Source organism: Streptomyces sp. NPDC057287 (assembly GCF_042667905.1).
GTDB lineage: Bacteria > Actinomycetota > Actinomycetes > Streptomycetales > Streptomycetaceae > Streptomyces.
Genome location: NZ_JBHUYV010000010.1, coordinates 228,462 through 286,132, shown reverse-complemented (window position 1 = coordinate 286,132; position 57,671 = coordinate 228,462). Strand labels below are relative to the sequence as shown.

The window sequence follows — 57,671 nt, the reverse complement described above, 5'->3', positions numbered from 1 at the left end:
CAACGCCGCCCGTGTCGCCGGCCTGGACCACACCGAGGACCTGAACGCCCTGGCGGCCGCCACCTGGCTCGGTGCGCGGCCGGAGCCGTGGGCCATCAACTGGATCACGGCCTACGCCATGACCCACACGGTCTTCCACCTCACCGACTGGGGCGGGAACCCGGGCGGACTTCCGCCCGAGCTCGCCGACTACGTACGCACCTGGCTCCCCGTGTGGATCGACGTCTGGCGGGAGGTGGGCCAGTGGGACCTCGTGACGGAACTCCTCGTCGTGGGGGCCTCGATCGAGGACCCGTACTGCCGGCCGGAGGACTGGGAGGCCCTCGCCGCGCTCCAGCACGAGGACGGACTCGTCCCCCGGGACAGCGACCCCGTGGACGACGACCCCCAGCAGCGGTTCACGGACCATCAGCACACGGTCGTCGTCGCAGCCGTCGCCGGGTCGATCGCGCTCGCCCGGGCGGCTGGGCAGGGGTGAAGGCGTGACGGGACCGCCGCTGGCCGACCGCCTGCGCCCTCTGCTGGCGGCAGCCGAGGGCCCGGTGGCGGCGGTCGCCGCGGTGCGGGGCGCCGAGCGTGCGGTGCTCTGCCGCGGCCCGGTCGGTGAGGACAGCAGATTCGAGACCGGTTCGCTGACGAAGACCTTCACCGCCCTGCTGCTCGCCGAGCTGGCCGCACGCGGTGAGGTCGGCTACGGCGACCGCGCCGACCGCTACCTCCCCTTCAGGCTGCCCGGGCCGCCGCTCACCCTGCTCCACCTGGCCACCCACACCTCCGGCCTGCCCCGGCTGCCTCCGGGGCTGCTGTCCAGGGCGGTCCGCAGCGGCTGGCTCAGCAACCCGTACGCGGGGTTCTCCGAGGACGACCTGCTCGCCTCGCTGCGCCGCACCCGGCTGCGCCACCGGCCCGGCACCCGGGTGCTCTACTCCAACTTCGGCGGGGCACTGCTGGGCCACGTCCTCGCCAGAGCGGCGGGCGGCACCGGCGGCGACTACCCCGCTCTGCTGGCCGACCGGATCACCGTCCCGCTCGGGCTGTCCCGCACCGACTGTGACGCCAACGCCCCCCAGATCACCGGGCACTGGCACGGCCGCCCCCGACCGGCGCTGCGGATGCCGGGGCTGGTCGCCGCCGGCGCGGTGCGCTCCAGCGCCCGCGATCTGCTGCACCTCGTCGGCGCCCTGCTCGACCCCGGCTCCGTGCCGGACCGCGCGCTGCGCACCGCGCTGACGGAGGTCCAGCGGCCCCGGCTGAGCGTGCCGAGGACCGGGGCGCGGCTCTGCCTCATCTGGAACCTCCGCCCACGCCCGGACGGCGCGCTGCTGCACCACGCCGGGGGCACCCGTGGATTCACCGCCTTCACGGGGTTCCTCCCGGCCTCCGGCACGGGACTCGTCGCCCTGACGAACACGGCTCCCACCCCGCTCGCACCCTTCGTCCAGGCGGCGTACGGGACCCTGCGCGCGCTGGATGTCCGGCCTCCGGACGCATATGGACCGCTCGGGTGTGAAACATGATCGACTCCGCCGGTTCACGGCGATGGTCTTGCCCCGTTGTGTGACGGGGCTTACGTTCTCCTCCTATGCACCGTGTCTACGGGCGTAGAGAACGTAGAGGCTCTCTGACGCCGCGTCGAAGGAGCAGCTCATGTCCCACGTCGTACGCGCCGCACTCGTCCAGGCGACCTGGACCGGCGACACCGAATCCATGATCGCCAAGCATGAGGAACACGCCCGCGAGGCCGCCCGGCAGGGCGCGAAGATCATCGGCTTCCAGGAGGTGTTCAACGCCCCCTACTTCTGCCAGGTCCAGGAGCCCGAGCACTACCGCTGGGCCGAACCCGTCCCGGACGGGCCGACGGTCCTGCGGATGCGGGACCTGGCCCGCGAGACGGGCATGGTGATCGTCGTGCCGGTCTTCGAGCTCGAACAGTCCGGCTTCTACTACAACACCGCGGCCGTGATCGACGCCGACGGCTCCTACCTCGGCAAGTATCGCAAGCACCACATCCCCCAGGTCAAGGGCTTCTGGGAGAAGTACTACTTCAAGCCGGGCAACGCCGGCTGGCCGGTCTTCGACACCGCGGTCGGCAAGGTGGGCGTGTACATCTGCTACGACCGTCACTTCCCGGAGGGGTGGCGTCAACTCGGCCTCAACGGGGCTCAGTTGGTGTACAACCCGTCCGCCACGTCGAGAGGGCTCTCCGGCCACCTGTGGCAGCTGGAGCAGCCCGCGTCCGCCGTCGCCAACGAGTACTTCGTCGCCGCGATCAACCGCGTCGGCCAGGAGGAGTACGGCGACAACGACTTCTACGGCACGAGCTACTTCGTCGATCCGCGCGGTCAGTTCGTCGGTGACGTGGCGAGCGACAAGGAGGAGGAACTCGTCGTGCGCGACCTCGACTTCGGCCTCATCGAGGAGGTCCGTCAGCAATGGGCGTTCTACCGGGACCGCCGGCCGGACGCCTACGACGGGCTGGTGGAGCCGTGACCGGACTCCACGAGCGGCACCTGGCCGTCAGCCCCGAGTGGCTGGCGCTCTACTACCGGCACCCCCTGGAGCTCACCCACGGCGAGGGCCGCCACGTCTGGGACGCGGACGGGAACCGCTACCTCGACTTCTTCGGCGGCATCCTCACCACGATGACCGCGCACGCCCTGCCCGAGGTGACCAAGGCCGTCTCCGAGCAGGCCGCCCGGCTCATCCACTCCTCGACCCTCTACCTGAACCGCCCGATGGTCGAGCTCGCCGAGCGGGTCGCGGCGCTCTCCGGCATCCCGGACGCCAGGGTCTTCTTCACCACCTCGGGCACCGAGGCCAACGACGCGGCCCTGCTGCTCGCCACCGCCCACCGCGGGTCGAACCAGATCCTGGCGATGCGCAACAGCTACCACGGCAGGTCGTTCTCGGCGGTGTCGATCACCGGCAACAGGGCCTGGTCGACGACGAGTCTGTCACCGCTGCAGACGCTGTACGTCCATGGCGGGGTCCGCAGCCGCGGACCGTACGCGGAGCTCAGCGACGAGCGGTTCATCAAGGCGTGCGTCTCGGATCTGGAAGACCTGCTCGGGCACACCAGGGGAGCCGCCGCGCTGATCGCCGAGCCGATCCAGGGCGTCGGCGGCTTCACCGCACCGCCCGACGGGCTGTACGCGGCCTTCCGTGAGGTCCTCGACCGGCACGGCATCCTCTGGATCTCCGACGAGGTGCAGACCGGCTGGGGACGTACGGGCGACCACTTCTGGGGCTGGCAGGCACACGCTTCGAGCGGGCCGCCGGACATCCTCACCTTCGCCAAGGGCATCGGCAACGGCATGTCCATCGGCGGCGTCGTCGCCCGCGCCGATGTCATGAACTGCCTGGACGCCAACTCCATCTCCACGTTCGGCGGGTCCCCGGTCACCATGGCCGCCGGGCTCGCCAACCTCTCGTACCTGCTGGAGCACGACCTCCAGGGCAACGCCCGCCGGGTCGGCGGGCTGCTCATCGAGCGGCTCCGCGCGGTCGGCGCGAGCTCCGAGGCGGTGCGGGAGGTGCGCGGCAGGGGGCTCATGATCGGGATCGAACTGGTCAAGCCCGGCACGGACGAGGCCGATCCGGACGCCGCGGCGGCCGTGCTCGAAGCGGCTCGCGAGGGCGGGCTGCTCATCGGTAAGGGCGGCGGCCACAACACCAGTGTGCTGAGGATCGCGCCTCCGCTCTCGCTGACCGTCGCGGAGGCGGAGGCGGGCGCGGAGATCCTGGGCGAGGCCCTCCGGGCCGCGATCTGAAACGCGGGCCCACGCCGGCCGGGAACCCTCGATCCGAAGCGAATGGAGCTGAGCTGTGGCACGCACTCTGATCACCGGTGGTCTGGTCATCACCGCCTCCGACGAACTCCACGTGGACGTGCTCGTCGACGAGAGCCAGGTCGTCGCCCTGGCCACCCCCGGCAGTCACGGATGGACGGCCGACCGGGTCATCGACGCCCGGGGGAAATACGTCATCCCGGGCGGGGTGGACGGTCACACGCACATGGAGATGCCCTTCGGCGGCACCCTGTCCGCCGACACCTTCGAGACGGGAACCCGGGCGGCCGCGTGGGGAGGCACCACGACGATCGTCGACTTCGCCATCCAGCCGAAGGGCGGCTCGCTCCGGGAAGGGCTCGACACGTGGCACGAGAAGGCCGACGGCACCTGTGCCATCGACTACGGCTTCCACATGATCATGTCCGACGTGAACGAGTCGTCCCTCAAGCAGATGGACAGGCTGATCGAGGCCGGCGTGACCTCGTTCAAGCTCTTCACCGCGTATCCCGGTGTGTTCTATTCGGACGACGGTCAGATCCTCCGTGCCATGCAGCGGGCCGGCACCAACGGCGGTCTGATCATGATGCACGCGGAGAACGGCATCGCCATCGACGTCCTCGTGGAACAGGCCCTCGCGCGGGGGGAACGCGACCCGCGCTACCACGGGGAGGTCCGGAAGGCCCTCCTGGAGGCCGAGGCGACGCACCGCGTCATCCGGCTGAGCCAGGTCGCCGGTTCGCCCGTCTACGTCGTGCACGTCTCCGCGCGGGAAGCCCTGGCGGAGCTGACGAGGGCCCGCGACGAGGGTCTGCCCGTCTTCGGTGAGACCTGCCCGCAGTACCTCTTCCTGTCCACCGACAACCTGGCCGAGCCGGACTTCGAAGGTGCCAAGTACGTCTGTTCGACTCCGCTCCGGCCGAAAGAACACCAGGCTGCCCTGTGGCGTGGGCTGCGGACCAACGACCTCCAGGTCGTCTCCACGGACCACTGCCCGTTCTGCTTCAAGGGCCAGAAGGACATGGGCATCGGCGACTTCTCCAAGATCCCCAACGGCATGCCGGGTGTGGAGAACCGCATGGACCTGCTGCACCAGGCCGTGGTGGACGGGCACATCTCCCGCCGTCGCTGGATCGAGATCGCCTGCGCCGCCCCGGCGAGGATGTTCGGCCTCTACCCGAGGAAGGGGACGATCGCGCCGGGCGCGGACGCGGACATCGTCGTGTACGACCCCGAGGCCGAGCAGACGATCTCCGCCGCTACACACCACATGAACGTGGACTACTCGGCGTACGAGGGCAGGCGGATCACCGGGCGGGTCGAGACGGTGCTGTCGCGCGGTGTCCCGGTCATCGAGGCCGGCGCGTACGTGGGACGTGCGGGGCACGGGGCCTACGTGCCGCGGGGGTTGTGCCAGTACCTGTGAGCGGCCGGCGCGCCGGGCCCGCACCGGATACGCCGTCCGGCGGGCCCGCCGCCCCCCGACCGGGTGGCGTGCGCCCGGTCGAGGGGTGTCGGGGGTTCTACTCGGGGAGCACCGACAGCGCCCTGAGCCTTGCGTGCCCGCCGGTCCAGCCCGATACGTCGAGCGCCACGTAGCGGGCGTTGGTGCGCGCGGAGAGACTTCCGGTGCCGCCACGCACCCGCAGGCGCCCGCCGGACCGGTAGGTGATGCCGTCGGTGCTGAACTCGACGCCCGCCTCGGGAACCCTGCCCGGGGTCCACTCCGCGAGAACTCGCCCGACGGGCAGCGGGGCCCCCAGATCCACCACCATCCGCGCGCGGTCCCGCCCCGGTGTCCACGAGGTGTGCGCGTTGCCGTCGACCGCGGCCGAGGGATCCGACATGCCCGTGGGGAAGGGGCCGTTGGGGAAGGTGTCGCAGCCGAGCGCGGCGTCGGCGAGCGGGTGGGCGACGGTGCCCGGCACCGACAGTGTCACGGGCCTGCCCCGGCGCAGGCGGACCCTCTCGCGGCGGCCGTTGCCCGCGGTGACGATCAGGTCGCACGCCGGCCCGGTCAAGCGCAGTGCCGAGGCGTCGAGCACCTCCGCCCGGACCCCTGCCGGGACAGCCGCCCCCGTCGCCGAGCGCAGGGTGAAGCGGGCCGCGGCGATCTCGGCCGTCGCTCCGTCCAGCTCGGCGGTGAAGTCCGTCCCGGTGGCGGTCACGAGCTGCGAGCCGGCGTAGAGGTGCAGGTCGGCGCCCTGCCGGTCCACGGCCACCACGGTGGAGACGGGGTCGGGCGAGAGGTTGAACAGACTCAGGTGCCCACCGACGGTGCTGGCGAGGACGGCGGGATTCGCGGGGCGCGGTGCCTTCAGCGCGGCTGCCGCACGCACCGCGGCGGGATCGCCCGACGGATGACCCTCCACGGTCAGGGCCTCGGCCGGCCCGTCCGACAGCACCACCACGTCGCCGTGGACGGTCAGCGGGTTCCGTGCACCCCGGACCACCAGCCCGGCCCTTCCGTCCACGGAGAGCCAGCCGCCACGGCTCGTGAGATCGGGCTCGGGGAACCGGATCAGCTCGGTCCAGGTCTCACCGTCGTCGGAGCCCTGCACCCGGTACACGGACGCGGCCGCGGACTCCCACGCCAGGGTGACGTGGTCGAACGCCGTGACGCTGCCGAGGTCCACGGTCAGCCAGCTGTCCTGACGGTTCCGTTCGCCGACGGCGACGGCCCAGCGGCTCGTGCCGTCGCCGTCCACCGCGCGTTCCGCCTCCTTGCCGGACGTCGCCGACGAAGCGGTGGCGACACGGCCGCGCGCGAGGTCCGCGCCCTCTGCGCCGTCACGGACGGAGAAGGTGAAGAGGGAGTACCCGTACTGCGGATGGCCGGAGATTCCCTGCATCCGGACGTAACGGTGGGAGCTCCGGGGGAGTGCCAGTGTGTCGACGCGCGGGCCCGGCCCGGCCGAGGTGTTGCCGCTGTCCGCGGAATCCACCTGGGCCGAGCCCTCGGCCGCGGTGTACGTGCGCCGGCCGTCCAGGCCCGCCAGTCCCGGCATGGTGAGGTTGTGGAGCTGCAGGCGCCCCTCGCCGGCGGCCGTGCCGCTGGTCGCGTAGACGACCGCGCCGGACGGCAGGGTGGTGAACCCCGCGAATCCGGAGTCGAGCCGGAGCAGTGTGGCCGTCGCGTCGAAGCCGTCGCGTATCTTCCGGTAGGTCGTGACCGAACGCCGCAGCACCTTCCTGCCGGAGGACGGCAGGAACATCGGAGTGTTCCCGCTGAGTGCGAACAGCCAGTCGTCATGGGCCGGTTGCCAGGCGAACTTGACGAAGCCCGGCTTGCTGACCGAGGCGGCCCAGGCGGACGAGGTCTGCTGGACCGCCAGGCCGGGGCCCTCGCCGAAGTCCTTCACTCCCGCGGCCTGTGCGAAGAACTCCTGGTCGGACAGGGGCGCCACGACGCCTCCGTGCGCCGTGCGCCACCTGTGCAGGAGATAGCTGATGGCGATCTCGGCCCGCGCCTCGGGCTCGTACTTCGCCTCACCCGAGAACTTCGCGAGCCGGTGGGCCGGGGCGTACGCCTGGTAGGGCACCAGTCGCTCCGCCATCGCCGCCTCCGCCCAGGCGGCGGAGCGGTCGCCGGTCACCTGGGCCAGGAAGGCCAGCGGGATCACATCGCGTCCGTAGAGGTGTTCGCGGTCCGCCACCATCGGCATCAGCGGCTCGCCCGCGTCGCTCATGACCATCCGGAGGGTGCGCCACAGGGGCGCCGCGTTCGGCTGGGCGGTCAGGACCTCGGGCATGGGCTGCCCCGCGGTGATGAAGTGCGCCGCGTTACGGCCGGAGGTGCGCCACAACTCCGCCTGGTAGTGCGGGCCGAAGGAGTTGTGGTTCTCGACGATGAACGAGTCGTACAGGTTCGTCGCGGTGTTGGCGCTCACGGCCACGCCGTCGACCAGGGCCGGATTGGCCAGGTCCGCGGCGGGCAGCCCCGCTTCGTTCCTGGTCCACCGGCCGAAGGCGGCCGCCCAGTCGGCGTGGCGGGGAGCGGAGGTGGCCCAGGCGAGGCCGGGTGCGAGCGACTGGGCGTAGACGCCCATCTCCTCCAGCTTGGTGTCGCCGACGTAACCGCCCTTGAGCCCGTTGGGCGTCCAGCTTCCGGAGGCGGGGTCGTCACCGCTGCCCAGCGACGCGGTGTACTGGGCCTGTCCCGCGACGATCGTGTCGACGTTCTGCCGTGTCGCGGGGTCCAAGTGCTCCCAGAGCAGTTTGGCCGCGAGCACGAAGTACAGCTGGAACGTCGTGTCGAAGAACAGGGTCCGCCCCCACTCCGTGCCGCCCGCGAGGCGGTTGGAGGCGGCGAAGTGCTTGATGGTGGCCAGTGTGCGGGCGAGGAGAGCGTCCTCGGCGATACCGGAACGCTCGGAGTCGTAGGTCCCATGGGTCAGCAGTACGGCGTTGCCGAGTACCACCGCGAATCCGAAGTCCTTGGCCGTGTAATGGCCGAGAGCGGAGTCCCACTGCGTCTCCGCCCACCGGGTATGGGTCAGCAGAACCTGGTAGTACGTGTCAGCCACGCTGTCCCGGGCGGGGTCGAGAGGGTGACGGCCGACGGCGCCACCCGGTGACTCGGCGGCTGCCGACTCACCCGCGAAGGACAGGGGGCCGACGGTCAGAAGGCTCGCGATTCCTGCGAGTTGGAGGAACGTGCGCCTGTCGTAGTGGGTGGCATCGCTTGACATGAGCGGTCTCCGAGCATAGTGACAACGTTGTCAGGTCCGAGGGCATCCTTTCCCCCGGGCCCATGGCAGTCAAGGGTTGTCGCCCGGCCCGGCGTCCGTGCGCCAGAGGGAAGCGGGGGCACTCCTGCGTGGGCGGGGCCGCGGCCCCCTCGAAGGGCCGCCGTCGGACGTGTTAGCGTCCATCGCCGCGAAGCCGGACTGCGGACGGAGGGGCAGTGGTTCACCCGCGCCCGCCCGGTTTTCCGCCCGCTGCCGGGGTCCGCACGTGACCCGGGGCTTCTGGGGCCTCCCGGGACGGACCGTCGCCGTACGGCTGGACGAGCCGCCACGGGTGTTCAGCCTCGGTGTCGGAGTCCACGGCACGACGAGCGCCGTCGACGTGTTCCGGCTCCCGGACCTCTGGCAGCTGCACCTCTACCGGTACACCGCCGAACTGGTCGTCGACGGCGTGCTCCACGTCATCCGGCCGGGGCACGTGAGCCTGGTCCCGCCGGGGGCCGAGGTGCGCTTCCGCTACCGCGGACGGTCCGAGCACCTGTACGCGCACCTGAGCCTCTCCGGTACGGGGGATCCGGTCACCCTGCCCGTCGTCCAGGGCGCCGGCGCGCGGACCCCTGCCCTGTCGGACATGCTGCTGCGGGCCATCGCGGTGGCACCGCGTGCGCCGCGCAGGGCGGACGCCGAGATCTGGACCGCGTTGTGGGAGCTGGCCGGACTCGCCGTGCCGACGAGGGGCGGGAGCGGTCCGCACGCCTCGCTCGCCGCCGCTGTCGCCTACATCGAGTCGCATCTCGCGGAACGGCTCCTCGTCCCCGAGGTCGCCCGGGCCGCGGGCGTGTCGCACAACCATCTGCTGCGCCTCTTCCGGGCCGGGACCGGCACCACCGTGGTGGCGTACATCCGGCAGCGGCGCATGGAGCGGGCACGGCACCTGCTGCGGGAGTCGACCCTGCCGATCCCGGCGGTGGCGGCGGCGGTCGGGATCGACGATCTCCAGGCGTTCAACAAGGCATGCCGGCGCGAACTGGGCGCGTCCCCCCGCGCGGTCCGCGCCGGCGGATGAGCAATGCGGACGGCCGGGGCCGGGAAGGACTCAGTCCCGGCCGGTACCCCGGTAGAGGTCGAGCTCACCGTCCAGCTCGACCGCCAGGACGGTCGCGCACGTGTCGACGTCCGCCGCCCGCGGAGCGTCGATCCACAGCACGCCCGGAACGTCGTGAAGTCCGCCGGTGACCCGATGGGGCAGTTCGGTGCCGGTGCCCAGCACGGTCACCCGCTCCACCTTGTTGCGCAGACCGCGCAGCGAGACCCATTCGGCCGGGGCGTCGAAGCAGACGAGGAAGAGCGTGCGCCGGTCGGCGGCGAGCGTGCTGGGGCCGTAGTGGTGCCCGGCCGGCAGGCCGGCCACCGTCCCGTACACCGCCCGGTCGTGCCGGGCGATCCAGGCCCCGAGGCCCTCCAGGCGCCGGACCTGCTCCGCCGGAATGGTGCCGTCCTCCTTCGGGCCGACGGCCAGCAGCAGATTCCCGCCCATGCCGATGGTCTCGGTGAAGTAGCGCACCAGCTGGCGGACCGGCTTCTGGTTGTGGTCCTGGTGCTGGTAACCCCAGGAGTCGTTCACGGTCAGGCACAGTTCCCACGGCCCGTCCGGCGGCAGGAGCGGCACACCCTGCTCGGGCGTGGCGTAGTCGCCGTGGCTGAGCATGCGCGCGTTGAGGACGGTCTCCGGGTTCCCGGCGAGGATCTGCCCGGCGAGCTCGCGCATGCCCCACTGTTCCTCGCTGCGCTCCCACTCCCCGTCGAACCACAGCAGGTCGGGACGGAACCGGGTGACCAGCTCGCCGACCTGGGCGTTCCGGTACGCGACGTAGCGCGCCCATGCCTCCGGGTCCTCGACCCCGCCCTCCGGGGTGACGAGGGGGTGGGAGGCCACGTCCTCGTTCGGCGGCTCGGGGTGGACCACACTCGCGTAGTCGGGGTGGTTCCAGTCCGAATGCGAGTAGTAGAGACCGACCTTGAGGCCCCTCGCGCGGAGCGCCTCGGTGTAGCCGGCCACGAGGTCGCGTCCGGCGGGTGTGTTCCGCACGACGCTCAGATCGCCGTGACCGGTGTCCCACAGGGCGACGCCGTCATGGTGGCGCGCGGTCAGCACGGCGTACCGCGCGCCGGCGCGGGCGAAGAGCTCCGCCCAGGCCCCGGGGTCGTACGCGGAGGCGGTGAACCCGTCCAGCTGGCGCATGTACTCCTCGTGCGACACCCGCCCGTCGTAGAACGACCAGGACTCGGGGACGCCGTCCACCGCGTAGATGCCGTAGTGGAGGAAGACGCCCAACTTGGCATCGGGGAACCAGGGCTGCATGGGCATGGGACAGGTCCTAGGGGAGGGACGGGCGGGGGATTCACGCTCCGTCCACGCTAGGCCGGGCCGGCGGGCCCGCGCGTGGGCAGCTCTCACCCTCGCTGGTCCGTTTTCACCAAGCCGCCTGACCGCGCGTCGTGCGGGTGCTGCGAACACCTGCGCGACGCGCGTGCGCCGTCCCGGGGTGAGGGGGCCTCGCGGGGCCTACTCCTTCACGAATGCCAGGAGGTCCGGGTTGAGGACCTCCGGGTGCGTCGAGAGCATGCCGTGGGGATAGCCCTCGTAGCTCTTCAGCCTGCCGTTCGGCAGAAGCTTCGCCGACAGGGGCCCCGCGTCCTCGTAGGGCACGATCTGGTCGTCGGTGCCGTGGGCGACCAGGACCGGCACCTGGATCTTCTTGAGGTCCTCGGTGAAGTCGGTCTCCGAGAAGGCCTTGATGCACTCGTAGTGGGCGTTGGCCGCGCCCCGCATGCCCTGCCGCCACCAGTTGTCGATCAGTCCCTGCGACACCTCGGCACCGGGACGGTTGAATCCGTAGAACGGGCCCGAGGGGACCTCGATGTAGAACTGCGCGCGGTTGGCGGCGAGGGAGGCGCGGAAGCCGTCGAAGACCTCGATCGGCAGGCCGCCCGGATTCGACGCCGACTTCACCATGATCGGGGGCACCGAGCTGACGAGTACGGCCTTCGCGACCCGTCCCTGCTCGGCCCGTGCGACGTACCTGGCCACCTCGCCACCGCCGGTGGAGTGCCCGATGTGCACCGCTCCCCGCAGGTCGAGCGCCTCGACCACCGCCGTCACGTCGGCGGCGTAGGTGTCCATGTCGTGCCCCGACGAGCTCTGGCCGGAGCGCCCGTGGCCCCGCCTGTCGTGGGCGACGACGCGATAGCCCTCGGCGAGGAAGAACAGCATCTGGCTGTCCCAGTCGTCGGCGCTGAGCGGCCAGCCGTGGTGGAACACGACCGGCTGGGCGTCGCGCGGGCCCCAGTCCTTGTAGTAGATGCTCGTGCCGTCGATCGTGGTGACCGTGCCCATGTCGATCCTTCCGCTGGAATCGCTGATCGCTGGTGCGAGGGGGGATGTGCTCAAACGCGTCGGCCGCGTCGGCTCAGGGGCCGCCCCTGCGGTAGTCGCACGGACGACCGACCCCCAGAAAACGATACCTTTCAGTGACAAAAGCCTCATTTCGTCTTCTTGGTGGCGCCGTGTCGACGGGAGCCCGCCCGGCCGCGCCCGAACCAGCCGCCCACGCCCCCGGGCGGGCGGGCTCCGCGCGTAGACTCCCTCTTCACAAAGGCCCGGACGGGGTCCAGGATTGTCCCCCCGCGACTCGCGTTCCCGAGGGGCCGCGCCAGCGGGGCGGGCGCGGCCCGATGTGGAAAGCTCTGCCGGAACACGTCTCCGGGAGCGGCGCCGCCGTCCTTCTGCCTGCCTGCCCGCGCCGGCCGCCCGGCGTACACGGGCAGACGGCTCACCGCCGGTCCTGCCACGGCTTCCGTACCCGCGCGCCACGTGTCAGTTCTTCCACAAGGAGCATCTGTCATGGACTTTGGACTCGTCCTCCAGACCGATCCACCCGCCTCGGCCGTCGTCGGACTCATGCGCCGCGCGGAGCGGAACGGCTTCCGCTACGGCTGGACCTTCGACTCGACCGTTCTGTGGCAGGAGCCCTTCGTCATCTACAGCCGGATCCTGGAGCACACCGAGCGGCTGATCGTCGGGCCCATGGTGACGAATCCGGGAACCCGCACCTGGGAGGTCACCGCCTCCACGTTCGCCACGCTCAACGAGATGTACGGCAACCGCACCGTCTGCGGCATCGGGCGCGGGGACTCCGCCATGCGGGTGGCCGGGCGCAAGCCCAACACGCTGGCCAGGCTGGGGCAGGCCATCGACGTGATCCGGGACCTCGCCGAGGGCCGCGAGGCGACCGTCGACGGACAGCCGGTCCGGATCCCCTGGGTGAAGGACGGCAGGCTGCCCGTCTGGATGGGCGCGTACGGACCCAAGGCCCTCGCGCTGGCCGGGGAGAAGGCCGACGGGTTCATCCTCCAGCTGGCCGATCCGTACCTCACCGAATGGATGGTCAAAGCGGTACGCGAGGCGGCCGCAGCGGCCGGCCGTGACCCGGACTCCGTCACCATCTGCGTCGCGGCGCCCGCCTATGTGGGCGAGGACCTGGAGCACGCCCGTGAGCAGTGCCGCTGGTTCGGCGGCATGGTCGGCAACCACGTGGCCGACCTGGTCGCCCGGTACGGGGAGCACTCCGGCCTGGTTCCCACAGCCCTCACCGACTACATCGCGGGCCGCTCCGGATACGACTACAGCCACCACGGCCGCGCGGGGAACCCGGACACGGCCTTCGTGCCCGACGAGATCGTGGACCGCTTCTGCCTGCTGGGGCCCGCCGAGGCCCACATCGCGAAGCTCCAGGTCCTGCGGGACCTGGGCGTCGACCAGTTCGCCGTCTACAACATGCACGACGCGCGGGAGGCGACCATCGACGCCTACGGCTCGACGATCATTCCCGCACTCTCCTGACGCGACGGTCGTTCCCGGCCCGTCCGCCTCACGCGACGAACGCTCCGCGCTTTCCGCCTCACGCGACCAACGCCCCCGCGCTGTCGGCCTGACACCCTCCGTGCACCCCGCTGTGACCGTCCCTGCCCCGCACTCGCCCAACTGACCTGCATAGAAGAGGTGTTGTGCGGGGACAGGCGGTCGGCAGCCGGTACACGGGGCAGGAGCACGAGGAGCACTGTTGTTCGGCTGACCGGAACGGAGAACGCCCATGCGTGAAGCCACGCAGACGGAAGTACGCCGCGCCTTCGACAGCGGCATGCCGGGTCTACGGCCCCCGCGGTCCGTGATCGTCATCGGTGCCGGCCTCGCCGGCCTGGCCGTCGCCCACGAACTCGCCGCTCGGGACTGCGAGGTGACGGTCCTGGAAGCGGACACCCGGCCCGGCGGGCGCGCCTACACGTTACGGGCGCCCTTCGCCGACGGGCTGCACGCGGAGGCGGGTGCGATGACACTGACGCCGCACTGCCACTACGCCATGCACTACCTGCGCGAACTCGGCGTGGAGACGGAGACCGCCGATCTCTTCGACACCACCTTCTCCTACTACGCCCGGGGCCGGTTCTTCACCCCCGATCCGGAGGCCGTGGCGGCAGCCGGACTGGAACTTCACCCGCACGAGGCGGAACTCGGCGTCGCGGGCATGATCAAGCGCTACGTGACCGCCGTCGGCGACAGCCTCCAGCCCGACCTCAGCGCCCCCGACTGGGAGGCCACCGAGCGGCTCGCTCCCTACGACCGGCGATCCGTCCACGAGGTCCTCACGGACCGGGGGGCCTCCCAGGCGGCCATCGATCTCATGGAGCCCATGTTCCTGGAGATGCGCGGAGGCGACCTGAAGACGGCGTCCGCGCTGTCCTGGCTGCGCCACGAGGCGAGCCCGCACTCGCTCAGCAACGCCGACCCTCGCTGGGCGAAGGTGAAGGGCGGCACCGACCGGTTCCCGCAGGCGTTCGCGGACCGGCTCAAGAGCAGGATCCGGTACCGCCGTCCCGTGGTCCGCGTCGAGCAGGACGAGGAGCGGGCCCGGGTGACCTACCTCGACCACGGCAGCCTGCGGACGACGGAAGCCGAACGGGTCGTCGTCACCGTCCCGTTCAGCGCGATCCGGCACATCGACTTCACCGACGCGGGTCTCTCCGAGGCGAAGCACGCCGCGATGCGCCGGGTGAAGTACTCGTCCGTGGTCCGGGTGTACCTGCAGATGCGCCGTCAGTTCTGGCCGCAGCGCAATGCCAGCTTCTCCACCGACCTGCCCGTACGCTGGATACGCGACGCGACGCCCCAGCTGCCGGGACCCAGGAAGATCATGGAGTGCCTGATGACGGGATGGCGTGCCAGGGCGGTCTCCGTCATGACGGAGGAGGAGCGCCAGAGCTTCGTGCTCACCGAACTCGACCGGATGCTCCCCGGGGCCCGCGACCACTTCGAGACCGGTGCGTCGGTCTGCTGGGACGAACGGCCCTACGCGGAAGGGGCGTACATCCTCCCCGAGCGCGGACACAGCGCGCTGCTGCCGGTGATCCGAAGGCCGGAGGGCCGCGTCCACTTCGCCGGGGACCACGCCGGGTTCGAGCCCAACGGCGGCTCGATGACCTTCGCCCTGGAGTCCGCGGCCCGCACCGTCCTGGAGCTCGGCCGGACCACCACCCCCTGAGGGCGGTTCCGGGCGCGGGGAGGTGCGGCACGGGATGTGGTGCGGAGACCGATCCTGCTGCGGCCGGGGTTCAGCTCAGGAGCGAGCGCAGCACATCGGCCCCGCAGGAGGTCATGACCGACTCCGGGCGGAACTGCACGCCCCGGACCGCCGCGCCCCGCATCGCGATCAGCTCCCGGCCGTCCGGGCCCAGGCACAGGGCGGACGTACCGTGGCGCTCGGGCGCGGCGCCGGACGCGACCGCGTAGGTGTTGCGGAAGGCGGCCGTGAACCGCCGGCCGAAGACCTCGACGTCCCTGCCGAGTCCGGTGCCGGTCCTGGCCGTGACCCGGGTTCCCGGTACGGCGGCGAGCGCGAGCAACTGGAAGCCGAGCCCGACCCCGGCCACCGGGCCGCCGCCCGGCCGCCGTCCTCGCACGAGGGACGCGCTCACCTCCCGGAGCGCCGCCATCCGGGGGTCGTCGGGGTCGTCGGGGCGGCCCGGCCCGGAGGCCAGCAGTACGGGCCCCCGGTGCCGTGACAGCGTGGCGCCCGCGTCGGGATCGTCGTACCGGACCACCTTGGCCGGTCCGTGCACCGAGGCCACCATGTGGACCAGGGAGGCCAGGTCCTCGCTGCCCGTGGAGAGCACGAGCACCCGGCCGCCGCGCGGCGCCGGCGCGCCCCCGCTCGTCCAGAACGACGAGAGCGTCGCGTGCCGCCGGGCCAGGGCGTCCCGCACGGGCCCGCGCGCGTCCTCCGGGTCGGCGGCGGGGGCGCCCGGCCCGCAGCGTGCCGGGGAGGCCGTGGTGAGAGCCGTCAGCAGGGCACGTGCCTTGGTCCGCGTCTCGGCCGCCTCCGACTCCGGTGACGACCGGCTGCCGACGGTCGCCCCCACGGACAGCCGCGCACGGCCCAGATGATCGATGTCCAGGGTGCGTATGACCGCCGCGGAGTCCAGCTCCTCGCGACCCCGGTCGTCGTGGCCGATCAGCGCGAGGAGCCCGCCGTAGTACCCCCGGCCGGTCGTCTCGTAGTGGTGGATGGCACGGCACGCCTCGGCGTACGGACTCCCCACCGCCGTGGAGGCGAACATCGCCCGCGCAAGGGTCTCGCGGGCACTCGCCACCGCGGGCCCGCTGATCCGGCACTGCGTGTGCAGCAGATGGGCCATCCTCCGCAGGAACGGCCCCTCCACCCGCACCCCCGGGCCGGCCAGCCCGCACAGCACCGCCAGCTCCGCGTCCACCGTGGCCGCCAGCTCCTCGCCCTCCTTGCCGTCGGCGAGGAAGGAGAGCAACTCCCCGGTGCGCGGCCCGTACGGGGGACGGCGGTACGTACCGCACAGGGGGTTCATCACCACCCGGTGGTCCTCGACGGCCACATGGCCCTGCGGGGTCGCCCCCACCAGGGTGGTGGGCCGCTCACCTCCGGTGTGCACGAGGAACGTCCAGTACGCACCCGCTTCGCCGGCCAGCAACCGCCGGAACAGCTCCACCGCGACCGCGGGGCGGAAGCCCGGCAGCACGGCGGTGCAGTCGCGCCGGAGCAGGACGTTCAGCCCTCCGCGTGCGGCGTCCGACGCGGCGAACTCGCCTACCAGCGCCTCGTAGTGGGCGTCGTCCGTCGTGAACCCCACGTCCTGCCAACGGATCTGCCCGCCGCCGTGGGCGTCGAGCGCCGCCTCCGGCAGCACGTGGCGCTCGGAGATGCGCAGGACGCGCAGGGGGGTGTGATCGTCGTGACAGGGCAGACCGTGCACGGCCATCTGCCGGAACGGCAGCAGGACCAGCATGCCCGGGCCCGGCGAGGTGCCGACCGGCCCGGCCTCCTCCAGCGAGCCGACCGTGTCCATCTCCCCGAACAGCACCTCCACCGGGCCGGGGCCGCGCCCGTCGGCGCGATCCCTGCGCAACAGGGCGAAGGGCGGCGGGGCCGCTCCGTACAGGCGCTCCAGTACGCGAACGCCGCTCATGCCGGAGTCCTCGGGCCTCATGTTCGGCTCCCTTCTCGCCCGCCGGGCGGTGATGTACCGGTCCGTCTGATTCAACTGGGCTGCATCGGACAGGAGTTATGGCCTGAAGGGCTTCACGTCGTCCGTCGGACGGTCCACCCGCTCCGGCCCGGTCGATTCCTCGGGCCGGACGCCACGGCCGCCCCGCGCGCCGCCGAACCACTCGACCGAGTCCCAGTGAGGTGTCATGCGTATCGCGATCATCGGAGCCGGCCCCGGCGGCCTCTACACGGCCGCACTCCTCAAGCGGCTCCGGCCCGGATCCGAGATCGACGTCTGGGAGGCCGGCGCCCCCGACAGGACCTTCGGTTTCGGCGTGGTCTTCTCCGAGGGGGCGCTCGGCGGCATCGAGGCCGCCGACCCCCGGCTGTTCGCCCGGCTGGCCGCCGAGTGCGCGCAGTGGTCCAGGATCGACGTCCACCACCGCGGCCAGGTCATGCGCAACGGCGGCTACCGCTTCTCGGCGATCGGCCGACGCGTCCTGCTGAGCATGCTGCGCACACGCTGCACGGAACTCGGTGTGACTGTCCGCTACGGCACACGCGCCCCCGAAGCGGCCCTGCTGACCGGGACGTACGACCTGGTCGTGGCGGCGGACGGCGTCAACTCCTCGACGCGTGAGGCCCACCGCGAGGAGTTCGGCACCGAAGGGGGTACGCGCGGCTCGCGGTACCTGTGGCTCGGCACCGACCGGACCTTCACCGCCCTGACCTTCGCCGTCGCCGAGACCGAGTTCGGCCCGATGCACGCGCACGCCTATCCCTACGCCCCCGGGGCCGGCACGTTCATCGCGGAGGTCGACGACCACGTCCGGGAGGCCGCCGGGTTCACCGACCGGGACGCCGGGACGCCGGGGGGCGGGCGGGACGACGACGGCGCGGCCGACGCCGAGCGGATCGCCGGATTCTTCGCCGACGTACTGGAGGGCCACCGGCTGCGGACGAACCGGTCGCGGTGGGCGCGCTTCTCCGTCGTCCGCAACCGCCGCTGGAGCCACGGCACCATCGCCCTCCTCGGGGACAGCGCCCACACCACGCACTTCTCCATCGGATCGGGGACGAGGCTGGCCATGGAGGACGGCCTGTCCCTCGCCCTGGCGATCGACGGACACGGAGCGGTGCCCGAGGCCCTCGCCGCCTACGAGGAGGAGCGCAGGCCGGACGTGGAGTCCATGCAGCGCACCGCACGGATCAGCCAGGAGTGGTTCGAGGAGCTGGACCGGTACACCGACCTCGGCCTGGAGGCGTTCAACGCCCACCTGATCACCCGCAGCGGACGGCTCACCCAGGACGACATGCCCTCCTGGTCCCCGGAGCGCGTCGAGCTGATCCGCGACCGCTTCGCCCTCGCGGACGGCCTCCGCGGCGCGGGAGCCCGCTGACCCGGCGGTCATAGCGACGGGCCCCCGGCCGCAGCGGCCGAGGGGCCCGTCGCCCGCGCTCTCCGGCACCGGGGCACGGGGCACCGGGGCGCGAGGAGGCGTGTCATGAGGAGGCCGGTCACGTGGAGGCCGGTCACGTGGAGTCGGAGCGCCGCTCGGCCACCGACCTGCCGCCCACGAACCAGTGTTCCGGCGACGCCTCCTCCACGATCACCCGCACCGCGTCCACCGGGGTGCCGAGCGTCTCGTGCGCCGCTGCGGTGAGTGCCCGGCCGAGGGACGCCACCTCCTGCGGTGACCTTCCGTCCAGCAGAGTGACGTGGATGAGAGGCATTCCGAACTCCTTCCGGCAGGGACCCACCGCGACAGACCTGCCGCGGTGGGGGACGTGCTTCAGGACTACGTGCTTCAGGACGACCGGTTCTTCCGGTCGCGCAGATCCGCGGCGAGACTGCTGCCCGTGTGCGAGCCCTTCGCCCGCGCCAGCTCGGCCGGCGTGCCCTCGAAGACCACGCGCCCCCCGTGGGCGCCTGCCTCCGGACCGAGATCGACGACCCAGTCGGCGTGCTTGACCACGTCGAGGTCGTGCTCGATCACGACCACGGTGTTGTCGCCGTCCACGAGCCGGTCGAAGAGCTCCAGCAGCCGGCCGATGTCGCTCATGTGCAGGCCGGTGGTCGGTTCGTCGAACAGGTAGACGCTGCCCGTCTCCTTGAGGCGGTGCGCCAGCTTGAGCCGTTGCCGCTCGCCACCGGAGAGGGTGGACAGCGGCTGGCCGAGGGTCAGGTAGCCGAGCCCCACCTCGGTGAGGAGCGCCAGCTTCCGCAGGGCGGGCGCGTCGTCGAAGAAGCCCGCCGCCTCCTCCGCCGTCATGCCCAGGACGTCGACGACGGTTCTGCCGTCCACGGTGTGGCGCAGGGCCTCGTCGTTGAACCGCCGGCCCTCGCAGCGCTCGCACACCGTGGTCACCGGGTCCATGAAGGCCAGGTCCGTCTCGATGACACCCTTGCCCTTGCACTCCGGGCAGGCGCCCTCCGAGTTGAAGCTGAACAGGCCCGGCTTCTCGCCCGAGGCGCGCGCGAACCGGCGCCGCAGGACGTCCATGATGTCGGTGTACGTCGCCGGGGTGGAGCGCAGGGAGATACCGATCGACGACTGGTCGATCACGATGGCCCCGGGGTGCTGCGCGGTGAACACCCGGGAGATGAGGGTGCTCTTTCCGGAACCGGCCACGCCGGTCACCGCGGTCAGGACCCCGGTGGGGATGTCGACCGTGACGTCGCGCAGATTGTGCAGACCGGCGCCGCGCACGGTCAGGGCGCCGGTGGGGGAGCGGTAGCGCTCCTTGAGCCCGGGAACCCGCCTCAGCTGCTCGCCGGTCACGGTGCGGGACCGGCGCAGACCCGCCACGGTGCCCTCGAACGTCACCTCACCGCCGTCGCGGCCGGCCCCGGGGCCCATGTCGACGACGTGGTCGGCGATCGCGATGACGTCCCGGTCGTGCTCCACGACCAGCACGGTGTTCCCCCTGTCGCGCAGGGCGAGCAGGATCTCGTTCATACGGCGCACGTCGCGTGGGTGGAGGCCGACGCTGGGCTCGTCGAAGATGTACGTGAGACCGGTCAGACTGCTGCTCAGGTGCCGCACCATCTTGAGTCGTTGGGCCTCGCCGCCGGACAGGGAGGTGGTCTGCCGCCCGAGCGACAGATAGCCGAGCCCGACGGAGCTGATGCGCTCCAGCGCCGCCCGCGCGCCCGCCACCACCGGCTTGACGGCCGGCGTGTCCACACGGGCGAGCCGCTCGATCAGCTCGGTGATCTCCATCGCGGCGAAGTCCGCGATGTTGTCCCCGTCGATGCGCGAGGCGAGGGCCGCCTCGTTGAGCCGGGCGCCGTGGCAGACGGCGCAGGGACCCTGGACCACCACCCGTTCGAGCGCCTCGCGCTCCTTGCCCTTCGCGTGGTCGAGACCGGGTTTGACGTACCGGCGGGTGAAGCGCTCGACGATCCCCTCGTACTCGTTCTTGTACACGCCGTTGCGGCCGGCCCGGTCGACCGTGAACCCCTTTCCGTGCAGCAGTAGTTCGCGGTCCTTCGCGGAGAAGTCACGTAACGGCAGGTCCGGGTCGAAGAGCCCGGACTCGCCGTAGAGCTGCCACTGGAAGGTGCCGACCGCGAACGACGGGAAGCCGATGGCCCCCTCGTTGAGGCTCTTGCTCTCGTCGAGCAGCCGGTCGAGCTCCAGCCGGACCGTCGTACCGAGCCCCTGGCAGGCCTCGCACATGCCGCGCGGGTCGTTGGAGGAGTACATGTGGGAGGGGCCGGCGCCGGGGCTGCCCGCGCGGGAGAAGAGCACCCGGAGCATGGGCAGGATCTCGGTCATCGTGCCGACGGTCGAGCGGGCGTTGCCGCCGACCTGCCGCTGGTCGATGACGATCGCCGTGGTGAGGTTCTCCATCACCTCGGCGTCCGGCCGCTCGTACTTGGGCATCCGGTTGCGGACGAAGGCCGGCAGGGTCTCGTTGAGCTGCCGCTGGGACTCGACCGCGAGGGTGTCGAACACCACCGAGGACTTCCCCGATCCGGAGACCCCGGTGAAGACGGTCAGCTTTCTCTTCGGGATGCGCAGGTCGACACCCTTGAGATTGTTCTGCCGGGCCTCGCCCAGCACGATGAAGTCCTCGGGGTCGGTCTTCCGATGAGCCGCCATGTCAGCCCCTTCCGCAGCTGGACGGGTGGTTTCCGTGAGGAAACCATTTCATGTCCCTCCTACCCGGCGACGGCGTAGGCCTGCGCGCCGCGTGGGCTGGCCGCCCCGAGCACCAGGCCGTCGCCCGCCGGGCCGGTGACGCACACCTTGCCCAGGGAGTAGTCGGGTGCGAGCTCCACCTCGTGGCCCCGTCGCCGCAGCAGCTCCAGCTCCTCGGCCGGCCAGCCGCCCTCCAGGACCACGGTCCCGGGGCGGAAACGGCGCGGGGCGAACGACGTGGGCACGTGGTCGGTGTGGAAGGCCCGCGCCTCGACGGCCGCCTGCGGGCCCATGCCGTGGTCCACGTGGTTGAGGAGGAAACCCAGGGTCCACTGGTCCTGCTGGTCGCCGCCCGGTGTGCCGAAGGCCAGCTGCGGCTCCCCGTCCCGCAGGACCATGGTCGGGCTGAGCGTGGTGCGCGGGCGCTTTCCCGGCGCCAGCGTGTTGGGGTGACCCGGCATCAGCGTCGCCATCTGCCCGCGGGTGCCTAGGGGGAAGCCCAGCCCCGGTATCACCGGAGAGCTCTTGAGCCAGCCGCCGCTGGGCGTCGCCGCCACCATGTTGCCCGCGGCGTCGGTGACGGTGACACAGCAGGTGTCCCCGGTGGAGGCGGTCAGCTTCATGATGGCCGGAATGCCCTGCTCCAGCTCGCCCAGCCATTCCGGGTCCGCCGGTGCGGAACTCCCGTCGTGGAGCGGCGGGAGCAGGGGCTCGCGCCCGTCGGGCCTGCCGGGCCGCAGCTCGCCGGACGCCTCGGCCCCGATGAGCGCGCGCCGTTCGGCGGTGTACGCGGGGTCGAGCAGGGCCCGCATCGGCACGTCCGCGTGCGCCGGGTCGCCGAACCACGCCTCACGGTCGGCGAACGCGAGCTTGGCGGCCTCGACCACCGTGTGCACGTACGCCGCGCTCCCCGGCCCCATCGCCGCCAGGTCGAAGCCCTCCAGCAGCGCCAGTTGCTGGAGGAAGACCGGCCCCTGCGACCACGGGCCGGCCTTGTGCACCGTGCGGCCCCGGTACTCCAGGCTCAGCGACCGCTCAAGACCCGGCCGCCACATGGCCATGTCCGCCCCGGTCAGCAACCCGCCGTTGCGCCGCCCGGTGGAGTCGATCTCCTCGGCCTTGGCCAGATAGGTGTCGATCGCCTCCGCCACGAAACCGGTGTAGAACACCTCAGTCGCCGCGTCGATCACGCTCTCGCGGTCCCGCCCTGATGCCCGCGCCTCGCTGACGACGCGCCGGAATGTGCGGGCCAGCGCCGGATTGGTGACCCGCTCCCCGGCACGCGGGGCGACGCCCCGCCTCAGGTAGGTGCGGCCCGACTCCGTCCAGGTGTCGCGGAAGAGCCCCGACAGCGCGCCGATCATCGCCGCCGCCTTGGGGAGCAGGGGGTAGCCCCGTTCCGCGTACCCGATGGCGGGCTCCAGGACGACCTCCAGGGGCAGCGTGCCGTACTCCTTCAGCAGCCGGAGCCAGGCACCGAAGGCCCCCGGGACGACGGCCGGCAGCAGTCCGGAGCCGGGGACCACGGCCAGGCCCCGCTCGGTGAAGGCGTCGACGGTCGCCGCCGCGGGCATCGGTCCCTGCCCGCAGATGACGTCGACCCGCCCCGACCCGGAGCGGTGGGCGAGGATGGGCACGTCACCGCCCGGCCCGTTGAGGTGCGGTTCCACCACCTGGATGACGAAGGCGGCGGCGGCTGCGGCGTCGAAGGCGTTGCCGCCGCGGTCGAGCATGGACATCCCGGCGGTGGAAGCCAGCCAGTGGGTGGACGCCACGGCACCGCGGGTGCCGTGCAGTTCCGGTCGGAAGAGCACGTGAAAGGTCCCTTCTCCTCGTGCGGGGTCTCGGCGGGCGGGCCCGGTGGTCAGGGCCGCCCCGGTGCGGTCAGCCGGCCGGACGCGGTGGCGGTGACCCGGCCGTGGACCGTGGCTGCCGTGGCCCGGCCCTCCCGCAGGTCCACGGTGCAGGTGAGGGTGGCCGGCCGGCCCAGTCCCTCGCCCTGGAGCACCAGGTAGGAATGCCTGCCGTCCGTGCCGGGCAATGCCTTCTCCCGGGCCAGCCAGGCGCCGAGCCCCAGGGCGGCGGAGGCGCAGGCCGGGTCCTCGGGCATGCCGTATCCGGGCGCGAACACCCGGACGCGAGCCGTCCGGCTCCCGTGGTCGTACGCGACGAGCACGGCGTCGGGGCAGTCCTCCCAGACCGGGTCGGTCAGGTCGGCCGACGCCCCGGCCAGCGCCTCCTCGCGGACCGGCAGGAAGTGGAAGGCGGGTCCGAAGCCGGTCAGGTGGGGTGTCGCGGTGAGGTCGGAGCCGGACAGGCCGCACGCCGCCAGGAGGGGCCGCGGGTCCCACTCGGGCCGCAGCAGGGGCGTACCCCCGACGGCCAGGGCGGAGCCGTCCGGCCCGGCCGTCACGGTGAGCTGCCGGCCGCCGCACTCCTGCACCGCGTCGCCGGGCGCCAGCCGTCCGGCCCCGACCAGCGCACTGGCCGTGCCCACGGCGCTGTGGCCCCCGAACGGCGACTCCCCGGACGGGGTCATCACCCGGACCCGGTAGGTGGATCCCGGAAGGTCGGGCGGGAGGACGAACGCCGTCTCGGTCAGGGCGATCTCCCGGGCGACGGCGAGCATGTCCGCCTCGGAGAGCCCCTGCGCGTCGGGTACGACACCGAGGGCGCAGCCGTCGAACGGGACGTCGGTGAACATGTCGACGATCTCGTACCCGATCATCGTCCGCCTCCCGCGCCGTCGTGCCCCGTGGTGTCCCGAGGGCCGGCGTTCCGTCCCGCGGTGCTCTGTCCCGAGGCGGCGCCGGTGGTCCGTGGGCGGGGGAGGAGGACCTCCTCCGCGATGGCCTCCAGCACGCGCGGATCGCCCTGGTACGGGAAGGAGGGGCGCGGCCAGTGCACGACCAGGTCGGTGATGCCCAGTTCGCCGAACCGGCCCACCGCGTCCCGGTAGGACTCCACGGAGTCGAGCACTCCGCCGACCAGGGCGCCGGTGAGCAGGAGCCGGTTCAGCGTGGCCGGGTCGCGTCCGGTCGCGGCGCAGGCGGCGTCCAGGCCGTCCAGCTGGCGTGCGATGTCGGGCAGGGCCTTCTCGTAGGGCATGGCGTCGAAGCGGCCCGGTGGGCCTGCGGTAACCCACGTCTCCGCCCGCAGGGCGGCCAGCCGCATGCCGCGCGGCCCGGTCGCGGCGACGGCGAACGGCACCCGGGGGCGTGTCAGGCACCCCGGGTTCACGGGTACGTCGCGGAAGTCGTAGTGGGTGCCCGTGTACGAGGAGACCCGGTCGGTGAGCAGCAGGTCCAGCGCCTCGACGAACTCGGCGAAGCGGTCGGCGCGTTCTCGCGGGGTGCGTTCCGCGGGGTCCACCACCCGGTCGTCCAGGCCACCCGCTCCGGCACCCAGGCCGCAGACGAACCGGCCCCCGGCGATGTCCTCCAGCGACATGAACTCCTTCGCCAGCGTCACCGGATGGCGGTAGGTGGGGGTGGCGACCATCGTGCCCAGCGTGATGCGCGAGGTGACGGCGGCAGCGGCGGCCAGGGTGGGCACGCAGGCGAACCAGGGTTCGTCACGCAGCCAGCGCCACATCAACTGGTCGTAGGTCCAGGCATGGTCGAAACCGAGGTGCTCGGCCAGTACCCACTGGTCGCGCGCCTGCGACCAGCGCTGTTCGGGCAGGATCACCACTCCGTGGCGCACTCGTCCTCACTCCGTTCCGTTCCGTGTCGGGCGTCTCCCCTCGGCGAAGGCCGGTCAGGGGGCGGTGCTGTGCAGCACCTTCGGCTTGAGCTGCCGGGCGGCGACGTCGATCCGGCTCAGGGCCAGGGGGAAGTCCCTCTCGTAGCGCCGCACCTCCGTGCTCCGCAGCTCGTGGGGGAAGGCCTCGTCCTCCTCCGGGGTGAGGCCCGGGTAGAGCCCGTTGGTCGCGACGTCGAGCGAGATCGCGCGCAGCCGGCTCCGTAACTGGTCGACCAGCTCCACCGTGCCGACCGGTGCCCGCAGGGTGAGGAAGTAGTGGTCGTAGAGCAGTGCCTGCGTCTCGGGGTGCGTCGGTGTGGTCTCCGCGGCGGAGTCCTGGAGCAGGGACCGGCCGCCGGGCACCAGCTTGGCCGCCACTCCCGCGTGCACCGTGTGGTAGGTCCGGACGGCGTGCTGGAGCCTCTCGCTCTCGGGCGTGCTGTCCCACTCGGGCTTCCTGCCCCTCAGCAGCTTCCGTACGGGTACGAAGTCGGGGGCCCAGGTGCCGCTGAAGCTGCGGTGCTGGAGGTACATGCTGGGCCGGATGACCGTGCCGTAGACGTCGGCCGGGCACGAGCTGGTGTAGAGCAGCATCGAGGTGTAGGCGTCGGTGAGGTCCGTCATCGCGCGCAGGGACGGCCCGGGATCGGTCCGGGTGCGGGCCTGGTGCAGGGCGTGTGCGGTCAGCTGCCAGACGGCGAAGGTGGCCTGGTGGCCCGTGATCCAGCGGAACCAGAAGAGCTGGTGGGCGAAGTCGGTCGTGGAGAGGGCCGCACCCGCCCGCGGGCAGTACGTGCTGCGGTCCACGAGGGACTCGTCGGCCGACAGCACGTCGGGCATGTCGCAGCCGGCCTCGGGTGTCGGCGGCTCGGGCAGCGTCAGCGGTTCGAGGCCGTACGGGAAGTCCCCGAAGTCCCAGCCGTCGGGCACGGGCAGTTCGGTCACGGTGCGGTGGACGCGCGTGTTCATCGGTCTCCTCCTGGCGGGACGTAGGTGAACTCGAACTCCAGCCCGTTGACGTCCAGGACGTAGCAGCTCTGCACGCCGTCCGTGTCGGTGACGATGTCGGTGGGCTGTTCCTCACCGGCGAAGGTGTAGCGGCCGGATTCGTACAGGTGGATCCAGCGGTCACGCCAGGCCCGCAGCTCCTCGGCCGATCCGGTGGACAGGCAGATGTGCTGGAACTGGCGGGTGTTGCCGCCGGGTAAGGCGTCGTCGTGGCCGGTGCGTTCGAAGAGGTGGAAGCGGAGCCCGGCCACCGCCAGCTCGGTCAGCCGGGTGATGCCGGGCAGACGGCTCAGCGTGAGGTCGGAGAACGTGTCCAGGGTCCAGTTGGGCCGGCAGCCGAAGAACTCCTGGTACCAGGCGAGGCAGTTGTCGAGATCGCCCGTCTGCACGCCCACGTGATGGAGCTCCGGTATGAGGTCGAGGCCCGTCGGGCGCTCGGTCGCGGTCCGGGTTCGGGACAAGGTACTGCGCTCCTCTCTTGCGGGAGAGATCGATCATTCTTCGTCTTTTCGTTATTCAGGCTAGCGATTTCCCGGAAATCAGGTCAAGCGAAGAAAGGGGATTGCTCAAGTTTTCCGCTCGTGGCGCTGCACCCAGTCGTGAGAAAGGGATTCATGGCAGCCCAAATAAAGGGTCGAGGTATCCTTCGAACGTCATCAATTCCTGTGAAAATTTCCTTGAACGCTTGCCTGGTGCCCCCCTTTCCGAGGAATACTTATGTCATGACACAAAATCAGTGGAGCGCGGTGGACGACTACTTCGACGCGGTTCTCGGTGACGAGGACCCCGCACTGGCCGCCGCCGCCCAGGCGCACATCGCATTCGATCTGCCCGATATCGGGGTCTCCCGGCCCCAGGGGAAGCTGCTGCACCTGCTGGCCCGTATCCAGGGCGCCGGGCGCATTCTCGAGATAGGCACCTTCGGGGGGTACAGCACCATCTGGCTCGCCCGGGCGCTGCCCCCGGGCGGGCGGCTGGTCACCATCGAGTGGGAGCGCACGTTCGCGGAGGCGGCAGCCGGCCACCTGGAGCGGGCCGGCGTCGCCGACGTCGTCGACCAGCACGTGGGCAGGGCGCTCGACATCCTGCCCGCCCTCGCGAAGGACGGCGGGCCGCCGTTCGACCTCGTCTTCATCGACGCCAACAAGCCCGACACCCCGGAGTACTTCACCTGGGCACTCGAACTCTCCCGCCCCGGTGGGGTGATCGTCGTCGACAACGTGGTGCTCGGCGGCGCGGTCGGTGAGGCCGCCGACCCGGACGCGGGAGTCCGGGGAATGCGGCGGTTCCACGAGATGCTGGCCGCCGAGCCCCGGGTCAGCGCCACCTCCATCCAGACGGTGGGAAGCAAGGGGTACGACGGGTTCACCCTGGCGCTGATCCTGCCCTGACGCGCCGCGGGGCCGGGGGCGGCGGCGGACCGGACACCGGCCGTCGGCCGCCCCCGGACGCCGTCCGCCGCCCCGGTCCTCATGTGCGGTCGGGCCCGATCAGGTCGGGTGCGGTCCAGCCGTCCAGGTCGTACTCCGCCATGCACTCCTCCGCGAAGCCCCGGTAGCCGTCGACCTGGCCGGAGGCCGTCTGGGCCATCAGGAGCTCGATGCGCACGTTCTCGTGGTTGCCCGAGTAGTTGCGTTCGTACAGTTCGTGCCGCCCCGCGAACTCCGTGCCCACCGAGTCCCAGATCAGTTTCATCAGCTTGACCCGCTCCACCGAGTCGTATCCGTTCGAACCCCGCATGTAGCGGTCCAGATGCGGGCGGAGCTCGGGGTTCTGGAAATCCTTGGCGTGCGAGTTCAGATAGATGAGACCGCTGCTGAGATCCTGCAGAATGATCTCGCGCACGCGCGGATATCCAATGGTCATGAACCAGCGGTACGCCATGCCGTAATCCAGGTTCGGCAGCAGCCCGCCGTCGTGCCACGCATGAGGATTGTGTGCCATCGCGTCGCTGAGGCCCCAGAACATGTTGCGCCAGGCGAGCACCTCGCCGACCCGCGTCTGAATTCCCCGGAAATCCTTCGTCCCCGTCACGTCCAGTCCCTTGAGCAGCAGACCGGCCAGGAAATCGAGCTTGACCGCGAGCCGGGTGACACCGTGGAACGTCAGCCGGTGCGTGAATCCGGACGTGTTGAGGAAGGTACCGGCCTTCGCCGTGTCCCCGTAGATGAAGACGTTCTCCCAGGGGATCTTCACCTTGTCCAGGATGAAGACGGTGTCGTTCTCGTCCAGCCGGCTCGACAGCGGGTAGTCGAACGGGCTGCCCATGCGGCTGGCGGCCAGCTCGTACGACTGACGGCAGATCAGCTTCACCCCCGGCGCCGCCATCGGCAACGTGGCCACCAGGGCGAACTCCTTCTTCTTCACCGGCAGGCCGTAGTGCGCGACGAAGTTGAAGTGGGTCAGGGCCGACCCCGTGGCCACCACCTTCGCCCCGCTGACGACGAGGCCGTCGTCGCACTCCTTCTCGACGTGCACGAACACGTCGTCGACCTCGTCCGACGGCCGGTGGCGGTCCACGGGCGGGTTGATCACCGCGTGGTTCCAGAACAGCACCTGCTCCTGCGCCTCGGTGTACCAGCGCCGGGCGTTGTCCGCGAACTCCCCGTAGTACTCCGGGTTCGCGCCCAGGGTCACCAGGAAGCTCGCCTTGTAGTCCGGGCTCCGTCCCATCCAGCCGTAGGTGAGCCGGGCCCACCGGGCGATCGCGTCCCGGTCCCCGACCATGTCCTCCACGCTGCGCGGCACGCGGAAGAACTTGTGCGTGAAGCCGTCGCTGCCCGTGTCGGTGGGCGTGGTCAGCGTGTCGTGGTGCTCGGGGTCGTGCAGGGCGTCGTACAGGCGGGCCGTCATCCGCGCCGTGTTGCGGAACGCCGGGTGCTTGGTGACGTCGTCGACCCGTTCCCCGTACGCCCAGATCTCCCGGCCGTCCCGGATGCTCTCCAGATACTCGTCACCGGTCAGAGGCCGGGTCACGCGGCGCGGCGCGGCGTCCTTCCGGTCGCCGGAGTCCGCCGCCGTGCCGGTCACATCGTCCTTCTCCGTCATGGGTGTCAGTCCCTTGTCTCGTCGGTCTCGTCACGGGCGTGGAAGTGCTCCACCGGGTCCATGCCGTCCAGGCACTGCGACCAGGCCTCTCCGGACTCGTCCGGTGCCAGTTCGGGGAAGGCGCCGCGATGGAAGAGCAGCGGCCGTCCCGGCCGGCTCTCGAACTCGTCGACGCTGCCTATGTGCAGCGTGTGGTCGCCTCCGTCGTGCACCTTGAAGGGACGGCAGACGAGGTGGGCCACCGTGCCGGCCAGTCGCGGATGCGGTCCGCTCTCGTCGACCCACGGGACCGGGCCAGGCATGGGCCGGCCCGCGAAGTGCATGGCGAGGTCGCGTTGCCTCTCGTCGAGGATGTTGACGACGTACCCGCCGTCCTCCAGCAGCAGCGCACCCGCACGACTGCGCCGGTCCAGGGCCACCAGGGCCAGGGGCGGGTCCAGCGACACCGAGGTGAACGCGTTGACCGTCGTGCCGTGGACGATGTCGCCCCGCCGGCAGGTGATCACGGTGACCCCGGTGGCGAACTGGCCCATACAACTGCGCAGTGCGCGCGGGTCGATCGGCCGGGGCGGGGTGCGCACGCCTCCGTCAGGCATGTTCATGGGTCCCCCTGCTCTCGTGGGCGGTCGCCCGGTCCGTCTCCGCCGGTGCCAGCGCACCGGTCAGCAGATCGGCCAGGATGCCGGGGCCGTCCTCGGTCAGGAACGACTCGGCGTGGAACTGGATGGTGGACAGGGCCGGTCCGCGCAGGGCGATGACCTCGTCGCCGAGGCGCTGCACCTGGACGGCCGAGCCGGACAGGGGCGGACGCAGCCAGTCGTCGTCGGCGCGCGCGGCGAAGCTGTTGTAGAAGCCGGCCATGCGCGTCCTGCCCCACAGCGGCACCCGCAGCCGCCTGCCCTGCGCCGGATCGGGCAGTTCGGCGACGGGCAGTCCCAGGAGGGTGCACACGATCTGGTGCCCGAGGCAGACCGCGGCGAGCGGCAGACCGCCCGCGAGCCGCTCGGCGGCCACCGCCCGCAGGGCGAGCACGCGCGCGTTCGCGGAGTCCCGCGGATCGCCCGGCCCCGGGCCGAGCAGGACGACGCCCCGCGCGCCGGAGGCGCCACCGGCTCCGGCGGGTTCCTCCGCGCGGTACCACGGCACCAGGCGCACCGCGCATCCCAGTGAGCGCAACTGGTAGGCGAGCATGGAGGTGAAGCGGTCCTCGGCGTCGACGATCGTGACGGCGGTCCCCGCGACCGCGGCGCCCTCCGGAGCGCTGCCGTCGCCGTCGAGCCAGAAGGCAGCCAGCCCGTCGTTGCGCGCGGCCAGCGCGTCGCGCACTCCGGGGGCGTCGGCCAGTCCGGCGGCGGGGACCGGGACCGGAGCCTTCGCCGTACGCCGGCCGGACAGGGCGTCGAGCAGGCCGGACAGCTTGGCCGTGGTCTCCGCCGTCTCGTCGGCGGGCACCGATTCCCGGACCACCGTGGATCCCGCCGTCAGCCGGACCGTGCCGTCCGCACCGAGATCCGCCGTGCGCAGCATGATGGCGGAGTCCAGCCTGCGCTGCCCGCCCTCGTGGCCCAGCAGCGCGATGACCCCGCTGTAGTAGCCGCGTCCCTGGGGCTCGTACCTCTCGATCACCCGGCAGGCGTTCTCCACCGGGCTGCCCGTCACGGTCGGCGCCGGCATGGTCGTGCGCAGGATCTCGCCGAGCGGGCGCTCCGAGCGCCCCGAAAGGTAGTACTCGGTGTGCGCGAGCCGGGACATCCACTTCAGGGAAGGGCCGCTGACCCGCACGTCCCGGCCGCACAGGGCCGTCATCATCTTGAGCTCCTCGTCCACCACCATGTAGAGCTCGTCGGTCTCCTTGGGGTCCCGCAGGAAGCGCAGCACTCCCGGCAGATCCGCGCCCGTCGGCGGGTACCGGTACGTCCCGCTGATCGGATTCATGTCCACCCGGTCACCGCGGACGCGGACCTGCTGCTCCGGGGTGGAGCCGATCAGGTACCGGTCCCCGGTGAAGACGAGAAACGTCCAGTACGCTCCGGTCTCCGCCGTCACCAGCCCGCGCAGCACCGCGAGCGCGGCGGCCCGGTCGACGTCACGGATCCGGCCGTGCAGACTGCGGGCCAGCACGAAGTTGGAGCCCTCACCGCGGTGGATCTCGCGGTGGACGATGCTGTCCACCGCCGCCGCGTACGCGTCGTCGCCGACGTCGAAGCGAGGGTCCTCCACCCGCGGAGGCCGGTCCGGCAGGAAGTCCAGCAACTGGTCGAGCGGTACGGTCCGTTGCTCCCGCACCTCCATGGCCAGCAGAGGCTCGCGGTCGTCGGGGTGCGCGAAACCACGCTCGCGGATCTGCCGGTAGGGGGCCAGCACCAGGGTGCTCGCCCCGTCCGCCCCGCGGGCCGCCGTGCCGGGGAGGTCCAGGCCCAGGGCGTCGAGGTCGTCGGCGCGGCGGACCGGACCGCTCAGTATCTCGACGGGTGCCTCGCGGCCGGCCCCGGGCCGGTGCAGCACCGCGAACGGCCGGCCCGGCGGCGGCAGCAGCGCGTCGGGGGCCCACGCCCGTACGGCGGGCCCGGGGGCCGCGCTCATGCCGCCGCTCCCACGGGCAGACGCCAGTGAGCCGCGGCGGCCACCGCCTGGACGAGGCTGAGCCGGGGGTCGCACAGGCTCCGGTAGCCGGGACCCGGCTCCGGGGACCGGCCCGCTCCGTCGCATTCGGAGATGTCGTCGGGGGAGGCCTCCAGGTGGAGCCCGGCGCACCGCCCGGAGTTCTCCGACACCACGTCGACGCACTGCCGGATCTCGGACATGATCGCGTCGAGCTTGCGCGTCTTGAGCCCGTCGGGCGTCTTGACGGTGTTCCCGTGCATCGGGTCGCACATCCACAGCACCGGGTGCCCGGCCTGCTTCACGGCCCGCACCAGCGGTGCCACCCGGGCGACCTCCCCGGCGCCGAACCGGGCGATGAGGGTGAGCCTGCCGGGTGTGCGGTGCGGGTCCAGCACCGCACACACGGCCAGCACCTCGTCCGTCGTCGCCTCCGGGCCGATCTTGCAGGCCACCGGGTTGTCCAGTTCGGCCATCAGCCGTACGTGCGCGTCGTCCGCCCGGCGGGTGCGCTCGCCGATCCAGGGCCAGTGCGTGGAGGCCAGGTAGCTGCCGCCCTCGCCGTGCCTCCGGACCTGCGGCAGTTCGTAGTCCAGCAGGAGCGCCTCGTGGCTGGTCCACACCCGGTCCTCCGGCGGGGCGCCCTCACCCCGCCCGAGCCCGTCGATGGCGGTGACGGCGCAGCGGGCGGCCTTCATCCCCGCGAGGATGCGCGAGGGGTCGGGGGTACGGGCCGTCAGATGCGGGTCCGGCGCGTTGACGACCGGGCCCCGGAACACCGGGAGCCGGTCCTCGTACACGGTTTCCCAGTCCTGGGAGCGGGGCTTCGAGAACTGACCGGCTATCCGTCCGACGCGCAGGACGGGCAGCCCGGAGCTCGTGCACATGATGTCCCCGAGCACGTCGAGCATCTCCACCTTGCGGGCGATGTCGCGCGGTTCGCACTCGGTGGTCAGCTCCACGCAGTCGCCGGCCTGGAGCAGGCAGAACTCGCCTTCGGCGGCCCGGGCGAGCAGCCCGCCGAGCGTCTTGACGCTGTCGTACGAGACCAGGGGCGGCTCACCGGCCAGTCGGTCGTGCACCTGGGGGAGGAGGGAACGGTCGGGCCACTGGGGCTGTTGACGAGCCGTCAGTCCGGCCACCATCGAGGCGATCAACGGATCGTGCTCGGCGCTCGGCAAGGGGTTTCGAGACATGCTGTCGGCCTTCGCTCGGAGGCTGCCCATGGGGTGGACGCCTGCGGATGTCTGGGACGGAAGAGCCGCTGAACGGCTGCCCTACGCGCTCTGCCGCGCGTGGTGCGGGCCGGCCAGCTGACCGGTCGAGCCGAAGTAGCGGATCATCCGGGAGAGGGACCGGCGGTCGATGTCGGGGTAGTGCAGACCCAGACGTTCGAGCAGCCGGGACGTCTTTTCGTTGCCGTACGTGTTCTCGCCGAGTTCCAGCGCGCCCTCCCGGAACAGCGGGACGGCTGCCGCGAGGGCGTTGCCCCCGGGACGGCGGGCCGATTCCTCCAGGCGCGTCAGCCACTCGTCGGCCGGCACCGTGTCCAGCGCGTAGCCGCATGCGCGCACGGCGGCGTGCACCGGGGTGAAGTCGGAGCCGCGCGGGTGGAAGAGGTGGAACGTCGCGCCGTCGGCGGAGGGATCGCCGGAGAGGGCGACGACGGCCCGGCTGACGAAGTCCACCGGAAGCAGATCCGTCGTCAGCTCCCCGGCGGGCGGGGCCGAACCGAGCTCGATGAAGCTCTTGATCTGGCGCCACAGGAAATCGTCGGCCTGACAGGCGCCGTTGACGCTGTCGCCGGAGATCCGGCCGATGCGGTAGACGGTCACGGGCAGCCCGCGTTCACGCGCCAGCCGCGCTATCCCCTCGGCGACCCACTTGCTCCGCGTGTAACCGATGCCGAGCCCCTCACTCGTCCCGGGCACCGCCTCCTCGGTGATCGGCCCGGCTCCCTGGCCGGGGGCGAACACCGCGATGGTCGACATGTAGTGCACCGGCTTGAGCCGCCCCGTGGCGGCGAACTCCAGCACCGACCGCATGCCGTCGACGTTGGCCGGCTTCACCGAGGCGTACGGGAGGACGAAGTTGATGTGGGCCGCCGCGTGGTAGACCACCTGGACCGACCCGGTCAGCTCTGCGTGGTCCGCCTCGGACAGTCCCATGCGCGCGCCGGTCAGGTCTCCGGGGACGGCGCGCACCCGTTCCCAGGCGATGTCGTCCGCGATGCCGTACTCGGTCGCCGTGGTCCGCAGCCGTTCGAGGGCGGCCTGCGGATCGGCCGCGCGCACCAGGCAGTTGACCGTACGGCCGGGGACGGCTGCCAGGTCCCGCAGGAGGAAGCTGCCGAGGAAGCCGGTCGCGCCGGTCAGCAGGAGCCCGGTCGCGGCGGCCACCGGGACCGCGTCGCGGTCGCCGGCCCGTACCGTGTCCGGCAGGGTCACGTCGCCGCTCAGGTCGGCCGAGGGCGTGGTGAACGCCGTGGCGTCGCCGGCACGCCGTTCCTCGATCCGCGCGGCCATGCCGGCGACGGTGGGGTTGTCGAACAGGGTGCGCAGGGGTATCTCGATGTCGAACAACCGCCGCAGACGGTAGACCAGTTCGGTGGCGATGATGCTGTTGCCGCCCAGCGTGAAGAAGTCGTCGTCCCGCCCCATGGAACCGGTTCCCAGCACGTCCGCCCACTGGTCGGCGATCTCGCGCTCGGTTCCCGCCCTCGGCTGCTCCGCCGTCCCGGCGCGGTCGGTCGCGCGCCGGTCGCGCAGTTCGCCGGCGAGCCTGACGGCCAGTCCACCGCGGTCGGTCTTCCCGCTCGGGGAGGTGGGGAGCCGGTCCAGACGGACGATGTGCGCGGGCAGCATGTAGTCCGGCAGCCGTGCCGCCAGAGCGGCCCGCAGCCGCCCGTCGTCACCGGTGTCGTCCCCCGTGACCGCGGCGACCAGCCGCCGGTCGCCCGGCCCGAACCCGACCGCCACCACCGCGGAGCTCTTCACCCCGTCGAGGGCGTCGAGGGCGGCCTCGACCTCGGTGGGTTCGATGCGGTAGCCGCGGATCTTGATCTGGTCATCGGCGCGGCCCAGGTACTCCAGGTCGCCGCGCCCGTTCCACCGCACGAGGTCGCCCGTGCGGTAGAGGAGATCGCCGGCTCCGCCGTACGGATCGGCGACGAAGCGCAGCGCCGTCTCCTCGGGCCTGGCGTGGTAGCCGGGCGAGAGGCTCGGTCCGCCGATGTACAGCTCGCCCGTGACCCCCGGAGGGAGGAGCTCGCGGTCGGGGCCGAGGACGCGCAGCCGCATGCCCTCGACCGGACGGCCGATGGCCGGGGCCTCGGGCCACCCGTAGGGATCGCCGGACAGCTCGTGCCAGGTGGCCAGATGGGTCTCGGAGGGGCCGTACATGTTCAGCAGCCGGACCCGGGGGTGCCGGGAGAAGAACTCCCGGATCTGCGGGGAGACGACCAGGGCCTCGCCCACGGACGTGACCTCGCGCAGCCCTTCGCACCGCAGGCCCTCGGCGACCGCTATCGCGGCGAACCGCTGGAGCGCGATGTAGGGCAGGTACAGGCGCGTGACCCGGTGCTCGGCGACGAAGGCGGCCAGCCGGTGCAGGTCCTTCTGGAGCTCCGCGGGTATCAGGGCGAGCGTCCCGCCGACGCACAGTGTCCCCAGGATCTCCATCACGGAGACGTCGAAGGAGAGCGTCATGTACTGAAGAGTGGTGCCCTCGGCCCCGCAGGGGGAGATCCGGTGCTGGGCGCGGACCAGATTGCCCACCGTCCGGTCACGGATGACCACACCCTTCGGGGCGCCGGTCGACCCGGACGTGTGGACCACGTAGATCTCGTCGTCGGGCGTCCTCGTCCGGCCCGGTGCCGCGGGATCGGCCGCAGCGATCCGGTCCGCCTCCCGGTCGATCTCGAACAGCCTGGTGCCGGACGGGAGTTCCTCGCTGACGCTGCTGTCGGTGAGTACGAGGAGGACCTCGGCGTCGTCGAGGATGTACGCCACCCGATCCGGCGGATAGGAGGGATCCACCGGGACGTAGGAGGCCCCCGACTTCATGACGCCGAGCAGTCCGACGACCATGTCGGTCGAGCGCGGCAGGCCGATGCCGACGCGGCGGCCGGGCCCCGCCCCCTCCTCGCGCAGGACGTGGGCGAGCCGGTTGGCCCGTTCGTCCAGTTCCCGGTACGTCCACGAGTTGCCGCCGTCCGTCACCGCGACGGCGTCCGGTGTCGCGGACACCTGCCGCTCGAACAGCTCGCCCACCGGCACGGGGCGGGCGCCGGCGTCCACCAGGTCATTGCCGGCCAGCAGATCCCGCTCCTCGCCGGCGGACAGCAGGCCGAGATCGCGGACGAGGGCGTCCGGCCCGGCCGCCGCGAACCGGTCCAGCAGCCGGCCCAGACGCTCGCTCATCAGCCTGGCCGTGGCCTCGTCGAAGAGGTGTGCGTCGTACTCGAGCGTGCCGTGCAGCCCGTCCTCCTCGCGTGCGAACACCACGGACACGTCGTACTTCGCGCCGTGCGCCATGTCGCGCCGGACGGGCAACGGGGTGCCGTCGTGGGCGCACTGCGCGGAACCCGGATCGGTCAGCACGAGCATCGTCTGGACGACGGGGGTGTGACCGCTGTTGCGCTCGGGCCTCAGGCGTTCGACGACCTTGTCGAAGGGGGCCCACTTCAGCCGCAGCGCGTCGGTGACCTCTTCGCGTGCCTGCCGCAGGACCTCGCGCACACTCGTCGAACCCGTGACGTCCTGGCGAAGGACGACCATGTTGACGAAGTAACCGATGAGATCCCGGGTCTGCGGGTCGTCGCGCAGCGAGACCGGGGAACCCACGAGCACGCGTTCCTGACGCGTCAGCTTGCCGAGGAACACGCCGTACACCGCGAGCAGGGCCATGAACAGCGTCACGCCCTCACGTTCCGCCAGCCGCTCCAGCGCCTCGGTCGCTTCGGCCGGAACCCGCAGGGGGACGGTGGCCCCCCGGTGTTCCTGCGCCGCGGGCCGGGGGCGGTCCGCCGGCAGGTCGAGCACGGGCAGTTCCCCGGACAGCCGGCCGGCCCACTCGTCGAGCAGCTCCGCGGTCCTCTCCGGCGTCAGGTGCTCACGGTGCCAGTGCGCGAAGTCCGCGTAGTGCGGACGGCCCGGCACCGTCTCCACGGGCAGACCCCGCCCGATCCGGTCGTAGACGTCGAGGAGTTCGCGCAGGAAGACGCCGGCCGAGGCCGCGTCGGAGGCGATGTGGTGGATGTTGCAGACGATCGCGCTCTCCTCGCCCGGCCCGAGAGCACAGACCACCGAGGTCACCGGCCCGTGGGCCAGGTCGAAGCGGATGTTCGCCACCTGCTGGGCGAGGGCGTCCAGTTCCTTCTCGCTGCCGTAGCGCTCGACGCGGTAGTGGAAGGCCGTGTCGTCGTCCGAGACGATCTGGAGGAGCCTGGCGTCACGTAACGCGTAGGTGGTGCGCAGCACTTCCTGCCGGCGCAGCACCCCGGCGACGGAGGTGCGCAGCCGCTCCCCGTCCAGCCGGAACGGCAGACGGACCAGGAACGGCCCGTTGTACGCCTCCGGCGTGGGGAGGTACTGGTCGATGAGCCAGATACCGCTCTGGCCGAACGAGGCCTCCGTCGCGTCGCCGGTCCGCGGCGCGCTGCCGGCTTCCACCTCGTGCCCGCGGGGGCGGGAGCGCCCCCGCGCGGTGCGCTCGGCCACCGCCGCGGCGGTGTCCTCGCCCCGGAGCCCGGCGTCCGGCGGATCGACGGCGAACACGGTCCGCAGCACCGCGCCCAGTTCGTCCAGCCGCCCGGGATCGTCGCAGCACTCGGCGAATTCCTGATCCGGCCCGAGGCCGGGTGCCCGGAGCGTTCTCCGCGCCAGTTCCAGTATTGCTGAGGTCAGGGGATCGTTCACGGTTCTGTCGCCCTCCGGAGACGTCACGCGACCGGCAGCGTGTGTGCCGGTCGCTGTCGGGAACTCCGTCAGCCGCTGGATGTCGAGGTGCTCGGCTCCTGATTTCGGCTCTCCTCGATGAAGCGGGCCAGCTGCTCCACCGTGCCGTGCCGGAAAACCGATTCGGTGGTTATCTCGATCCCGAATATCTTCTGCAGGCGGGAGGCCAGTTGTACGAAATGGAGGGAGTTCCCGCCATGGCCGAGGAAGGAGTCGGTGGTCGAGAATTCCTCCATTCCGGAAATCTCGATCCAGGACTGCAGGACGACTGCTTCGAGCGGGTTCTGCATAGCTGTTCGGCCTTTCTCTTCGGTGGAATTCCGATCCGGGGCGCCGGACTGCCCGGGAAGGGTGAGCGCGGTCCGGTCGATCTTTCCGTTCACGTTGGTCGGCATCTTCTCGAGATGCCGGAAGGAGGAGGGGACCATGTAGGAGGGCACCTGCTCGGAGAGCCGGCGGACCAGGTCCGAGGCGTCGGCCGGCGTGCCGTCACGGGTGGTGTAGAAGGCGACGAGACGTTTCTCCCGGGCGCTGTCCTCGAAGGCCTTCACCGCCGCGTCCCCGATCCCGTCGAGCGCACGCATCGCCAGGGTCACGGCACTGGTCTCCACCCGGAAGCCGCGGATCTTCACCATGCTGTCCGACCGTCCGACCAGCACGATGTCGCCGTCCGCGTTCCGGCGCGCCAGGTCGCCCGTGCGGTAGAGCAGCCCGCCGTCCGGTGTCGCGGTGAACTTCTCGGCGGTCAGCTCCGGCCGGCCGTCATAGCCCTGGGCCACGCCCGCGCCGCCCACGCACAGTTCCCCCACCTCGTCGGTGTCGCAGGGGCGCATCGCGGGGGCGTACACCTCCAGCGTGACCCCCGGGAGCGGCCTGCCGATCGGCACCACGCCCCCGCCGTCCACGTCGTCGGCGGACGACAGCGGGTGCAGGGCGGTGATCGAGGAGTTCTCCGTGCAGCCGTAGCCGTTGTAGAGGGTCGCGTCGGTGTGCGCCAGGGCCTTGCGCAGGTGGGCGGGGGAAGGGAAGTCGCCGCTCAGCAGCACGATCCGGACGTTCCTCAGGCACTCCGGCTCGTGGTCGACCAGGGCGTTGAACAGGCCGCACGGAAGGCTGAGCACGGTCGCGCCCCGCTCCTCCACGGCCTCGCGCAGCGCGGGGAGCGACGGCAGCCCGGGCGGCATCGGCAGCAGTGTGGCTCCGTGCAGCAGGGCGAGCCAGATCTCGATGGTCGAGGCGGCGAAGGAGAAGGCGGCCGACTGGGTCAGACCGTCCCGAGGGGTGATGGCGAGGGCGCCGCTGTGCGGGCCCAGGCGTGCCAGTCCGCGATGTGCGATGCGGACACCCTTGGGTCTTCCCGTGGAGCCGGAGGTGTACATGAGGAACGCGGTGTCCTCCGGCCCGATGCCGAGGTCCGCGTCACCGTCGTCCAGATCCTCGCTCCGCCGCACCAGTTCGTGCACGGCGAGTGCGCCCTCGCGGGCGCCGTGGGGAAGGTCGTCCGGGTCGTCGCAGACCACCAGCGACGTTCCGGCCTCACCCAGAATGCGGCCGACGAACTCGGGGGGATGCCCGGGGTCCAGCGGTACCACGCATCCGCCGGCCTTGAGCGCCGCGAGAAGGACGGCGTAGAGGTCCGGGGACCGGCGCATGTGCACACCGACACGGTCGCCCTTCGCCACCCCCCGGCCGACGAGATGACGGGCCATGCGGTTGGCCCGCCGGTTCAGCTGGTCGTACGTGACGCGCTGCGCGCCATGTGCCAGGGCTACGGCCTCACGATTGTTCCGCACCGCCTCTTCGAACAGGGCGGTAAGAACAAGAGGGGGACCCGTTGATAAAGGGGAGGGACTGTTCTCCATCATCGCTGATCTCCTCGGCGTGCAGTCCGAAGGAATGGCTTCAGCGATCTCATCGGGGCGTACTGCGAGAAATCGCGAGCCGGGGCAGTGAATTCTTCAGCGTGCGGCTGGAAATATGGTTTCCGTCTGGAAACCGATGCTAATCACAGAACGGTATCGAAGTCAAACTCTCCTGGTGCGGGCCCGGTTGATCGGAAAATGCGGTCAGCCATGGTCACCCGCCGGAGGAAAACGTGGCAGGAGAGGCTTGCCCGACCCCGGTACGGGCCGGGCCGGTGCGACCGATCGGTGCAACGGCTCCGGTGCGACAAGCCGCTTCGATCCTTACGGTGTTGCTGTCGGCCGGCCCTCGACCGGTCCATGGACTCCGGTACCCCGGGTTCGCCGGAGCACGCTCCGGATGGTGTCTTCGGGGCAACCATTTTTCGGGACCTTTTTTCCGGCGCTACCGCCGCACCGCGTCCGATCTGTGGCCCGTCCGGCGGCACGGCCGGTGGCACGCGGGCGCGGTCCGGGGGGCGTTGGCGGTGTCATCGGCGTGGCCCCTTGATATTGTGGAACGTCCCCCACCGGTAACCCTCCGTACCGGAAAGCACCCATGACTCCACGAGACGGCTCGATGTCCCCCTGGTCCTCGGAACCCAGCGGTCTGGAGGCGGCCCTGATCCATCTGCAGTGCCTCCTGGTCGCACGGCGGTCCCATGCCAACCCCGAAGGCGTCAACTGGCACCAGTACGACGTCCTGGAACTGCTGCGGACGCGAGGCTCGATGAGACCCTCCGAACTGAGCGCCGCACTCGACGTCTCCCGGCAGTCCACATCGAAGGCCCTGCGCGTGCTCAAGGACCTGGACCTGGTGACCCAGAGGGCCTCCGGGGAGGACCGGCGCGAACTGAGCACCTCGCTCACTCCTGTGGGGGAGGCGTTTCTCGCCCGGCTCGCCCGTGGCCGTCAGGACATCGGCCGGCTCGCCGCCTCCGTGCTGACCGAGGGCGAGGGCGCCCTGTTCGCGGAGCTCTGCGAGAAGGTCGCCGCTGCCATGGAGGCGGAGCCCGCGCGGTGACCACCGCCCGGCAGCCCCCCGCCGCCATGGAGGCGTAGCCCGCACGGTGACCACCGCCCGGCAGGTCGTCCTGGCTCAGGGTCTGAGCGACGCACCCGTTCCCTCAGGAGGGTGCCGAGGTCCGGCCGAGGAGTGCGCTGACGTCCACCGTCTCGTCCGGGGACGGAGTGGCCGTGGGGACCGGCTTGTCGAAGTCCGAGAGATCCACGGCCGCGTCGGCGCCGTCGCCCCGCAGGGTGATCCGCACCGGGTGGTGCTCGCCCTCCGCGTCCACGTAAGCCGTCGTCGTCCTCCGGCTGTCGTCCGTCCTGGTGACCGGGACCGCCCGTACGCCGTCGACCGTCGTCACCTCACCCTTCGTCAACGTCCCCGCGGCGTCGGCGTTGTCGGTGACCAGCTCACGGAACGTGTCCAGGTCGCAGGCCGACACGACGGGGCGCAGCCTCGAGTCGGAGACCTCGCCCTTCATGTACCGCCCGTCGAGAATGGATTCGAAGGTCTCGCCGCCGATCGGGACCTGGTTCTCCCAGAAGTCCGCGTCCGGCTTGATCCAGACGTCGTCGCCGCGCTTGACGATCTCGACGGTGCCCTTGCCCTTGCCCAGATCGATGTCGCCCGCGCAGTTGCCCGACCGGTCGAGGCTCAGGTCGATCGTCATCGGGGCCCGGCCCTCGCCCAGGTCGCCCTCGGCGCGTAGGTGGAGGGACCGGGTGCCGAGCAGGGCCTCGCGGGAGCGGTCGGCGATCTGCTGGGCGGGGAGCGATTCGAAGTCGTCGTCCGCGTCGGCCGGGGTACCCGTGGTGAGGGCGAGTGCCGCGACCGCCGCGCAGGCTGCGGCGCGGGCGGCGATGCGCTGACCTGTCACGGCGCCTCCTCGGAAAACGTCCCTGGTCAGGACCTTCGCGAGCGGGATTCACGAGGGGGATTCACGAGCGGGTTCACCCCTTCAAGCGAGCGTACGCCCGCGTGCGGTTGCGTGCGCGGCGGCCGGGTGCACGGAGGGTGAGGTTCGGCGGGGTTTTCGGCTACGGAACGTGGGGGAGAGCTGCCTGAAGATCACCGGAACCCGACCGGAATCAAGGGGAGACCATGAAGAAGCTGTTCAGGGGGGACACCGTCCGCGCGCTGGTGCGCGGGGCGGCCGTCACCGTCTCGGCCGCCGCCCTCGCCGTGCCGGCCAGCGCGGCGGTGGCCGGCGCGCCCGTGGCGGTTCCGCCCGGGCTGTCCTGCGACACCGGCAAGCACGCGATCGACGACTACACCGGATTCGCGCTGTGCAGGAACAACGGCTCCGCCACGCAGACCTTCTGGGTCCACCTGGTCTGCGGATGGTCCCCCGACGTGGACGGCGAGCACGTCACGCTCAGGCCGGGGGAGTCCGGGCAGTCGACCGCCCACTGTGGCGGACTCGGTACGGGCATCGGCGAGATCCACGTACGGCCGTAACGCTCCGCCGTCGGCGCCCGGCTCCCGTGGCACGCCCGGGGGAGAAGGGCGCCGCCGCGTGTGCGGCGTGCTTGAGCGGGCCCGCCCGCCTCGTTACTCTCCAGTAGACCCGCTCGGGCGGTCCGGGGCGCCCGGGACCGGTGCTCCGGCGGACGCGAGGAGGAGGCGGCGATGTCCTCAGCAGATCCCACGGAGCGGACCGGCCCGACGGGGCCGGTGGAGCCGGCCCCGCAACCCGGGCTCATGGACAGCGCACGGGACCTGGCCGAGGGCCGGACGACCTCCTCCGCACTGGTCGCCGCGGCGCTCGCGCGCATCCAGGCGAGCCGTCACACCCTCAACGCCTTCCGTCAGCTGCGCACCGAGGCCGCGCTCGCCGAGGCCGCCGACGCCGACCGGCGGCTGGAGGCGGGGGAGCGGCTTCCCCTGCTCGGGGTCCCGGTCGCCGTCAAGGACGACACCGACGTCGCAGGCATGCCCACCTACTTCGGCTGCGACGGGGCGCTGCCGTCCGCCACCGCCGACAGCGAGGCCGTCCGCAGGCTCCGGGCCGCCGGCGCCGTCGTCGTCGGCAAGACCAACTCCTGCGAGCTCGGACAGTGGGCCTTCACCGAGGGGCCCGCGTTCGGCGTCACCCGCAACCCCTGGAGCACCGCGCACACGCCCGGCGGTTCGTCCGGCGGTTCGGCGGCGGCCGTCGCCGCCGGACTCGTTCCCGCGGCGCTCGGATCGGACGGCGCGGGTTCCATCCGCATCCCCGCCGCCTGGACCCACCTCGTCGGCATCAAACCGCAGCGCGGCCGGATCTCGGTCCACCCTCACAGCGACGCCTTCCAGGGCCTCACCGTCAACGGGCCCCTCGCCCGCACGGTGGCCGACGCCGCGCTGCTCCTGGACGCGGCGGCGGGTCCGCACCCCCGTGACCCCCACCGCCCGCCCGCCGTCGACGCGTCCGCCGCGGCCCGCCGGGACCCTGGCAGGCTGCGCATCGGGCTCTCGCTGCTGCCCCCGCTCACCCTCACCCGCAACGCGCTCCACCCGGAGGTCCTGCGCGTCGTCACCGAGCTTGCCGAGGCCCTCGCCCGGCTCGGCCACCACGTCGAGGAGGCGCGCCCACGCTACGGGCTGATCGGCCTCTCCTTCGTCCCCCGTGCCACCGCCGGCATCGCCGAGCTCGCAGCCCTGCACCCCGAACCCGGCCTCCTGGACCCGCGCACCCGCAGCGCCCTGCGTACCGGGACCCGCCTCGGCGGCCGGATCGTGCGCGCCGCACGCGCCCGTGAGGTCCGCCAGCACGCGAGGATCGGCGCCTTCTTCGACGGCACGGCACGCGGTGGACCCGGGTACGACGTCCTGCTCACCCCGACCACGGCAGCCCCGCCGCCGCGCATCGGCGCCTTCGACCGGCTCAGCGCCTGGCGCACCGACCTGGCGATGACCTCGGCCTGCCCCTACGCCTGGCCCTGGAACGTCCTCGGCTGGCCCGGTGTCAACGTCCCGGCCGGCTTTACCCATGACGGCCTGCCCCTCGGTGCCCAACTGCTCGGACCCTCCCGCAGCGAGGCGCGGCTCATCTCCCTCGCGGCCCAGCTGGAGGACGACCGGCGCTGGTACGAGCACCGGCCGCCCGCTCCGGGGAGGCAGCCGCTCGGCGCGGCGGATGTGCGGCCGTAGCCCGCAGGAGCGCAGCTACCCGGGCTGGAGGCGCTCACGCGGCGTGAGCGCGCGGTGACCGCCCCGGTGGCCCTGGGGTGACCGTCGCGGAGATCGCCGTCCACATGGTGGTCGTCCTTTTACGGCCACGGCGCACATCGGCCGGGCCATGACCGAGCCGGGCGCCCGCGACCGTGCCCAGCTGGCCGTCCTCGCCCACGAGTCCGGTCAGGTCGAAGCGCGCAGGACCCCGGCGTTCCCGGCCCCGCCGGACAGGACTGACCGGTTCCGCCGCAATGGGCGCGGGCCACTGTGGAGAGGGGGGCGGTCAGGAGATATCTTGATGTCAAGCAATGTTGCAGACGTGGAGCGGAGCACCCGGTGACTGACTCGACCATCATCTATACGCACACCGACGAGGCCCCTGCCCTGGCGACGTACTCGTTCCTGCCGGTCATCGAGGCGTACGCCTCGACCGCGGGTGTCACGGTCGAGCGCCGTGACATCTCGCTGGCGGGACGGATCATCTCCGGCTTCCCGGAGCGTCTCAAGGCCGACCAGCGTATCGATGACGCGCTCGCCGAGCTCGGTGAGCTGGCCAGGACTCCCGGCGCGAACATCATCAAGCTGCCCAACATCTCGGCCTCGATCCCGCAGCTGAAGGCCGCGATCGCCGAGCTCCAGGAGCAGGGCTACGCGCTTCCGGACTACCCGGACGACCCGCGGACCGACGAGGACAAGGACGTCCGCGCCCGGTACGACAAGGTCAAGGGCAGCGCCGTCAACCCCGTCCTGCGTGAGGGCAACTCCGACCGCCGCGCCCCCGCGTCGGTCAAGAACTACGCCAAGGCGCACCCGCACCGCATGGGCGCCTGGACCGCGGACTCGAAGACGAACGTCGCCACCATGGGCGTCGACGACTTCCGCTCGACGGAGAAGTCCGTCGTCATCTCCGAGGCCGGTTCGCTGCGCATCGAGCTCGCGGGCGACGACGGCACCACCACCGTCCTGCGCGAGTCCGTCCCGGTGCTGGCCGGAGAGGTGGTGGACGCGGCCGTCATGCGCGTCGCCGCGCTGCGTGAGTTCTTCACCGCCCAGGTCGCCCGCGCCAAGGCCGAGGACGTCCTGTTCTCCGTGCACCTGAAGGCCACGATGATGAAGGTCTCCGACCCGATCATCTTCGGCCACGTGGTCCGCGCGTTCTTCCCGAACACCTTCGCCAAGTACGGCGACGCGCTTGCCGCGGCCGGCCTGACCCCGAACGACGGTCTCGGCGGCATCCTCAAGGGGCTCGACTCCGTGCCGCACATCGGCGCCGAGATCAAGGCGTCCTTCGAGGCCGAGCTCGCCGAGGGCCCTGCCCTGGCGATGGTCGACTCCGACAAGGGCATCACCAACCTGCACGTGCCGAGCGACGTCATCGTCGACGCCTCGATGCCGGCCATGATCCGCACGTCCGGCCACATGTGGGGCCCGGACGGCAACGAGGCCGACACCATCGCCGTCCTCCCGGACAGCAGCTACGCCGGCGTCTACCAGGTCGTCATCGACGACTGCCGCGCCAACGGCGCCTTCGACCCGTCGACCATGGGCTCCGTACCCAACGTCGGTCTGATGGCGCAGAAGGCCGAGGAGTACGGCAGCCACGACAAGACCTTCGAGGTCCCCACCACCGGTACGGTGCGGGTCGTCGACGGCAAGGGTGACGTCGTGCTGGAGCAGGCCGTCGGCGCCGGCGACATCTTCCGGATGTGCCAGACCAAGGACCTGCCCATCCAGGACTGGGTCAAGCTCGCCGTCACCCGCGCCCGCGCGACCGGCAACCCGGCCGTGTTCTGGCTCGACGAGGGCCGCGCGCACGACGCCAACCTCATCGCCAAGGTCAACACCTACCTGGCCGAGCACGACACCGAAGGCCTGGACATCTCCATCCGTACGCCGGAGGAGGCCACGGCGTTCTCCCTGGAGCGCATCCGCCGCGGCGAGGACACCATCTCGGTCACCGGCAACGTGCTGCGTGACTACCTCACCGACCTGTTCCCCATCCTCGAGCTGGGCACCAGCGCGAAGATGCTCTCCGTCGTCCCGCTCATGAACGGCGGCGGACTGTTCGAGACGGGCGCCGGCGGCTCCGCCCCCAAGCACGTCCAGCAGCTGGTCAAGGAGGACTACCTGCGCTGGGACAGCCTGGGTGAGTTCCTCGCCCTCGCGGTCAGCTTCGAGCACCTGGCCACGACCACGGACAACGCGCGCGCCAAGGTGCTCGCCGACACCCTGGACAAGGCCACGGGCACCTTCCTCAACGAGGACAAGTCCCCGAGCCGCAAGCTCGGCGGCATCGACAACCGCGGCAGCCACTTCTACCTGGCGCTCTACTGGGCCCAGGAGCTGGCGCAGCAGACCGCGGACGCCGCGCTCGCCGAGGCGTTCGGACCGCTCGCGAAGACGCTGTCCGAGCAGGAGCAGACCATCGTCGACGAGCTCGTCGCCGTCCAGGGCAAGCCCGTCGACATCGGCGGCTACTACCAGCCCGACCCGGCGAAGGCGGAGGCCGTCATGCGTCCCTCGGCCACCTTCAACAAGGCCATCGCGACGCTGGGCTGACCCCCGCCAGCGGTCCACGGACCGCCGCACCGCACACCCGACCGCCCCGGCAGGCACCCGCCCGCCGGGGCGGTCGTGCGTGGTCGGGGCGGCGGTGCCGGGTCAGCCGATCGGACGACCCCGCCGTCGGCCGTCGCGCGCGCCGACGGGCGCCGGCCGGTCGATGGCGGCGGTGGGAGCACGGTGCAGGGTGGAGGAAAGCGGACGGAGACACCCTCGGGCCGCACGAAGCGGCAAGGAGTCGTCCGCGATGACGCACAGGGCGGAAGAGGTGCCCCGGACCGTCGGCGCCGTGCCCACCCCGGTCCCCTCCACCGGACCGGGCACCCGGACGCCGGTGCGGAGACGGCTGGCGGCTCTCACGGGGGCAGTGCTCCTCGGCGCGGCGCTCGCCGGATGCGCGGACCGCGGGGCGGCCCCCGCCGAGGCGTCCGCACAGCCGTCGACGCCGGCGCCCACCGGTGACGGGCCGGCCCGTACGTCCGAAGGCATGCTTGTGGTCACCGACTTCGGGGCGGACAGCGTCACCTTCCTCGACCCCTCGGAGCCGGACGGAGGGCCCGGGAGGAGCTCGGTGACGGTCGGCACCGCCCCGTACGGGATCGCGCTCGACGACGACGGCACCGCCTGGGTGGCGACGGCGGAAGGCGTGGCCGCGGTGGACACCGCCACCCGCGAACGCACGGCCCTGATCCCGTACGAGTCCGGCACCGGCCCCGTGACGACCGGGGAGTACCGGGGCGGCGGCATGGGGATCGCGCTCTCACCGGACGGGAAGCACGTCTACGTCGGGGTGAACGTCCCCGGCGGGAACGGCACCCTGGAGGTCGTCGACACCGCGGAGCGGCGGGTGGTCACGTCCGTCCCGGTGGGGCGCCGCCCCTTCGACGTCGACGTCTCGCGCGACGGCCGGCAGGTCTACACGACCGACCACGACTCCTTCGGCGTCACGGTCGTGGATGCCGGAACGTGGAGGAGCCGCCGCATAGAGGTGGCGCCGTACGGCACGGAGGGCGGGCTCGGCTCCTGGCTCAAGCCGCACTACACGGCCGTACGCCCCTCCGACGGCGCACTCCTCATCCCCTTCGAGGGCGAGCGCCTCGCGGTGGTCGACCCGGACACCGGCCGGGTCCGGATCGAACGCATGACCGCCGACACGCACCAGCACGGAGTGACGGTCACGGACGACGGCAGCCTGTACGTGGTCGGGACGGGCCCGATCGACCCCACCGAGGACGAAGGGCCGTCGCTGACCGTCCGCGCGCCCGACGGCGAGGAGCGGGTCGTCCCCCTGTCCGGCCCGCACGAGGACGTCGCCGTCTCGGCCGACGGCCGCACCGCGTACGTCTCGGGCGGCTTCACCCGGGACGGCTACTGGAACGGCCTCAGCGTCGTCGATGTCGCGACCGGTGAGGTGCGGCGCGTGCAGGCCGGCGTCCGCCCCCTCGGCATCGCGGTGCTGTAGGCGGCGACCCGGAACGCCTCGTGGACAGCGAGGGTTCGGACTGACACGCTCCGGATCCGGACACGGATCCCGGCGTTTCGCATGAGGGCGGAACGTCCTGGTGCGAGGAGCGAGATCGAACATGACGACTGTCCCGCTGACCGACGCCGAACTCCGGCACGTGGCACGGGCCGTGGGCCTGGCCGGGGAAGCCCTCGGCGCCGGGGACGAACCCTTCGGCTCTGTCCTGGTGAACGCCGAGGGGGAGGTCCTCCGGGAGGCCCGCAACCTGGTCCGCACCACCGGTGACGAGACGCAGCACCCGGAGTTCGAGCTGGCCCGCTGGGCGGCCGGGCACCTGAGCCCGGAGGAACGGTCCACGTGCGTGGTGTACACGTCGGGCGAGCACTGCCCCATGTGCGCGGCGGCGCACGGCTGGGCAGGACTCGGGAAGATCGTCTACGCCCATTCCTCCGCCGAACTCACGCAGTGGCTGGGTGAGCTCGGCAGCGCGCCGCCACCGGTGCGCCCGCTGGGCATCCAGGAGGTCGCACCGGGCCTCGACGTCCGGGGCCCGGTACCCGCCTTCACCGAACGGCTGAGGTCCATGCACCGCGACCTCCGCACGCGGGCCGGGAGCCGCCGCCCCTGACACACGTCCGGTCCGGGCCGGGGCCGGCGCGATCCGTACGTCCCGGGGCCTGCTCGTATCCTCGGCGCATGATGCCAGGGGCCACCGGCGACGACCCGGACCACGTCACACTCCGTCAGATCCTCGCCCACGACGAGGACGGCGTCCTGCGCCTGCTGCTCGCCCCCGGCGGGCAGGACGTCGCGGTCCACGGTGTGATCATCGGCGACGAGGGACCCGCCAGCCCGCACGACGGACGGATCGTGCTGGCCGCCGGACCCGGCCCGGCCCCGACCGCCGCTCCCGCCGCCGTACGGGAGGCCGCCCGGCGCGGCGCGGTGGCGGTGGTGCTGAGAGAGCCCGAGGGGGCGCCCGTACCGGCGGAGGCGCTGGAGGCGGCCGAGGAGTGCGGGATCGCGCTGCTCGCCCGCGCGGAGTGGGCCGACTGGGGCGACACCCTCGCACTCCTGCGGTCCGCGACCGCCTTCGCGTCGGCCGGCCGCGGAGGCCTCACGGCGGACGACCTCGCCGACGGCGGGCTCGCCGCTCTCGCCGCGGCCACCGCCCGCTCCTGCCGGGGCTCGATCACGGTGGAGGACACCCGGTTCCGGGTCCTCGCCCACTCCGCCACCGGCCCAGACGCGGACGGGGTACGCCGGTCCACGATCCTGGCCGGCCGGGTCCCCGACCGGCGTGTCGCCGAACTGCGCCGCAGCGGGCTGTTGCGCGCGCTGTGGACGTCCCAGGACGTCATCCACCGGGCGGCGGACGGAGACAGCCCCGAACGCCTCGTCGTCGCCGTGCGCAGCGGCGGCGAGATGCTGGGGTCGCTGTGGGCGGCGGCCGACGGTCAACGGCTCTCGCCCGACGCGGCCCAGGTGCTGCGCCGCGCCGCCGCGCTCGCCGTGCCCCACCTGCTGCGGCACCGGCTGGGGGAGAGCGGCGCCGTGCGGCGCGAGGCGTACGCCCTGCGCGGCCTGCTGCACGGCAACGGCGACCGGCGCACGCACCTCTGGTCGCTCGGTCTGCCGCCCGGCAGCCCCTGCGCGGTCGTCGTGGCCGTACGCGGCGAGGCCGGCGGCCCCGGGGCCGACCGCACCCTGGAGGCGCTCGCGGTCCAGGCCGCCGCCTCCCGGCCCACCGCCCGTGTCCTGCGGGAGGAGGGCCAGGTCGCGGTGCTGCTTCCCGTGACCGACGACGGCGGTGACCCGCGCGAGGCCCTCGCCCTGGCCCGGGAGCTCAGCACACTGGCGGGCGGCATCCCGGACGCCGCATCCGTCCGGATCGGGGCGGGACAGACCGTGCGGTCGGGGCTGGAGGCGTCGCTGTCGTACGAGAAGGCCCTGCTGGTGGTCCGCGCCCTGCGCGACCGGGAGGCCCGAGGGCGCGATCCGCGACCCGTGCGGCATGCGGGGCCCGGTGACGTGGGGCCGACGATCGACGCCCTGCGCATGACCGACGCGGTGCGCCCCGTCTGGGAGTCCGGAGCCGGGCCCGTGCACGAACTGATCCGCGCGGACCTGGCGGCGGGCGGTGACCTGGTGCGTTCCCTCGCCGCCTACCTGGAGACCCCCGGGGACGTCCCCGGGGCGGCACGGCGGCTGGTACTGCATCCGAACACCCTCCGGTACCGGCTGCGGCGGGTCCGTGAGCGCTTCGGCGTCGACCTCGACGATCCCGACACCCGGCTGGTCCTGGCCCTGGCCGTGCGGCTGACCGGAGTGGTCTGAGAGGGTTCGGGCCCCTGTTCGTCCGCACGGACGAAACGACGGCGCGGCTTCGTCCTGACCGACGAAGACGGGCGGGGGGCGCGGGAGTCAGCCTTTCCTCATCCCGCCACACCGCTCCCGCATCCGTGGCACACCCCACCGGAAGGCCCCCCGTGACATCTGCCGGCGACCTCTCCCCGGATCCGTCCGCGATCCCGGCCGCCCCCGCCCAGGCCCACCGCGTCTCCGCCGTGCTGCGCAGGGCCGTCGCCACCGGACTCGTCTCGGAGGAACGACCGGTCGCGGATTCCTCGACTCCGAGGGGATCCGGGCCTCGGTCGAGAGCCTCGACGCAGCCTTCGCCCACGCCCCCGACGTGCTCCACACCTTCGCCGTCAAGGCCGCCTCCCTGGTCCCCGTGCTCCGGCTGCTGGCCGCGCTGGGCATGGGCTGCGAGGTGGCGAGCCCGGGGGAGCTGCGCATCGCGCTCGACGCCGGGGTCGAGCCGTCGAGGATCGTCCTCGACTCGCCCGCCAAGACGCGGCAGGAGATCCGCGAGGCCCTCGCCCTCGGCGTGGCCGTCAACGCCGACAGCCTCGACGAGCTGCGCCGTGTCGACGCACTCCGTCCCGCGCACAGCACGTCGGTCGTCGGACTCCGCGTCAACCCCCAGGTCGGCGGTGGTTCCATCGGAGCGATGAGCACGGCCACGGCGACCTCGAAGTTCGGGGTCGCGCTGCGCGATCCCGGCGCGCGCGAGCGCGTCGTGCGCGCCTTCGCCGAACGGCCGTGGCTGACCCGGCTCCACGCGCACGTCGGCTCCCAGGGATGCCCGCTCGAACTGATCGCGGAGGGCGTCGCGGAGACGTACCGGCTGGCGGAGGAGATCAACCGGACCCTGGGCAGGCGGCAGATCACGAGCCTCGACATCGGCGGCGGGCTCCCGGTCAACTTCGACGACGACGAGACCCGCCCGACCTTCGACGCCTACACCCGTGTGCTCGGCGCGGCCGTCCCGGGCCTCTTCGACGGCCGCTACGCGCTCGTCACGGAGTTCGGCCGCTCGCTGCTCGCCAAGAACGGGTTCATCGCCGCACGCGTGGAGTACGTCAAGGAGGCCGGCGGCCGGCGCATCGCCGTCACCCACGCGGGAGCGCAGACGGCCACCCGTACCGTCCTGATGCCCGACGCGTGGCCGCTGCGGGTCGGCGCCTTCGACGCCGACGGCTCCCCCCGCACCGGCTCCCCGCTGCGCCAGGACATCGCGGGCCCCTGCTGCTTCGCCGGCGACGTCGTCGCCCACGGGCGGGAACTCCCGGAGCTGCGGGAGGGCGACCTCGTCGCCCTCCACGACACCGGCGCCTATTACTTCTCGACACACTGGGCGTACAACAGCCTGCCCCGGCCCGCCGTTCACGGCTTCACCGCAGGACGCGACGGGAGCGTACGGCTGAGCACGGTCCGCTCCGCGCAGACGCTCGACGAGATCGCGGCGGAGAGCGGCCTCGCCCACGCCGACGCGCTGGTCGCCCTGAGCGCCGCCGGGCCCTAAGGCACCCGCGCGGTCCACTCCTCCGTGCCGAACTTCGTCTGCACCAGCTCCTCGGCCCTGGCCAGCTCCTCCGTCGTGACCGCGCCGGCGGTCAGCCCGTAGCGGTCACGGAAGGAGGCGATCATGTTCTCGATCACCTGCTCCCGGGCGAGGCCGGTCTGGCGGCGCAACGGGTCGACGCGCTTCTTGGCGCTCCTGGTGCCCTTGTCGGACATCTTCTCCTTGCCGATGCGGAGGACCTCCAGCATCTTCCCGGCGTCGATGTCGTACGACATGGTCACGTGGTGCAGGACGGCTCCAGGGCCGCCGTCGGGACCGACCATCCGCTTCTGGGCGGCGCCGGCGATCTTGCCGGCGTCGGTGGCGATGTCGTTGAGGGGCTGGTACCAGGCCTTGATGCCCATGTCACCGAGCGCGCCCAGGACCCAGTCGTCGAGGTAGGCGTAGCTGTCGGCGAAGGAGAGACCCGAGACCAGCGACTCCGGGACGGACAGCGAGTACGTGATCGTACTCATGGGTTCGACGAACATGGCCCCGCCACCGGAGACGCGCCGGACCACGGACATGCCGTGCCGCGCCACCCCTTCGGGGTCCACCTCGTTCCGCAGGGACTGGAAGCTGCCGATGACCACGGCGGGCGAGGCCCATTCCCAGACCCGCAGCGTGGGCGCCCGCCGCCCGGCGGCCACCTCAGCGGTGAGGACCTCGTCCAGCGCCATGTGCAGGGCCGGGGCCTGCGGCTCCATGTGCACCAACTGCCAGTCGTAGTCGCTCCACTCGGTCGCACGGGCCAGAGCCCGCCGGACAGCGATACCGACTCCCTCCGCGGTCAGTCCGAGCATGACGGTCGACTCGGGCAGGGCCGCCGTGATCCTTGCCGCGAGGCCTGCGGCGTCCGTCGAGGACGGGGCGCCCTCCAACGCCCTGTTGATCGAGAGGATCGCCTCGTCGGGCTCCAGGAAGAAGTCCCCGGCGACCACCACGTCGCGGAGGACGCCTCCTTCGACGTCCAGATCCACGACGACAAGCTTGCCGCCGGGCACCTTGTACTCGCCATGCACGGCTTCGTTCCCTTCCCGTGCGCGGCGTGGGTACCGAGCCTGCTGCTCCGACATCCGGATGAACGCGCACATGCGTCGCATTGCACCTTAATGCGCCCTCGGTGCACGTGGAGTGACCGGTGCGCGTGGCCGTGGCGCCCGGCGTGTGCCCGGGGCCGCGCGGACAGTGACCGCCGGCGCCGTCAGTCGGCCTTCCTGAACAGTTCCGACATCTGGTCCCCGGTCTCGTGGCGCAGCAGCCCGGTCGAGTCCGTCCCGACCAGACCGACCCGCTCGGCGAGTTCCCGGCCGTGGACGTCGACGGCGGCCTCGATGAGCTCGGCGAGTGAGTCCAGGGCGCTGCGGGCGCGGGAGCGGCCCACCACCCCGCAGCCGAGGGCGATCAGCGCGGCCGGCCACCACCAGAGGGCGAGCAGCGCGTAGCCCACGGCCCAGGCGGTGAGACGGGCCGCCGCGTCGAAGGAGGCGCGTACCGAGCGGATCTGCTGCCCGGTGGGGTCCGCGAGGATCAGCCACAGGCGCGGCCACAGTGCGGCGAGGTCCATGCCGTAGGCCGCGTGGACGCGGTCCGCCGCCGCCTGCATGCGGTCGCCGTACCAGGTGGGCCGGACGGGTTCGCGGACGGCGACGCGGTCGCGGGCGGCGGTGAGGGCCTGGATCCGTCGCTCGCTCCGGGGCGTGACCGTCACCCCTTCGCCGTCCTCGGCGGCGAGGGGGGTGGCTCGGCGGAAGGCGGCCTCCAGCTCCCCGTCCCGGCGCCGCCACTTACGTCTGCGCCGGTCCACGAGGGCGTACGACAGCGGGTCCCGGGCGGAACGCAGCCAGTACAGCTGGATCGCGCTGCCGAGGAACTGCGCCGCGAGCGAGGCCGCCGCGGCGGCGAGCAGGGCCCCCGCGACCAGGAGCACGGCGGTGCCGGTCCGGTCCATCGCGGGGCGCGCGGCGAGTTCGTCCAGGGTGGTGCGCAGCCGGTCGAGGTCGTGCCAACGACGGTGTCCGAGCTCGGTGCCGGCGGCGGCGACGGCGAGGAAGAGGGCGCCGGGCAGCACCAGCAGGTTCAGCCAGCGCTCGGTGAGCTTGGTGCCCATGGTGGCGAGGAGCGGGTTCATGCGGTCGGGAGGGCCGGGGTGGTCACGACGCCGACCACGACGCCGGTCACGACGCCGGTTCCAGCCGGGTCTTGCGCATGCGTTCGCCGTTGATGGCGCAGGGCGGGGCCGGGCGGAGGTCACCGGCCCGTTCGAGCCTGCTGCAGCGTATCGGCCCGGGGCACACGGCTACCTTGACGTGCACCCGGAGGCCTGGGGGCCGGGCGCTTCGAGCATGGGTGAGCAGCCCGTTCGCGTACCCGGCCCGGCGCAAGGCCCGGTCGAGGGCGTCGTAGGCGGCCGTCAGGTCGGCGGCGCCCGCCTCCGACCGCAGCAGGGCCGCTGCGCCGTCCGCTGCCGCCTGGGCCTCCGGCATCCGCCGCAGCTCGCCCGGCGAACCGAGCAGGGCGCACAATTCAGCTGTCCTGCGGGCCAGTTCGCCGCCGTCGGGGAGTTCAGTCATGGTCCAATTGTGCCGGAGAGCGGGCGCAGTCAAGGGTGAGTCACCGCAGGACCCGGAGCCGACGGCGGGGAGACCGAGAGCGTGAGGGACGAACGGGGCCATCTCCTCCAGGCGATGCGTGACCGTCTCGCGCTTGCCACGACGGCGGACGGCCGGGTGGACGGGGGCGTGGTGTTCGCCCCGGAGGCCGACGCCGAACTCCGCTCCCTGCTCAGCGCCGTCGACACGGCGACCGACCTGGAGGCCCGGCACGTCGCCGGCTGGCTCGCCGTGGCCCGGGTGTCGGCCCGCCCCGGTGAACGGGCCGGAGTCCACCGGGCCATGGCCGGCGTCCTCCTCTTCCCGGTCTGGATGCACGATGCCCAGCTCGTGCCACCGGTGCTGGCAGCCGCTTTCGACCGCACCGACCCCCACGAGCGCCCCGACCCGGAGGGCGCCGACGGCCCCGCCGAGTGGTCGGCCGAGTGTGTCGCATCCATGATCGCGGCGGAGGGCGAGCAGTCCGAGCCGCCACCGGACGCCCCCGAAGGCATCCGCCGGCTCTACGAGTTGGCCGTACGGGCAGCCGCCAAGGCGCCCTCGCGTGAGGCGCTGCTCGACACCGGGCTCGCGATGGGCATCCTCGCCGTCGCGGCGACACCCGAGCACGACCCCGCTTACGAGGACCGGTGCGCCGATCTGCGTCACGCCTTCACCCTCGCCGGTCGGCACCGGGCGGACGGCGACACCCCGAGCCGGAACGCGAGCGGCACGGACACGGCCCCTCCGGCCGCGGCACCTGCCGTCCAAGGCACCGAGGCGGCGATCATCCTCGCGTACCGCGCCCTCAAGCGCATGCCGGCCGGGTCCCCCGGCCGGATCCACGCCCTCAACGACCTCGGCCTCCACTTCCATGAGCGTTACCAGCAGGCGCACGACCCGGACGACCTGGACGAGGCGATCGGCATGGCCCGGGACGTGATCGACCAGCTCCCGGCCGGGAGCCCGCACCTCGCGGGCTGTCTCAGCAACCTGGCGGCGGCCCTGAGCCTGCGGCTGGACCGGTGGGGCGGTGAGCCCGGGGAGTACGACGAGGCGGTGGATCTGGGCCGCCGGGCCGCGCTCGTGGACCCGGAGGGGCCAGGTACGTGTCTCAACCTGGGCCTCGCGCTGCTGCACCGGCACCAGCGTCTCGGCCGACCCGGTGACCTGGACGAAGCGGTCGGTGTCCTGACCCGGGCACTCCAGGCGTGCCGGGAGCCCGGACAGCGCATCGGCGTGCTCAACACCCTCGGCAACGCGCTGCGCGCCCGTTTCCTGCTGAAGGGCGATCCCGCCGACCTGGACGAGGCGATCAGGCATCTGTCGGACGTGCTGGCCGTGTCCGGAGAGGTGACGGCGCGCCACGTGACACGTCTGCTCGTCCCCGCGATGACCTTGTTCACCCGGTACGAGCTCGACCCGGTCCGCAACGGGGTGGATCTGGACGAGGCCCTGGGCCTCCTGCGGCGGGCCGAGTCACTCGCCGCACCGGGTCACACGGCCCGGCCGGTCGCCTTGAGCGACCTCGGCCGGGTGCTGCAGAGCAGCTACGAACGGTCGGGACGGCCCGACGAGCTGAACGAGGCCGTGCGCGCCTTCCGGGAGTCGGTGGCCCTCACTCCCGAGGGACACGAGATCCTCGGGCTCCGGCTGGTCAACCTGGCCATGGCCGTGGACCTCCGTCATGAACTGACCCAGGCGAGCGAGGACCTGTGGGAAGCCCGGGACTGCCGTCACCGGGCCACGCTGCTGCCCGGACTCGGCGACGCCCATCGCGCGCTGCTGCTGGGCGCGACGGGCCTCAGTCTGCTGGCGGGTGCCGAACGCGACGCGGCACCTGTCGACCGGCTCGACGACGCGATAACCCATTTCAGAGGGGCGCTGGATCTCACCCCGGCCGCCAGCCCGCTGGTGCCCCGGCGGCGTTTCAATCTGGCGGGTGCCCTGCTCGTCCGCCACGACCTCACGCGACAGCGCCGCGACGCGAAGGAGTCGCGCAGGCTGGCCGACGCGGTCGTCGCCGCGCTGCCGCCGGACTCACCCGAACTGCCCGGCGCCCTGACGCTGGCCGCCCGCGCCCGGCGCGCCGGGTCCGGCGCCGTGTGGTCGCCGGTGGTCCGGCAGGAGCTGCTCACGCTGCTCCGCAGGGCGGTCGAGTCCACCCCGCGGGGGCACCCCTGGACCGCGTGGCGGCTCACGCGACTGGGGGAGGCCCTGTGGGACCGGGGTACGGCCGCCGAGCGGGCCGAGGCGTCCGACGTGTTCAGGGCCGCGGCCCTGGAGCAACAGTGCCCGCCCTCGGACCGCTTGTCCGCCGCCCGGGCCTGGGGCCTGTCCTGCGCGGAACGCGGCGATCACGCCCGCGCCCTGGAGGGGTACGAGGTGGCGGTCGATCTGCTGTCCTCCGTAGCCCCCCGTCATCTCGTGCGCGACGACCAGGAGTTCCTCCTGGGCCGGACGGCCGGGCTCGGGGCCGACGCCGCGGCCTGCGCCGTGCGGTGCGGCCGGCCCGCACTCGCGGTGGGTCTGCTCGAACAGGCCAGAGGCGTGATGCTCTCCCAAGCCTTCGACACCGACAGTGATCTGACCCGCCTCCGGGAGGCCGCCCCGGACCTCGCCACCCGTTTCGAAGAGCTGCGTGACGCGCTCGACGTCACGGCCGGTGACACGCGTCCGCGCGGCGGGGACCTCCTCGACGAGGCCGTGCGTCCGCCGCGTGTGCCCGAGGCGGCCCGAGCCGAGCTGCGCCGGCGGCTGGCCGCCGAGTGGCAGGAGCTCACCGGGAGGATCCGCACCGAGCACCCCGAGCTCGGCCTGCTGCGTCCGGTGCGGGAGTGGGACGAGCGCGACGTGCGCGCGACGGCCGTGCGGGGGCCCGTGGTCCTGGTCAACGTCTCCCCGCACGGCAGCGACGCGCTGATTGTGACCGAGCGCGCCATCGACTCCGTACCGCTCCCTGAACTCGTCCCGCAGAAAGTGGCATCGCGCCGGCAGGCGCTCGATGACGCCCTGGCCCGCATCGAGACGCCCGGCACCTCCCGGAAGCAGTCGCTGGGTGCCCAGCAGGCGGTCCGGGAGACGCTGGACTGGCTGTGGCACGGGGCCACCGGCCCCGTGCTCGACCACCTGCACATCAGGTCCGTGCCCGCGGGCCCGTGGCCCCGCCTGTGGTGGTCCCCGGGCGGCAGCCTGCGCACGCTGCCGCTGCACGCCGCCGCCCCGGCCGACGGCACACCCGGGGCGCTGGACCGCGTGGTCTCCTCGTACACGCCCACGTTGCGGGCGCTGCACCACGGCGGACAACGGCTCACGCGCCCGGCGGACCGTCCGGCGGACGACGGTGTCCTCGTCGTCGCCGTCCCGGACGCCGCCGGGACAGCCCCCTTGCCGGGCGCGCGCCGCGAGGCGGAGCACCTGTCCCGGTCACTGCCCGGCGCCTCGCTGCTGGTGGGCGCGTCCGCGACCCGGTCCGCGGTGGTCTCCGCCCTGCCCCGGCACGCCTGTGTGCACTTCGCCTGC

Annotated in this window: 39 protein-coding genes and 1 pseudogene (2 of these 40 cut by a window edge); 19 read left to right on the top strand and 21 right to left on the bottom strand. The window is 72.2% G+C overall.

All coding sequences use genetic code 11. The features are described from left to right. From ACFUNE_RS21420 to hydA, 5 genes are all read left to right on the top strand, one after another. Positions 1–478, top strand: partial view of a DUF6895 family protein gene (locus tag ACFUNE_RS21420; RefSeq protein WP_383570166.1) — the 3' portion only. The gene continues 443 nt to the left of window position 1, outside the view; 478 of the gene's 921 nt are visible here — the last part of the coding sequence; its start codon lies off the left edge, out of view; it ends in the stop codon at positions 476–478. 4 nt (positions 479–482) lie between these two features. Continuing rightward, a complete protein-coding gene (locus tag ACFUNE_RS21415; protein ID WP_383570163.1) occupies positions 483–1,517 on the top strand; it encodes a serine hydrolase domain-containing protein in 1,035 nt (344 codons plus the stop codon). A 130-nt stretch (positions 1,518–1,647) separates the two neighbouring features. Beyond that, a complete protein-coding gene (locus ACFUNE_RS21410) occupies positions 1,648–2,490 on the top strand; it encodes a nitrilase-related carbon-nitrogen hydrolase (protein ID WP_383570160.1) in 843 nt (280 codons plus the stop codon). Next, complete coding sequence (locus tag ACFUNE_RS21405; protein WP_383570157.1) at positions 2,487–3,770, top strand: aspartate aminotransferase family protein; 1,284 nt, start codon at positions 2,487–2,489, stop codon at positions 3,768–3,770. The genes ACFUNE_RS21410 and ACFUNE_RS21405 overlap by 4 nt, the downstream gene beginning before the upstream one ends. A gap of 55 nt (positions 3,771–3,825) precedes the next feature. Next, positions 3,826–5,214 (top strand): dihydropyrimidinase, encoded by a 1,389-nt coding sequence (gene hydA, locus ACFUNE_RS21400; RefSeq protein WP_383570155.1) that lies wholly within the window; start codon positions 3,826–3,828, stop codon positions 5,212–5,214. Between the two features lie 97 nt (positions 5,215–5,311). On the opposite strand, the gene ACFUNE_RS21395 is transcribed toward hydA, so the two are convergent. After that, positions 5,312–8,479: a discoidin domain-containing protein gene (locus tag ACFUNE_RS21395; RefSeq protein ID WP_383570152.1), complete on the bottom strand. Its 3,168-nt coding sequence runs from the start codon at positions 8,477–8,479 to the stop codon at positions 5,312–5,314. 265 nt (positions 8,480–8,744) lie between these two features. Here ACFUNE_RS21395 and ACFUNE_RS21390 point away from each other — a divergent pair, with 265 nt between their 5' ends. Beyond that, positions 8,745–9,542 carry a helix-turn-helix domain-containing protein gene (locus ACFUNE_RS21390; RefSeq protein ID WP_383570149.1) on the top strand — a complete coding sequence of 266 codons (798 nt, stop codon included), beginning with the start codon at positions 8,745–8,747 and terminating at the stop codon, positions 9,540–9,542. Positions 9,543–9,572: 30 nt separating this feature from the next. Here the strand turns inward: ACFUNE_RS21390 and ACFUNE_RS21385 are convergent, their stop codons facing one another. Next, positions 9,573–10,844, bottom strand: a complete 1,272-nt coding sequence (locus ACFUNE_RS21385) for an alpha-L-fucosidase (RefSeq protein WP_383570146.1) — start codon at positions 10,842–10,844, stop codon at positions 9,573–9,575. A 198-nt stretch (positions 10,845–11,042) separates the two neighbouring features. Beyond that, the gene (locus ACFUNE_RS21380) at positions 11,043–11,873 is read right to left on the bottom strand and encodes an alpha/beta fold hydrolase (RefSeq protein WP_383570143.1); all 831 of its coding nucleotides are present in this window, start codon (positions 11,871–11,873) and stop codon (positions 11,043–11,045) included. Between the two features lie 507 nt (positions 11,874–12,380). On the opposite strand from ACFUNE_RS21380, the gene ACFUNE_RS21375 reads away from it, so the two are divergent. Together ACFUNE_RS21375 and ACFUNE_RS21370 are read left to right on the top strand one after the other, a co-directional pair. After that, the gene (locus ACFUNE_RS21375; protein ID WP_383570140.1) at positions 12,381–13,379 is read left to right on the top strand and encodes a TIGR03842 family LLM class F420-dependent oxidoreductase; all 999 of its coding nucleotides are present in this window, start codon (positions 12,381–12,383) and stop codon (positions 13,377–13,379) included. A 250-nt stretch (positions 13,380–13,629) separates the two neighbouring features. After that, positions 13,630–15,075: a flavin monoamine oxidase family protein gene (locus tag ACFUNE_RS21370; protein WP_383570137.1), complete on the top strand. Its 1,446-nt coding sequence runs from the start codon at positions 13,630–13,632 to the stop codon at positions 15,073–15,075. A 70-nt stretch (positions 15,076–15,145) separates the two neighbouring features. On the opposite strand, the gene ACFUNE_RS21365 is transcribed toward ACFUNE_RS21370, so the two are convergent. After that, the gene (locus ACFUNE_RS21365) at positions 15,146–17,029 is read right to left on the bottom strand and encodes a chorismate-binding protein (RefSeq protein ID WP_383570134.1); all 1,884 of its coding nucleotides are present in this window, start codon (positions 17,027–17,029) and stop codon (positions 15,146–15,148) included. Between the two features lie 226 nt (positions 17,030–17,255). Here ACFUNE_RS21365 and ACFUNE_RS21360 point away from each other — a divergent pair, with 226 nt between their 5' ends. Then, entirely contained in the window at positions 17,256–18,449 is a 1,194-nt protein-coding gene (locus ACFUNE_RS21360; RefSeq protein WP_383570131.1) for an FAD-dependent monooxygenase, read from the top strand. 133 nt (positions 18,450–18,582) lie between these two features. On the opposite strand, the gene ACFUNE_RS21355 is transcribed toward ACFUNE_RS21360, so the two are convergent. From ACFUNE_RS21355 to ACFUNE_RS21325, 7 genes are all read right to left on the bottom strand, one after another. Beyond that, positions 18,583–18,783 (bottom strand): 4-oxalocrotonate tautomerase family protein, encoded by a 201-nt coding sequence (locus ACFUNE_RS21355; protein WP_383570128.1) that lies wholly within the window; start codon positions 18,781–18,783, stop codon positions 18,583–18,585. A gap of 74 nt (positions 18,784–18,857) precedes the next feature. Continuing rightward, positions 18,858–21,158 (bottom strand): ATP-binding cassette domain-containing protein, encoded by a 2,301-nt coding sequence (locus tag ACFUNE_RS21350; protein WP_383570125.1) that lies wholly within the window; start codon positions 21,156–21,158, stop codon positions 18,858–18,860. A 59-nt stretch (positions 21,159–21,217) separates the two neighbouring features. Next, on the bottom strand, positions 21,218–23,011 hold the full coding sequence (locus tag ACFUNE_RS21345) for a gamma-glutamyltransferase family protein (protein ID WP_383570122.1): 1,794 nt from the start codon (positions 23,009–23,011) through the stop codon (positions 21,218–21,220). A 50-nt stretch (positions 23,012–23,061) separates the two neighbouring features. Then, positions 23,062–23,925, bottom strand: a complete 864-nt coding sequence (locus tag ACFUNE_RS21340) for a PhzF family phenazine biosynthesis protein (protein WP_383570119.1) — start codon at positions 23,923–23,925, stop codon at positions 23,062–23,064. Continuing rightward, complete coding sequence (locus ACFUNE_RS21335; protein ID WP_383570116.1) at positions 23,922–24,902, bottom strand: LLM class flavin-dependent oxidoreductase; 981 nt, start codon at positions 24,900–24,902, stop codon at positions 23,922–23,924. The genes ACFUNE_RS21340 and ACFUNE_RS21335 overlap by 4 nt, the downstream gene beginning before the upstream one ends. 54 nt (positions 24,903–24,956) lie before the next feature. Next, a complete protein-coding gene (locus ACFUNE_RS21330) occupies positions 24,957–25,910 on the bottom strand; it encodes a hypothetical protein (protein WP_383570113.1) in 954 nt (317 codons plus the stop codon). Then, positions 25,907–26,410 (bottom strand): VOC family protein, encoded by a 504-nt coding sequence (locus ACFUNE_RS21325; RefSeq protein WP_383570110.1) that lies wholly within the window; start codon positions 26,408–26,410, stop codon positions 25,907–25,909. The genes ACFUNE_RS21330 and ACFUNE_RS21325 overlap by 4 nt, the downstream gene beginning before the upstream one ends. A 261-nt stretch (positions 26,411–26,671) precedes the next feature. Between ACFUNE_RS21325 and ACFUNE_RS21320 the strand changes: the two genes are divergently transcribed. Next, positions 26,672–27,340, top strand: coding sequence for an O-methyltransferase (locus ACFUNE_RS21320; RefSeq protein ID WP_383570107.1), 669 nt, complete (start codon positions 26,672–26,674; stop codon positions 27,338–27,340). Between the two features lie 79 nt (positions 27,341–27,419). Here the strand turns inward: ACFUNE_RS21320 and ACFUNE_RS21315 are convergent, their stop codons facing one another. The 6 genes from ACFUNE_RS21315 to ACFUNE_RS21290 form a co-directional block, all read right to left on the bottom strand. Beyond that, entirely contained in the window at positions 27,420–28,997 is a 1,578-nt protein-coding gene (locus ACFUNE_RS21315; RefSeq protein WP_383570104.1) for a 4-hydroxyphenylacetate 3-hydroxylase N-terminal domain-containing protein, read from the bottom strand. A gap of 5 nt (positions 28,998–29,002) precedes the next feature. Further along, positions 29,003–29,530 (bottom strand): flavin reductase family protein, encoded by a 528-nt coding sequence (locus ACFUNE_RS21310; protein WP_383570101.1) that lies wholly within the window; start codon positions 29,528–29,530, stop codon positions 29,003–29,005. A gap of 55 nt (positions 29,531–29,585) precedes the next feature. Continuing rightward, entirely contained in the window at positions 29,586–31,580 is a 1,995-nt protein-coding gene (locus tag ACFUNE_RS21305; RefSeq protein ID WP_383570098.1) for an anthranilate synthase family protein, read from the bottom strand. After that, positions 31,577–32,794 carry a 3-deoxy-7-phosphoheptulonate synthase gene (locus ACFUNE_RS21300; RefSeq protein ID WP_383570096.1) on the bottom strand — a complete coding sequence of 406 codons (1,218 nt, stop codon included), beginning with the start codon at positions 32,792–32,794 and terminating at the stop codon, positions 31,577–31,579. The genes ACFUNE_RS21305 and ACFUNE_RS21300 overlap by 4 nt, the downstream gene beginning before the upstream one ends. Positions 32,795–32,875: 81 nt before the next feature. Then, positions 32,876–37,516 carry an amino acid adenylation domain-containing protein gene (locus tag ACFUNE_RS21295; protein ID WP_383570093.1) on the bottom strand — a complete coding sequence of 1,547 codons (4,641 nt, stop codon included), beginning with the start codon at positions 37,514–37,516 and terminating at the stop codon, positions 32,876–32,878. Positions 37,517–37,584: 68 nt separating this feature from the next. Continuing rightward, positions 37,585–39,348: an amino acid adenylation domain-containing protein gene (locus tag ACFUNE_RS21290; protein ID WP_383570090.1), complete on the bottom strand. Its 1,764-nt coding sequence runs from the start codon at positions 39,346–39,348 to the stop codon at positions 37,585–37,587. A gap of 667 nt (positions 39,349–40,015) precedes the next feature. Between ACFUNE_RS21290 and ACFUNE_RS21285 the strand changes: the two genes are divergently transcribed. Beyond that, positions 40,016–40,480, top strand: a complete 465-nt coding sequence (locus tag ACFUNE_RS21285) for a MarR family winged helix-turn-helix transcriptional regulator (RefSeq protein WP_383570087.1) — start codon at positions 40,016–40,018, stop codon at positions 40,478–40,480. 103 nt (positions 40,481–40,583) lie between these two features. On the opposite strand, the gene ACFUNE_RS21280 is transcribed toward ACFUNE_RS21285, so the two are convergent. Further along, a complete protein-coding gene (locus tag ACFUNE_RS21280; RefSeq protein ID WP_383570084.1) occupies positions 40,584–41,345 on the bottom strand; it encodes a hypothetical protein in 762 nt (253 codons plus the stop codon). A gap of 224 nt (positions 41,346–41,569) precedes the next feature. Here ACFUNE_RS21280 and ACFUNE_RS21275 point away from each other — a divergent pair, with 224 nt between their 5' ends. From ACFUNE_RS21275 to ACFUNE_RS21245, 7 genes and pseudogenes are all read left to right on the top strand, one after another. After that, positions 41,570–41,926 carry a hypothetical protein gene (locus ACFUNE_RS21275; protein WP_383570081.1) on the top strand — a complete coding sequence of 119 codons (357 nt, stop codon included), beginning with the start codon at positions 41,570–41,572 and terminating at the stop codon, positions 41,924–41,926. Positions 41,927–42,097: 171 nt separating this feature from the next. Continuing rightward, a complete protein-coding gene (locus ACFUNE_RS21270; protein WP_383570078.1) occupies positions 42,098–43,600 on the top strand; it encodes an amidase in 1,503 nt (500 codons plus the stop codon). 360 nt (positions 43,601–43,960) lie between these two features. After that, complete coding sequence (locus ACFUNE_RS21265) at positions 43,961–46,183, top strand: NADP-dependent isocitrate dehydrogenase (RefSeq protein WP_383570075.1); 2,223 nt, start codon at positions 43,961–43,963, stop codon at positions 46,181–46,183. Positions 46,184–46,433: 250 nt separating this feature from the next. Continuing rightward, complete coding sequence (locus ACFUNE_RS21260) at positions 46,434–47,648, top strand: YncE family protein (protein ID WP_383570072.1); 1,215 nt, start codon at positions 46,434–46,436, stop codon at positions 47,646–47,648. Positions 47,649–47,769: 121 nt separating this feature from the next. Then, positions 47,770–48,279 (top strand): nucleoside deaminase, encoded by a 510-nt coding sequence (locus ACFUNE_RS21255; protein WP_383570069.1) that lies wholly within the window; start codon positions 47,770–47,772, stop codon positions 48,277–48,279. Positions 48,280–48,347: 68 nt separating this feature from the next. After that, positions 48,348–49,988, top strand: a complete 1,641-nt coding sequence (locus ACFUNE_RS21250) for a PucR family transcriptional regulator (RefSeq protein ID WP_383570066.1) — start codon at positions 48,348–48,350, stop codon at positions 49,986–49,988. Positions 49,989–50,179: 191 nt separating this feature from the next. Next, positions 50,180–51,519, top strand: a pseudogene (locus ACFUNE_RS21245) (diaminopimelate decarboxylase). On the opposite strand, the gene ACFUNE_RS21240 reads toward ACFUNE_RS21245, so the two are convergent. From ACFUNE_RS21240 to ACFUNE_RS21230, 3 genes are all read right to left on the bottom strand, one after another. Further along, complete coding sequence (locus ACFUNE_RS21240) at positions 51,516–52,580, bottom strand: biotin/lipoate A/B protein ligase family protein (protein ID WP_383570063.1); 1,065 nt, start codon at positions 52,578–52,580, stop codon at positions 51,516–51,518. The pseudogene ACFUNE_RS21245 and the gene ACFUNE_RS21240 sit on opposite strands and share 4 nt — an antisense overlap. Before the next feature lie 182 nt (positions 52,581–52,762). Beyond that, positions 52,763–53,689 carry a hypothetical protein gene (locus ACFUNE_RS21235; protein ID WP_383570060.1) on the bottom strand — a complete coding sequence of 309 codons (927 nt, stop codon included), beginning with the start codon at positions 53,687–53,689 and terminating at the stop codon, positions 52,763–52,765. A gap of 46 nt (positions 53,690–53,735) precedes the next feature. Further along, positions 53,736–54,131, bottom strand: coding sequence for a hypothetical protein (locus ACFUNE_RS21230; RefSeq protein WP_383570058.1), 396 nt, complete (start codon positions 54,129–54,131; stop codon positions 53,736–53,738). An 81-nt stretch (positions 54,132–54,212) separates the two neighbouring features. On the opposite strand from ACFUNE_RS21230, the gene ACFUNE_RS21225 reads away from it, so the two are divergent. Then, a protein-coding gene (locus ACFUNE_RS21225; protein ID WP_383570056.1) for a CHAT domain-containing protein crosses the window boundary here: on the top strand, positions 54,213–57,671 show its 5' portion. Its footprint extends 417 nt past the window's final position; the window shows 3,459 of its 3,876 coding nt (coding positions 1–3,459); the start codon lies at positions 54,213–54,215; the stop codon falls past the right edge of the window.

Excerpts from the sequence above, each read along its gene's own strand:
- ACFUNE_RS21410 (WP_383570160.1), top strand. The coding sequence starts at position 1,648 with ATGTCCCACGTCGTACGCGCCGCACTCGTCCAGGCGACCTGGACCGGC.
- ACFUNE_RS21395 (WP_383570152.1), bottom strand. The coding sequence starts at position 8,479 with ATGTCAAGCGATGCCACCCACTACGACAGGCGCACGTTCCTCCAACTC.
- ACFUNE_RS21385 (WP_383570146.1), bottom strand. The coding sequence starts at position 10,844 with ATGCCCATGCAGCCCTGGTTCCCCGATGCCAAGTTGGGCGTCTTCCTC.
- ACFUNE_RS21380 (WP_383570143.1), bottom strand. The coding sequence starts at position 11,873 with ATGGGCACGGTCACCACGATCGACGGCACGAGCATCTACTACAAGGAC.
- ACFUNE_RS21375 (WP_383570140.1), top strand. The coding sequence starts at position 12,381 with ATGGACTTTGGACTCGTCCTCCAGACCGATCCACCCGCCTCGGCCGTC.
- ACFUNE_RS21370 (WP_383570137.1), top strand. The coding sequence starts at position 13,630 with ATGCGTGAAGCCACGCAGACGGAAGTACGCCGCGCCTTCGACAGCGGC.
- ACFUNE_RS21365 (WP_383570134.1), bottom strand. The coding sequence starts at position 17,029 with ATGAGCGGCGTTCGCGTACTGGAGCGCCTGTACGGAGCGGCCCCGCCG.
- ACFUNE_RS21360 (WP_383570131.1), top strand. The coding sequence starts at position 17,256 with ATGCGTATCGCGATCATCGGAGCCGGCCCCGGCGGCCTCTACACGGCC.
- ACFUNE_RS21355 (WP_383570128.1), bottom strand. The coding sequence starts at position 18,783 with ATGCCTCTCATCCACGTCACTCTGCTGGACGGAAGGTCACCGCAGGAG.
- ACFUNE_RS21350 (WP_383570125.1), bottom strand. The coding sequence starts at position 21,158 with ATGGCGGCTCATCGGAAGACCGACCCCGAGGACTTCATCGTGCTGGGC.
- ACFUNE_RS21340 (WP_383570119.1), bottom strand. The coding sequence starts at position 23,925 with ATGATCGGGTACGAGATCGTCGACATGTTCACCGACGTCCCGTTCGAC.
- ACFUNE_RS21330 (WP_383570113.1), bottom strand. The coding sequence starts at position 25,910 with ATGAACACGCGCGTCCACCGCACCGTGACCGAACTGCCCGTGCCCGAC.
- ACFUNE_RS21320 (WP_383570107.1), top strand. The coding sequence starts at position 26,672 with ATGACACAAAATCAGTGGAGCGCGGTGGACGACTACTTCGACGCGGTT.
- ACFUNE_RS21315 (WP_383570104.1), bottom strand. The coding sequence starts at position 28,997 with ATGACGGAGAAGGACGATGTGACCGGCACGGCGGCGGACTCCGGCGAC.
- ACFUNE_RS21310 (WP_383570101.1), bottom strand. The coding sequence starts at position 29,530 with ATGGGCCAGTTCGCCACCGGGGTCACCGTGATCACCTGCCGGCGGGGC.
- ACFUNE_RS21305 (WP_383570098.1), bottom strand. The coding sequence starts at position 31,580 with ATGAGCGCGGCCCCCGGGCCCGCCGTACGGGCGTGGGCCCCCGACGCG.
- ACFUNE_RS21300 (WP_383570096.1), bottom strand. The coding sequence starts at position 32,794 with ATGTCTCGAAACCCCTTGCCGAGCGCCGAGCACGATCCGTTGATCGCC.
- ACFUNE_RS21285 (WP_383570087.1), top strand. The coding sequence starts at position 40,016 with ATGACTCCACGAGACGGCTCGATGTCCCCCTGGTCCTCGGAACCCAGC.
- ACFUNE_RS21275 (WP_383570081.1), top strand. The coding sequence starts at position 41,570 with ATGAAGAAGCTGTTCAGGGGGGACACCGTCCGCGCGCTGGTGCGCGGG.
- ACFUNE_RS21270 (WP_383570078.1), top strand. The coding sequence starts at position 42,098 with ATGTCCTCAGCAGATCCCACGGAGCGGACCGGCCCGACGGGGCCGGTG.
- ACFUNE_RS21260 (WP_383570072.1), top strand. The coding sequence starts at position 46,434 with ATGACGCACAGGGCGGAAGAGGTGCCCCGGACCGTCGGCGCCGTGCCC.
- ACFUNE_RS21255 (WP_383570069.1), top strand. The coding sequence starts at position 47,770 with ATGACGACTGTCCCGCTGACCGACGCCGAACTCCGGCACGTGGCACGG.
- ACFUNE_RS21250 (WP_383570066.1), top strand. The coding sequence starts at position 48,348 with ATGATGCCAGGGGCCACCGGCGACGACCCGGACCACGTCACACTCCGT.
- ACFUNE_RS21235 (WP_383570060.1), bottom strand. The coding sequence starts at position 53,689 with ATGAACCCGCTCCTCGCCACCATGGGCACCAAGCTCACCGAGCGCTGG.
- ACFUNE_RS21230 (WP_383570058.1), bottom strand. The coding sequence starts at position 54,131 with ATGACTGAACTCCCCGACGGCGGCGAACTGGCCCGCAGGACAGCTGAA.